Origin of the sequence: Paenibacillus sp. Soil724D2 (assembly GCF_001427935.1) — a bacterium.
Taxonomy (GTDB): Bacteria; Bacillota; Bacilli; order Paenibacillales; family NBRC-103111; genus Paenibacillus_E.
Map to the genome: position 1 here is coordinate 116,730 of NZ_LMRY01000023.1, position 57,671 is coordinate 174,400.

General features: G+C 46.0%; 59 protein-coding genes and 1 other annotated feature (2 of these 60 cut by a window edge). Of the genes, 25 read left to right on the top strand and 34 right to left on the bottom strand.

All coding sequences use genetic code 11. From position 1 onward, the window contains the following. The 9 genes from ASG85_RS19750 to ASG85_RS38015 all read right to left on the bottom strand — a co-directional run. A protein-coding gene (locus ASG85_RS19750) for a polysaccharide biosynthesis protein (RefSeq protein WP_060647552.1) crosses the window boundary here: on the bottom strand, positions 1–1,344 show its 5' portion. Its footprint begins 330 nt before the window's first position; only the first 1,344 of its 1,674 coding nucleotides appear in the window; it begins with the start codon at positions 1,342–1,344; its stop codon lies beyond the left edge, outside the window. A 33-nt stretch (positions 1,345–1,377) separates the two neighbouring features. Next, positions 1,378–1,857, bottom strand: coding sequence for a DUF456 domain-containing protein (locus tag ASG85_RS19755; protein ID WP_057307571.1), 480 nt, complete (start codon positions 1,855–1,857; stop codon positions 1,378–1,380). Positions 1,858–1,907: 50 nt separating this feature from the next. Next, entirely contained in the window at positions 1,908–2,642 is a 735-nt protein-coding gene (locus tag ASG85_RS19760; RefSeq protein ID WP_060647553.1) for a Cof-type HAD-IIB family hydrolase, read from the bottom strand. Between the two features lie 36 nt (positions 2,643–2,678). Next, entirely contained in the window at positions 2,679–4,553 is a 1,875-nt protein-coding gene (gene asnB / locus ASG85_RS19765) for an asparagine synthase (glutamine-hydrolyzing) (RefSeq protein ID WP_060647554.1), read from the bottom strand. An 843-nt stretch (positions 4,554–5,396) separates the two neighbouring features. Next, positions 5,397–7,460, bottom strand: a complete 2,064-nt coding sequence (locus ASG85_RS19770; RefSeq protein WP_057307574.1) for a peptidoglycan D,D-transpeptidase FtsI family protein — start codon at positions 7,458–7,460, stop codon at positions 5,397–5,399. Positions 7,461–7,478: 18 nt separating this feature from the next. Beyond that, the gene (locus ASG85_RS19775; protein ID WP_060647555.1) at positions 7,479–8,201 is read right to left on the bottom strand and encodes an HAD-IA family hydrolase; all 723 of its coding nucleotides are present in this window, start codon (positions 8,199–8,201) and stop codon (positions 7,479–7,481) included. A gap of 172 nt (positions 8,202–8,373) precedes the next feature. Beyond that, positions 8,374–9,522 (bottom strand): transglutaminase domain-containing protein, encoded by a 1,149-nt coding sequence (locus ASG85_RS19780; protein WP_057307576.1) that lies wholly within the window; start codon positions 9,520–9,522, stop codon positions 8,374–8,376. Positions 9,523–9,562: 40 nt separating this feature from the next. Then, positions 9,563–9,997 carry a hypothetical protein gene (locus tag ASG85_RS19785; protein ID WP_057307577.1) on the bottom strand — a complete coding sequence of 145 codons (435 nt, stop codon included), beginning with the start codon at positions 9,995–9,997 and terminating at the stop codon, positions 9,563–9,565. A gap of 54 nt (positions 9,998–10,051) precedes the next feature. Further along, on the bottom strand, positions 10,052–10,207 hold the full coding sequence (locus ASG85_RS38015; protein ID WP_156390273.1) for a hypothetical protein: 156 nt from the start codon (positions 10,205–10,207) through the stop codon (positions 10,052–10,054). A 111-nt stretch (positions 10,208–10,318) separates the two neighbouring features. Between ASG85_RS38015 and ASG85_RS19790 the strand changes: the two genes are divergently transcribed. Continuing rightward, positions 10,319–11,485 carry an MFS transporter gene (locus ASG85_RS19790; RefSeq protein ID WP_057307578.1) on the top strand — a complete coding sequence of 389 codons (1,167 nt, stop codon included), beginning with the start codon at positions 10,319–10,321 and terminating at the stop codon, positions 11,483–11,485. A gap of 168 nt (positions 11,486–11,653) precedes the next feature. Beyond that, a complete protein-coding gene (locus tag ASG85_RS19795; RefSeq protein WP_060647556.1) occupies positions 11,654–12,007 on the top strand; it encodes a toprim domain-containing protein in 354 nt (117 codons plus the stop codon). 21 nt (positions 12,008–12,028) lie between these two features. Here the strand turns inward: ASG85_RS19795 and ASG85_RS19800 are convergent, their stop codons facing one another. The 8 genes from ASG85_RS19800 to ASG85_RS19835 form a co-directional block, all read right to left on the bottom strand. After that, complete coding sequence (locus ASG85_RS19800) at positions 12,029–12,661, bottom strand: SCO family protein (RefSeq protein ID WP_057307580.1); 633 nt, start codon at positions 12,659–12,661, stop codon at positions 12,029–12,031. Positions 12,662–12,678: 17 nt separating this feature from the next. Beyond that, on the bottom strand, positions 12,679–13,656 hold the full coding sequence (cyoE, locus tag ASG85_RS19805) for a heme o synthase (RefSeq protein ID WP_235549492.1): 978 nt from the start codon (positions 13,654–13,656) through the stop codon (positions 12,679–12,681). Positions 13,657–13,862: 206 nt separating this feature from the next. Next, positions 13,863–14,717, bottom strand: coding sequence for an urease accessory protein UreD (locus tag ASG85_RS19810; RefSeq protein ID WP_060647557.1), 855 nt, complete (start codon positions 14,715–14,717; stop codon positions 13,863–13,865). Beyond that, complete coding sequence (ureG, locus tag ASG85_RS19815) at positions 14,710–15,375, bottom strand: urease accessory protein UreG (protein ID WP_060647558.1); 666 nt, start codon at positions 15,373–15,375, stop codon at positions 14,710–14,712. The genes ASG85_RS19810 and ureG overlap by 8 nt, the downstream gene beginning before the upstream one ends. 55 nt (positions 15,376–15,430) lie before the next feature. Then, positions 15,431–16,156 carry an urease accessory protein UreF gene (locus ASG85_RS19820; protein WP_235550181.1) on the bottom strand — a complete coding sequence of 242 codons (726 nt, stop codon included), beginning with the start codon at positions 16,154–16,156 and terminating at the stop codon, positions 15,431–15,433. Between the two features lie 41 nt (positions 16,157–16,197). Beyond that, positions 16,198–17,880 carry an urease subunit alpha gene (ureC, locus tag ASG85_RS19825; protein ID WP_060647646.1) on the bottom strand — a complete coding sequence of 561 codons (1,683 nt, stop codon included), beginning with the start codon at positions 17,878–17,880 and terminating at the stop codon, positions 16,198–16,200. Positions 17,881–17,893: 13 nt separating this feature from the next. After that, positions 17,894–18,277: an urease subunit beta gene (locus ASG85_RS19830; protein WP_060647559.1), complete on the bottom strand. Its 384-nt coding sequence runs from the start codon at positions 18,275–18,277 to the stop codon at positions 17,894–17,896. 30 nt (positions 18,278–18,307) lie between these two features. Continuing rightward, complete coding sequence (locus ASG85_RS19835; RefSeq protein ID WP_029194808.1) at positions 18,308–18,610, bottom strand: urease subunit gamma; 303 nt, start codon at positions 18,608–18,610, stop codon at positions 18,308–18,310. 283 nt (positions 18,611–18,893) lie between these two features. Between ASG85_RS19835 and urtA the strand changes: the two genes are divergently transcribed. From urtA to gerQ, 7 genes are all read left to right on the top strand, one after another. Next, entirely contained in the window at positions 18,894–20,168 is a 1,275-nt protein-coding gene (gene urtA, locus ASG85_RS19840; protein ID WP_057307584.1) for an urea ABC transporter substrate-binding protein, read from the top strand. Positions 20,169–20,341: 173 nt separating this feature from the next. Beyond that, positions 20,342–21,247, top strand: a complete 906-nt coding sequence (gene urtB / locus ASG85_RS19845; protein ID WP_057307585.1) for an urea ABC transporter permease subunit UrtB — start codon at positions 20,342–20,344, stop codon at positions 21,245–21,247. 21 nt (positions 21,248–21,268) lie between these two features. Further along, positions 21,269–22,345, top strand: coding sequence for an urea ABC transporter permease subunit UrtC (gene urtC, locus ASG85_RS19850; RefSeq protein WP_057307586.1), 1,077 nt, complete (start codon positions 21,269–21,271; stop codon positions 22,343–22,345). Positions 22,346–22,394: 49 nt separating this feature from the next. After that, complete coding sequence (gene urtD / locus ASG85_RS19855; RefSeq protein ID WP_057307587.1) at positions 22,395–23,186, top strand: urea ABC transporter ATP-binding protein UrtD; 792 nt, start codon at positions 22,395–22,397, stop codon at positions 23,184–23,186. After that, positions 23,179–23,874, top strand: coding sequence for an urea ABC transporter ATP-binding subunit UrtE (urtE, locus tag ASG85_RS19860; protein ID WP_057307588.1), 696 nt, complete (start codon positions 23,179–23,181; stop codon positions 23,872–23,874). The genes urtD and urtE overlap by 8 nt, the downstream gene beginning before the upstream one ends. A gap of 225 nt (positions 23,875–24,099) precedes the next feature. Then, positions 24,100–24,786 (top strand): response regulator transcription factor, encoded by a 687-nt coding sequence (locus tag ASG85_RS19865; protein WP_057307589.1) that lies wholly within the window; start codon positions 24,100–24,102, stop codon positions 24,784–24,786. Between the two features lie 86 nt (positions 24,787–24,872). Then, positions 24,873–25,457, top strand: a complete 585-nt coding sequence (gene gerQ / locus ASG85_RS39750) for a spore coat protein GerQ (protein WP_414858763.1) — start codon at positions 24,873–24,875, stop codon at positions 25,455–25,457. 55 nt (positions 25,458–25,512) lie between these two features. Here the strand turns inward: gerQ and ASG85_RS19875 are convergent, their stop codons facing one another. Beyond that, the gene (locus tag ASG85_RS19875; protein ID WP_060647560.1) at positions 25,513–25,809 is read right to left on the bottom strand and encodes a hypothetical protein; all 297 of its coding nucleotides are present in this window, start codon (positions 25,807–25,809) and stop codon (positions 25,513–25,515) included. A gap of 200 nt (positions 25,810–26,009) precedes the next feature. Here ASG85_RS19875 and ASG85_RS19880 point away from each other — a divergent pair, with 200 nt between their 5' ends. After that, entirely contained in the window at positions 26,010–26,993 is a 984-nt protein-coding gene (locus ASG85_RS19880; RefSeq protein WP_057307592.1) for a metal-dependent hydrolase, read from the top strand. A gap of 131 nt (positions 26,994–27,124) precedes the next feature. On the opposite strand, the gene ASG85_RS19885 is transcribed toward ASG85_RS19880, so the two are convergent. Next, positions 27,125–27,352, bottom strand: coding sequence for an alpha/beta-type small acid-soluble spore protein (locus ASG85_RS19885; protein ID WP_056829533.1), 228 nt, complete (start codon positions 27,350–27,352; stop codon positions 27,125–27,127). A 154-nt stretch (positions 27,353–27,506) separates the two neighbouring features. Between ASG85_RS19885 and ASG85_RS19890 the strand changes: the two genes are divergently transcribed. Then, positions 27,507–27,689 (top strand): DUF5325 family protein, encoded by a 183-nt coding sequence (locus ASG85_RS19890; RefSeq protein ID WP_057307593.1) that lies wholly within the window; start codon positions 27,507–27,509, stop codon positions 27,687–27,689. A gap of 76 nt (positions 27,690–27,765) precedes the next feature. Here ASG85_RS19890 and trpS read toward each other — a convergent pair whose 3' ends face one another. Beyond that, positions 27,766–28,749, bottom strand: a complete 984-nt coding sequence (gene trpS, locus ASG85_RS19895) for a tryptophan--tRNA ligase (protein ID WP_057307594.1) — start codon at positions 28,747–28,749, stop codon at positions 27,766–27,768. 65 nt (positions 28,750–28,814) lie between these two features. Then, positions 28,815–29,081, bottom strand: a binding site (T-box leader). Between the two features lie 158 nt (positions 29,082–29,239). Between trpS and ASG85_RS19900 the strand changes: the two genes are divergently transcribed. Beyond that, entirely contained in the window at positions 29,240–30,370 is a 1,131-nt protein-coding gene (locus ASG85_RS19900) for a permease (protein ID WP_060647561.1), read from the top strand. A 246-nt stretch (positions 30,371–30,616) separates the two neighbouring features. Here the strand turns inward: ASG85_RS19900 and ilvD are convergent, their stop codons facing one another. From ilvD to ASG85_RS19930, 6 genes are all read right to left on the bottom strand, one after another. Further along, positions 30,617–32,302 (bottom strand): dihydroxy-acid dehydratase, encoded by a 1,686-nt coding sequence (gene ilvD, locus ASG85_RS19905; protein ID WP_057307596.1) that lies wholly within the window; start codon positions 32,300–32,302, stop codon positions 30,617–30,619. Positions 32,303–32,422: 120 nt separating this feature from the next. Beyond that, the gene (locus tag ASG85_RS19910; protein ID WP_060647562.1) at positions 32,423–33,409 is read right to left on the bottom strand and encodes an ABC transporter permease; all 987 of its coding nucleotides are present in this window, start codon (positions 33,407–33,409) and stop codon (positions 32,423–32,425) included. Position 33,410: 1 nt separating this feature from the next. Next, entirely contained in the window at positions 33,411–34,919 is a 1,509-nt protein-coding gene (locus tag ASG85_RS19915; protein ID WP_060647563.1) for a sugar ABC transporter ATP-binding protein, read from the bottom strand. Between the two features lie 69 nt (positions 34,920–34,988). Beyond that, positions 34,989–36,083 (bottom strand): sugar ABC transporter substrate-binding protein, encoded by a 1,095-nt coding sequence (locus tag ASG85_RS19920; protein WP_057307599.1) that lies wholly within the window; start codon positions 36,081–36,083, stop codon positions 34,989–34,991. Between the two features lie 304 nt (positions 36,084–36,387). Then, positions 36,388–37,035, bottom strand: a complete 648-nt coding sequence (gene rnhA, locus ASG85_RS19925; RefSeq protein ID WP_057307600.1) for a ribonuclease H — start codon at positions 37,033–37,035, stop codon at positions 36,388–36,390. 1 nt (position 37,036) lies between these two features. Beyond that, the gene (locus ASG85_RS19930; RefSeq protein WP_057307601.1) at positions 37,037–37,534 is read right to left on the bottom strand and encodes a hypothetical protein; all 498 of its coding nucleotides are present in this window, start codon (positions 37,532–37,534) and stop codon (positions 37,037–37,039) included. A gap of 160 nt (positions 37,535–37,694) precedes the next feature. Here ASG85_RS19930 and ASG85_RS19935 point away from each other — a divergent pair, with 160 nt between their 5' ends. Next, positions 37,695–37,934, top strand: coding sequence for an alpha/beta-type small acid-soluble spore protein (locus tag ASG85_RS19935; protein WP_029194830.1), 240 nt, complete (start codon positions 37,695–37,697; stop codon positions 37,932–37,934). A gap of 520 nt (positions 37,935–38,454) precedes the next feature. Here the strand turns inward: ASG85_RS19935 and ASG85_RS19940 are convergent. Further along, complete coding sequence (locus tag ASG85_RS19940) at positions 38,455–38,739, bottom strand: PLP-dependent transferase (RefSeq protein WP_060647564.1); 285 nt, start codon at positions 38,737–38,739, stop codon at positions 38,455–38,457. Positions 38,740–39,036: 297 nt separating this feature from the next. Beyond that, positions 39,037–40,035 carry an ABC transporter substrate-binding protein gene (locus tag ASG85_RS19945; protein WP_060647565.1) on the bottom strand — a complete coding sequence of 333 codons (999 nt, stop codon included), beginning with the start codon at positions 40,033–40,035 and terminating at the stop codon, positions 39,037–39,039. Between the two features lie 179 nt (positions 40,036–40,214). On the opposite strand from ASG85_RS19945, the gene ASG85_RS19950 reads away from it, so the two are divergent. Genes ASG85_RS19950 through ASG85_RS19960 form a run of 3 tightly spaced genes read left to right on the top strand, consistent with a single transcriptional unit; the run spans position 40,215 to position 43,144 of the window. Continuing rightward, positions 40,215–41,246 carry a FecCD family ABC transporter permease gene (locus ASG85_RS19950; RefSeq protein WP_060647566.1) on the top strand — a complete coding sequence of 344 codons (1,032 nt, stop codon included), beginning with the start codon at positions 40,215–40,217 and terminating at the stop codon, positions 41,244–41,246. Next, positions 41,243–42,292: a FecCD family ABC transporter permease gene (locus tag ASG85_RS19955; RefSeq protein WP_060647567.1), complete on the top strand. Its 1,050-nt coding sequence runs from the start codon at positions 41,243–41,245 to the stop codon at positions 42,290–42,292. The genes ASG85_RS19950 and ASG85_RS19955 overlap by 4 nt, the downstream gene beginning before the upstream one ends. Positions 42,293–42,325: 33 nt before the next feature. Beyond that, entirely contained in the window at positions 42,326–43,144 is an 819-nt protein-coding gene (locus tag ASG85_RS19960) for an ABC transporter ATP-binding protein (RefSeq protein WP_060647568.1), read from the top strand. A gap of 56 nt (positions 43,145–43,200) precedes the next feature. Here the strand turns inward: ASG85_RS19960 and ASG85_RS19965 are convergent, their stop codons facing one another. Next, the gene (locus tag ASG85_RS19965; protein ID WP_047681433.1) at positions 43,201–43,569 is read right to left on the bottom strand and encodes a hypothetical protein; all 369 of its coding nucleotides are present in this window, start codon (positions 43,567–43,569) and stop codon (positions 43,201–43,203) included. 283 nt (positions 43,570–43,852) lie between these two features. Between ASG85_RS19965 and ASG85_RS19970 the strand changes: the two genes are divergently transcribed. Continuing rightward, positions 43,853–45,112 carry a methyl-accepting chemotaxis protein gene (locus ASG85_RS19970; RefSeq protein WP_060647569.1) on the top strand — a complete coding sequence of 420 codons (1,260 nt, stop codon included), beginning with the start codon at positions 43,853–43,855 and terminating at the stop codon, positions 45,110–45,112. A 57-nt stretch (positions 45,113–45,169) separates the two neighbouring features. On the opposite strand, the gene ASG85_RS19975 is transcribed toward ASG85_RS19970, so the two are convergent. Next, a complete protein-coding gene (locus ASG85_RS19975) occupies positions 45,170–46,978 on the bottom strand; it encodes a M3 family oligoendopeptidase (RefSeq protein WP_060647570.1) in 1,809 nt (602 codons plus the stop codon). Positions 46,979–47,134: 156 nt separating this feature from the next. Between ASG85_RS19975 and ASG85_RS37065 the strand changes: the two genes are divergently transcribed. Both ASG85_RS37065 and ASG85_RS39270 read left to right on the top strand, forming a co-directional pair. Then, entirely contained in the window at positions 47,135–47,299 is a 165-nt protein-coding gene (locus ASG85_RS37065; protein ID WP_082562639.1) for a YycC family protein, read from the top strand. Positions 47,300–47,302: 3 nt separating this feature from the next. After that, positions 47,303–47,536 carry a hypothetical protein gene (locus ASG85_RS39270; protein ID WP_082562640.1) on the top strand — a complete coding sequence of 78 codons (234 nt, stop codon included), beginning with the start codon at positions 47,303–47,305 and terminating at the stop codon, positions 47,534–47,536. A gap of 337 nt (positions 47,537–47,873) precedes the next feature. On the opposite strand, the gene ASG85_RS19980 is transcribed toward ASG85_RS39270, so the two are convergent. Together ASG85_RS19980 and ASG85_RS19985 are read right to left on the bottom strand one after the other, a co-directional pair. Then, the gene (locus ASG85_RS19980; RefSeq protein ID WP_060647571.1) at positions 47,874–48,575 is read right to left on the bottom strand and encodes a DUF2225 domain-containing protein; all 702 of its coding nucleotides are present in this window, start codon (positions 48,573–48,575) and stop codon (positions 47,874–47,876) included. A gap of 44 nt (positions 48,576–48,619) precedes the next feature. After that, positions 48,620–49,012: a globin gene (locus ASG85_RS19985; protein WP_057307608.1), complete on the bottom strand. Its 393-nt coding sequence runs from the start codon at positions 49,010–49,012 to the stop codon at positions 48,620–48,622. Between the two features lie 279 nt (positions 49,013–49,291). Between ASG85_RS19985 and ylbJ the strand changes: the two genes are divergently transcribed. The 4 genes from ylbJ to ASG85_RS20005 all read left to right on the top strand — a co-directional run bounded on the left by ylbJ (position 49,292) and on the right by ASG85_RS20005 (position 54,758). Then, on the top strand, positions 49,292–50,530 hold the full coding sequence (gene ylbJ, locus ASG85_RS19990) for a sporulation integral membrane protein YlbJ (protein WP_057307609.1): 1,239 nt from the start codon (positions 49,292–49,294) through the stop codon (positions 50,528–50,530). Position 50,531: 1 nt separating this feature from the next. Then, positions 50,532–53,132 carry an alpha-glucan family phosphorylase gene (gene glgP, locus ASG85_RS19995; RefSeq protein WP_235550182.1) on the top strand — a complete coding sequence of 867 codons (2,601 nt, stop codon included), beginning with the start codon at positions 50,532–50,534 and terminating at the stop codon, positions 53,130–53,132. A gap of 127 nt (positions 53,133–53,259) precedes the next feature. Then, complete coding sequence (locus ASG85_RS20000; RefSeq protein ID WP_060647572.1) at positions 53,260–53,934, top strand: flagellar brake protein; 675 nt, start codon at positions 53,260–53,262, stop codon at positions 53,932–53,934. An 11-nt stretch (positions 53,935–53,945) separates the two neighbouring features. Next, positions 53,946–54,758: an NAD kinase gene (locus ASG85_RS20005; protein WP_057307611.1), complete on the top strand. Its 813-nt coding sequence runs from the start codon at positions 53,946–53,948 to the stop codon at positions 54,756–54,758. 62 nt (positions 54,759–54,820) lie between these two features. Here the strand turns inward: ASG85_RS20005 and ASG85_RS20010 are convergent, their stop codons facing one another. Further along, the gene (locus ASG85_RS20010) at positions 54,821–55,138 is read right to left on the bottom strand and encodes a YutD family protein (RefSeq protein ID WP_057307612.1); all 318 of its coding nucleotides are present in this window, start codon (positions 55,136–55,138) and stop codon (positions 54,821–54,823) included. A 40-nt stretch (positions 55,139–55,178) separates the two neighbouring features. Then, a complete protein-coding gene (gene lipA / locus ASG85_RS20015) occupies positions 55,179–56,054 on the bottom strand; it encodes a lipoyl synthase (RefSeq protein WP_057307613.1) in 876 nt (291 codons plus the stop codon). A gap of 155 nt (positions 56,055–56,209) precedes the next feature. Between lipA and larE the strand changes: the two genes are divergently transcribed. Continuing rightward, the gene (gene larE / locus ASG85_RS20020) at positions 56,210–57,058 is read left to right on the top strand and encodes an ATP-dependent sacrificial sulfur transferase LarE (protein WP_036632720.1); all 849 of its coding nucleotides are present in this window, start codon (positions 56,210–56,212) and stop codon (positions 57,056–57,058) included. After that, positions 57,055–57,671 carry the 5' portion of a nickel pincer cofactor biosynthesis protein LarB gene (gene larB, locus ASG85_RS20025; RefSeq protein WP_057307614.1) on the top strand. The gene runs 160 nt beyond the window's last position, so the window shows 617 of its 777 coding nt (coding positions 1–617); its start codon is at positions 57,055–57,057; its stop codon lies off the right edge, out of view. Before larE ends, larB begins: the two co-directional genes overlap by 4 nt.

Below are 57,671 nucleotides of genomic sequence, written 5' to 3' on the forward strand. Positions count from 1 at the left end.
AATAAAACAAAGACCCGTTGAGCCGATGATTCCATAGATGCCAAACCACTGCGCAAGTAAGAAGCTACCAGCTAGCTTGACCGCAATACCAATGGCAACATGCAGCATCAGCGGTTTCATTCGGCCCATGCCCATAAGGACAGCGCCCGATGTCTGCATCACAATTTGAAACATAGCTCCTAATGTGAGCAGTGAAATCATGTGAGGTCCATGGCTCATGCCAAAAGCGGTATCCTCATGCCCGAACATGAAGAAGTCTAATGGACGGGCAGCAATGGCGATCACCAATACAGCTGGTAACCCAGAAAGTATCGAGAGTTGAAGCACCCTTGTTGTCTGGTGGCCAACCTGTTTCAAATCTTTGCGTGAATAGGCTGCTGAGATGATGGGAACGACCGATTGGCTAAGCGCGATGGCCAAAATAATCGGAATCCCCGCCAGAGACTGGGCACGTCCACCTATAATACCAACAAGCCCAAGCGCTTCGCTTCTGCCAATGGTCCCTTCTAAGAGCGGGATAATGATCGAGGTATCGATCGCATACACAAGTGTAACCGTCACAGAGAAAATAACGATCGGAATGGACAGCTTCAATAAGCTGCGATAGATTTCACTATATCGAACTGGCGTATGTGATTGTGTCGATTGCGTGCTTCCCGCAGCTATCTGCTCAGCCGCTATGTTTGACTGCGCATCTCTACGCTTCAGCTTCATAGCATAGTAAAGCATAACGGCAAGTGCCGCAATCCCGCCCATGACCCCTCCAAAAGATGCACCCGCAACTCCCCAACCTAAGCTGATGTTCAATAAAATAAATGCGAGTCCGATTGAGGTTACGAGTCTGAATATTTGTTCCACAACCTGGGAAATCCCGTTAGGCATCATGTTTTGCCTACCTTGGAAATAGCCCCGCATAATGGCAATAAGCGGGAAGAACAGCATAGCTGGCGCTATTGCGCGAGTAGCTAGGGTGGCATCCGGTCCACCATGTGAAATGTTATCGGCATAGATCGGTGCAAAGACATATAGAATCACCGTCATTACGACTCCCGCAACGACTGCAAACCATATGGCCGCGTGATAAATCCGCTGTGCTTCTGCAGGTCTTCCGATTGCATACTTCTCGGACACCATTTTGCTTAGTGCGCTTGGGATACCTGCTGTTGCTACAACAAGTAAGATCGAATATAGATTAAAAGCAATGGAATAACTGCCCATTCCTTCCTCATGAAGCAAGTGTACCAGCGGAATTCGCTGGAAAACGCCGAGAAACCGCGCTATTAGCGCGGCCACGGTGAGAATGAGCGTCCCTTTTACTAGAGAATCTTTGGTTTCCTTCGTCAAGTCCGTTCCTACTCTCTTACAGTATTCATTCCATTAAAAAACCCAGATAAAAAAGATAATAATCATCGCCAGCTGAAGCGCAATTTTCACCGCACTGCTTGCAAAGAAACCGAGTACAGAGCCGACACCGGCACTTATCGCCTTTTTCCACGATGTACCGATGATGATTTCACCAATCACTGCGCCTAAGAAGGGGCCAATGATTAAGCCGAAAGCTGGAATAACAAAAGGCCCAATGAGTAGACCAATTGTACTTCCGATGATAGCCGCCCTCGAGCCTCCAAACTTCTTTACCCCTAGTGCACCTACTGCGTAATCGGCCACCATGATGATAATGACAATCAAGGATTGGATAAGCCAGAACCAGAATCCGAACGGCTCAAAGCTGATCAACCAACCATAGATGAAAAAAGCTCCATAAATCGCTAACACACCGGGCAGCACCGGATAAACCGCACCAATCATGCCCACTACAAATAAAAGGATAACTAATGTCCAGCCTAAGGTGATCATAAAAACGCATCTCCTCCAATCCAAGATGGTTTATCACTTCACTACTACTTCTACAACATATAGGTGCGAATTACTTTAGCAATGGCATGTTCATTGTTGGTAACGGTCGTAATGTCAGCAATACGCTTCACTTCATCCTGTGCATTGCCCATAGCTACACCAAGACCTACTTCACGAATCATCGCGATGTCGTTCTCACTATCCCCCATCGCAATGACTTCAGACATGCTAATGCCTAGAAGCTGACATACCGTCTCCACACCGCTCGCTTTACTAATGCCTAATGGGTTAAGTTCAATATTAGAGGGATGGGAATTCGTTATTTCAAGTGTTCCCCATCCTTCTACGAAGTCCCGGATTTGCTGCAATTTCTCCATATTTTCAGTGAAATAACCGAATTTTAGCCATTCTTGGCTGTCAATGTCCATGGTTTCGCTCTCGCGATTGAACACACCTTGCACCGAATAAGCCCACCACCAACAATCATGCGTTTGAGCTAGACTATGCAAATTACGTACTGTGTCAACTGGAAGCAGGGTCCGCTTAAGCAATTTAGACGGAGACTCCCATACTTCACTCCCATTGACCACGACAAGCGGTGAGTTAAGCCCCAGCTCCTGAATATATGGCATAGCACTTACAGCTCCGCGTCCTGTAGACATAATAACGATCTTACCCGCTTTAGTGGCTTCCTGAATCGCTTCTCGGTTTTCAACTGATATTTTTTTGTCATCGTCCAGCAAGGTGCCGTCCATATCGAGGGCGATTAATTTATAAGATCCCACGGTTTCCCATCCCCTGTCTCTACGTCATTAGTAGATCTAGTAAGCAGCGAGCACTTTCTTAGGCAGTTCTTCCATGAATGTCACATGCCAGAGGGCAAATATATAGATGGTCCAAATGCGTCGAGCATAGTCGCCCTGATTATTACGATGCTTATGCAGCATGCGTTCCACAGCGTTGATGTCAATATAATCCTCAATCCCGCTGAACTTAATTTGCTCCAAAACCATATCGCCCATAGAGCCTTTCATCCAATCGCGCAGCGGCACTGGGAAGCCCAGCTTCGGACGGTTCAGGATGGGATCAGGAATGATACCTTCCATCGCCTTGCGGAAAATGTACTTCGTCGTTCCATTCGCGATTCGGTACTTTGCCGGAATGCGGCGTGCCACTTCGAATAGTTCCTTATCGAGGAAAGGAACACGCAGCTCGAGTGAGTGTGCCATCGTCATCTTGTCAGCCTTCATCAGAATATCGCCAGGCATCCATAGATTCATGTCGATATACTGCATCCGGCTCACTGGATCAAGATGCTTCGTCTTGCTGTAATAATCGCCAGCAATTTGCACGGGATTCTTATAGTTGCGCAGCATCTCGCTATCAAGGCGCAGTACCTCCGCTTTCATATCCTCGGAGAAAATCTTGGCGTTGCCGAGGAAACGCTCCTCAAGCGGTGTCGTGCCGCGCAGCAAATAGTTGCGGCCCTTCACACTGCTTGGCAGTATCCGAGCGAAGCGGTTCAGCATGCGCTTCACCGATGTCGGCAGCTGGTCGATCGGACGCAAGGATTGCGGCTCGCGATAAATGCGGTAGCCGCCGAACAGCTCGTCCGCGCCTTCGCCGGACAGTACAACCGTCACGTGTTCGCGCGCAAGCTTCGCCACGTGATAAAGGGCAATGGCCGAAGGATCGGCGACAGGCTCGTCCTGGTGCCAGATCGCTTTCGGCATCGTGCCGAAGAAATCATCCTGCGTGATGATTTTGTCGTAATGCTCTGTCCCGAGTGCTGCAGCCGTTTGGGCGGCAATCGGCGTTTCATTGTTGGCGCCTTCGAAGCCAACGGAGAACGTGCGGATCGGTTCGATATTCCGCATATGTGTAGCAATCGCCGTCGAGTCAATCCCGCTCGACAAGAAGCAGCCCCGATCCACATCACTGACCATGTGGAGCTTGACCGAATCCTTCAATGTTTCCCGAATTTGCTCTACATAATAGTCAAACGGACGATCCTCCGGCTCAAACATGGGATCCCAATACTTATGTATCGACATTTCTCCGTCAAACGTTATTTTGACCGTATGCCCTGGTGGAAGCTTATGAATGCCATGGAACATCGTGTTAGGCTCAGGTACGTATTGAAAGGTCAAATAGTTCAGCAAGCTGTCCGTGTGAATCAACCGATTCATGCCGTCTGCAGCCAGCAGGCTCTTAATTTCGGAGCCGAACAAGAACTGGCGGTCATTGACATGATAGTAAAACGGCTTAATGCCGAAGTGGTCTCTCGCTCCGAACAGCTGCTTCTTTTTCTTGTCCCAAATTACGAAGCCAAACATGCCGCGCATGTATTTGACGCATTCCTCTCCATACTCCTCATAAAGGTGAACGATAACCTCCGTATCACTTTGCGTGCGGAATTGATGCCCGCGCTCCTGCAGCATACTGCGCAGGGCTTTATAGTTATAAATTTCCCCGTTGAAAATGATCCACACAGAATCATCCTCATTAGCCAAAGGCTGATGCCCTTCTTTCAGGTCAATAACAGACAAGCGGCGAAAGCCAAGACCAATACGATTATCCGTCCAAAAACCGGAATCGTTCGGACCCCGATGAACAATAACATCTGTCATTTGCTGCAACATTGCAGTGGTTGGTTCTCTATCTTCAAAATACATCACACCCGTAATACCACACATGGTGAAACTCACTCCTCCGTACCATTCATCAATCTTTCTATTCGACAACCGATATATTAGTATACCATATCTGTCCGTCATTCTGGAAATGCGATGAAAGTACGTGAAGGCGCTGTATCCTATAGAAAAATGATGGAAATCAGAAGTCGCTTTAATGAAGCTGATAACCTGGTTTTTTTCATGCCTTCCTCCACCTTTCCTCTGCGCATAAAAGTTTGCCTTGTGCAACTTTTGGGTTAGGAACTATTCCTTCCCTTACACTAGGATATGTTCAAGGGTGCCAAACGGTTCCTGCACACGCGTACTGCTTAACTAGGTGTTATCCAACCGAATGTTGCTAAAAATACAACAATGAAGGGAGATAGACGAGACTTGGGCAGAAATTGTTGTACTTTTTACAACATCATTCAACCTCGAATATTCATTCATCCAGCAACTTCAATTCAGCATATAGGACATTTGATCCCGATTTAAGACACTTCCATGTAGAGCAATATTGGACGAATGAATCGACAGTCTCGAGCATTCAATATTCTTTGAGAGGTCTTTTCCAGACGTCTCACGCCACTTTACCTGCATTCTCACACTTTAGTATTGAATCTCATCGCTTCAGCAGACATTACGAAGGCTCCGGATGTATCCTCCGATTTTAAGCGTGTTTTCTCACTATCAAGTCACTTCCACGCGCTCCCCACTTTAGCGATGCATACATTCGTTTACCGCAGTAGCCCTATAAATAAGGGGTAAGCGTTGCTTCCCATAACCCAAAAACATATGAAAAAAAGGACCTGCTTCTGCAGACCCCTTTTATATAATCACTTTTTTTCCTGTAATCCTAATCACTTACCACGGCCTTTTCCCGCCGCCAAGCTTCGTCAGAATACCGTCGTTCGCCGCGTCATATGCCTGAAAAATTTTGGCTGCTATCGGGGATGCCCCGTAGCGTCCGAATCCGCCTTCTGGTACAACAACAGCTACGGCTAGCTTTGGATTCTCTACAGGAGCGAATGCGATAAACACAGCATTTTCTACCGTGCCTCCCGAAACTGCTTGCGTCGATGTACCTGTTTTGCGTGCTACATTATACGGTAATTCATCAATGCCCTCGGCGCCACTTTTCATACCATGGATAATGGTATTCCAATCTTCTTTAGAAAATTCAGAGGAGGAATCCTCAATAACCTCTGGCTCAATTTTTTTAACTAATTCACCTTGGTAATCTCGAATTTCATCTACAAAAAGAGGCTTCATACGTTTCCCGCGACTAGCCAATGTAGCTGTATATTGAGCAAGCTGCAGCGTAGTCGTTTTTTCATTTTGTCCCCATGAAGCGTAGACCATTGCTGATTGGTAACTGTCTTTTTGGGCATTTTTAACGAAATCATTAGAACCTGCGAACTCACCTGGAAGACCGCTCCCTGTTTTCACACCCATGCCAAATTTCGCAAGGTATTCTGCCCATTTCGTCGTGACCTTTGGTGTTTCTCCCCCATATTTCAAATAGAAGGGAATGCCCACTTTCTCGGACATATACGTGTTAGAAGAGTGTTCAATAGCCCCAGAAGCATTAATATATCCGTAAGCTGCTTTCCCCGAGTTTGTGATGGTACTAGACCCGCCCTTACCAAAACTAAACGATCCTGAATCGTAATAGTTCTCATAAGCGCCGAATAATTTCTCCTTAAGTCCAATTAATACCGACAAAGGCTTAATCGTTGAACCCATAAAAACAATGGAAGACGGATGCTTCGCATTCTCTTTTTCATCTGGATATTTGGATTTAGCTGTCATGATAGATCCATTGGAAATATACGTACCAATTTCTTTGTAAATATCCGGCGAAATCCCTCCGGTCCATGCATTAGCATCGTAATCCGGATAGTTCGCCATTGTAACAACGCGCCCTGTATCCACTTCCATCGCAACGGCAAAACCAGAGGAGGCCTTCATCCCTGTTTTCATATACAGATCATTGGCATGAGTCGGACTGCGTAAATATTTGATATGATCCTCCAGTATCCTCTCCGTTGCCTTCTGAATATCTTTATTAATCGACAAGTATAGATTATTCCCTTTGACAGGCGCTGTCACTTCGGCTCTTCCGATAATTTTCATAGCCGCATTGACGGGATATTTCCTACTCCCATTTTTACCGCGCAGCTCATCCTGATACATGCGTTCAATGCCGTCAAATCCTACATTTTCTGAGTTCAGGTATTCTTCGCTATTTGGGCTGTCTTTATAAATATCCTTGGCTGTTTGTGTAGAAAATGATTTCAAATATCCAACCAAATGTGTGGCTATCGTGGTCTTGTTATCATCATCCATTTCATAAGTACGGATACTCTCCTCCGTTACTTCTAGCCACTTAAATTCATCTCTATGTTCAAGTAAATAGGCCATTTCTCCCTTGGACAAATCGGCTTTAATCCGCCGCGGAACCCAGTAGTAACTTGGGTCTTTCACCTTATTTTTATTGATATCGTAACCTAAATCCATCGCTAGAACGATCTCTTCCGGAGTTGGACTGACCGAATTCGGTTTGGCATATTTATCAAAAACATCTACTTTTAGCCGCTGAGCAAGCGCAATTACTTCATCCTTGTTTTGTTGACCTGGTTCAATACGGAAAAACAAGGACTGAACAGGAATTGTATAAGCCAGAGGAGATTTTGTAGAGTCATAGATATTGCCTCGAATGGGGGCGATACTCGTTGTCTGATTCGTATTCGTATTTTCCGCCGCTTTAAGATCTTTGGCTTGAACGAATTGTAAGATAGCCAATCGTACGATTAATATCGAAAATAATAAAAAGGTTATAAAGAAAAATATATTGATCCGAAACGAAAAGTGCCGCTTTTTGGTAATTTCTTTTTTCTTCGGATCATCCATAATGGATGACTTCATCACTTCTCAGATCCTTTCTTATGCTATGGCTTGTTCATGGAACAACTCAAGCAGGGAATGAATACCCTCTCCTGTATGATAGGAATAACGGATAATTCGCACAGCATCGATACCGACTTGATTTGGCGCCCAAATATCATTCGTTTCATGGTCGCCGATATAAAGAATATCCTTAGCCTCTAGCCCCGCCCTGTCCAGGGCAAGTTGGAAAATCGCCGGATCTGGCTTCTCTAGACCAACTTCAGTTGAAACAATGACGGGATCGAAATCATGCAAAATCCCCTTATCCTCCAGTATGGCTTTCAAGGTGGGAGCAAAATTGCTGATAATCCCAATTCGAAACCCTCGGGCCTTCAAACCGTCTAAAAATGGCTTAACATCATCAAATAATTCATAATACTCGGGTGCCGTGTAAATGTCGTAGAGCTCGTGGCAGCAGGAATAAATCTCTTCCTCTGTCCACACCTCGTGAATGCCCAATTTATGAAGTACGTATTTATATAGATTAACCCAGAACTCACGGTCTGAATCTGGACTGCAAACCACGAAATTATCCTGCTTATTCACATAATAAAAAAGACGAAAAGCTTCCGTAAATAGTTCACTAATATGAGCTTCATCACGATCCACAGATCGCAATTGTAAATACTGTTTGAGTATCGTTTGAGCTGCTGGAATCGTAAGTAAAGTGTCCCCAGCATCTAAGTAAATCATCTTGTATTCCTGAAGTGGTTTCCGCATACAATCTCCCTTATTCTTATAAACAATCCTATCTTATTAGTGTACCACATTTAATCATCATATGAGAAAACCCGCCAGATCTATCCATGATTTCCCTTAAATGATCGGTCGCCTTATATAAAAAGAAGCCCTCCTTTGATCTCCAAAGGAAAGGCTTCATACTGATACTTTTCTAAGCGTCCTTGACATGAGTTTGGTCGAAGTTAGGCGGATTGAACCAGTTGCCTCCGCTTGCCACCCAGGTGGAATCTAGCGGTACCCAGCGATCCGACTCTTTCAGGTAAACCTCATTCCAAGCGTGAGGACCGTAGCTGCCCTGCCCATCGTAGCCTAGTCCAGTCACTACTTTCACATCAAGGCCGATGGATCTGGCCATCTGTGCATACAACCTGGAGTAGTCTATACAAACTCCTTCGCGGGTGTTGAAGGTATCCTCCGGCGTCTGTTCCTTCCAGATTCGTTTCTCTTCATAAAGGGTTACCTTATTCCAATCATATTTGACGTAGTTGCCTACCCATTTATACAACAGCTTGGCCTTCTCTTCATCCGTCTTCCCACTGGCGGTTACTTCTTTGGCTGTATCTGAAATATTGCCTGGAATTTTCGCGTCTAGAACTTCATACTTACGCTGCAGGATATTCGTAAATTCCTGTTCAACAGCACGTGTGAACACTGGCACTTTGTCGGCAATGAAGTCACCCGTGAAGGGTGAAATGACTTCTTTTGCACCTTTCTGATACATCTGGGATGATTCAATATAAGGTGTGACCAAAGAGTGCGGGAATAACGTTACATAAATGAAAAGCACAGCAATAAGTATGAGGGCCCTAGCGAATCCTGCGACAGAACCAATGGCTCCACCAGACACAGAACTAATAAAAGAGTTGCTGCGCTCTCTGTAAGGATCACGATTAGCCAACCAACCTCCTAGCAAAGGATCAACCAATAGGTTCAGCAATTGCTTCACGATCATATAGCCAAGTAAAAACAGTACACCGAAACGCAGCAGCGGGAAATCACGGATACTCGTCATGACTGTATAATAAGTTTGTTTAAGCATGCTTATCTCTACGGATGGAATTTGTAAATTCTGTCCTTTCAGCCAGGTTTGAATCATTGGCGATACCCACTGGACCCCTTTCCACGCGATAAACATGGACAGGATGACGATAACCGCCTCCACGAGCATAGACAGAAGATGTTTGGCAGAACCTGAACCTCCCCGGAAAAATCCTTGAACGACAGAGCCTGCAAATGTGAGAACGATCACGATGGATATTAAATTTATCGAAGTTGATTGTAACCACGTCATATCCGTCATGATTCCTCACCATCCTATTTTAATAATCATATTACTCTACTTACTGCTTAGCGTTTTTCTTTGCTTCCTCGATGAAAGCATTAACGGCTGCGTTCGCGTTCATCTTAAACGTTTTACCAAGAAAGGTGACTTGTACTTCATCCGTCCCAGCTTTGCCTTCCACCTTCAAGCTCTTCGTCGTAATGAGGAAGGAACCATCGGGATTCGCTTTAAATTGGGCATCTTTAGCTTCCGAGGTCAACGTACTGACCGCCTTATCTTTGATTTCATCCCCAACTTGCGAGACCACGCTTGCCCCAATATCCTTTATTTTATCCTTATAGCTCGCTCCATAAACGACAAGAGCCCCAACAATCGCAATGACCAGAATCCATTTCACCACAGTTTTCACAATACCGATCACGATAAAAAGCACAATAATAGCGGCCACAATTAAGTACCAACGATCCTGCGCAAAGGAAATCCACTGATCCAAACTAACCCCTCCTATTTATCCAAAAGTCCCTTCCTATCATACTACAGGGAATCCTTAATCTTCATCTCTTTTTTTCCTTAACAGGGCTAACTTACGTTCGATCTCCTCTGTTTTATCGATTCTACTTCTCGTCTTTCGAAAAGACTGTCTCAACCGAAAAACCAGGAAAATAGCCACGCCGGCAAGTAAAACAATCACATATGCATCCATAAAGCCTCCTAAAAACAGAATTGTGTCATTTGTATGGAAAGGTCATATCTATGGGACGAGCGGCGTACATCTTAAGAAGAGACAAGTCTAAAAGATTGAGGTGGTGAGAACATGCGAACGGCTATTTGGTTGTACTTATTTATGTTTGTTGCTTTTTTTGATTTACACGCGCAGTACCCGATTCTTTCTCCCTTCGCCTTATCTTTAGGAGCAGCTCCTTCCTTTATAGGGCTAATTATGGGCGTATACTCGATCACACACTTGCCTGGGAATCTGATCGCTGGTTATGGCGTAGACAAATACGGAAGTAAAATCTTTATCGTCTTTAGCCTGATTGTAGCAGGGATCATCTTACTTTTTCAATCCAATGTGAAAGATCCTTGGCACTTGCTATACATTCGTTCGATTAGCGGATTCGTGCTCGCCTTCTTATCTCCTGCCTGCTTATCGTTGCTTGCACGCATAGCTAGGGATCGCATACATCAAAGTAAACTGATGGCTGGCAACGGTCTCATACATACCCTTGCTTCCGTGGTATCTCCAGCGGCAGGCGCTGTATTAGTTGCCAAAATCGGTTTCACAACTGCCTTCTCCGTCTTAGGTTGGATTCTGATTATCACAGGCATACTTGCCATCTTCGGTGTGAAAGAAAAGCAGCTTTTAGCCCAAACAGGGAGCAAATCTCCCATCTTAGATCACCATGGTCATGGCATGCTGGGTGATGAATCAGATGTACCCGCCAGCGTAACGATTCCATGGTTATTCTTTCTCATTCCGATGGCACTCTCCTGCTCACAAGGCATTCTTTTCTTTGAGCTTCCACTTATGCAGTCGGCCAGAGACTCTATTCTAACGTCCGGCGTTTTTTTCACTTTAATCAGCTTAGGCGCCCTGTTAAGCATCAGCTTCTGGTTCTTAAATAAGATTCCTCCGTTTATTCGAACGGTCTGTGGAAGTTTATCACTTGCGGTCGTTTTCTTCGGTTTAGCCATTCAGTGGCCGATACCGCTCACCGTTTCTCTTTTCCTAATCGGAATGGCGAAAGGAGTCATTTATCCCGCTCTTGCTGCTCTTCTTGCCGGCATAACAAGCAGCAATCGATATGGACGCGTCTTTTCCCTTCTTTCCATCTCCTATTCCGTCGGCGCCTTTATCGGTCCAATGATGGCCGGACAGCTTCGCGACCACATTTCCTCTTACTTCATCGCGTTTTTCGTCTTAATGTTAGCACTTTCCCTCTTACCGCTGCGCACATTTAAAACGCCAATCACAACGTAATTGCCGATTAAATGGCGGCTTGAGCTTATCAAGCCGTCTTTTGCGCTGTCAATCCCTGTCATTTCCCGGGAAATGACAGCATCATATTTGCCTAATCGTCGAATGAAATCCTTGGATCACTTGCGAAAACGGGTTATACTACAAAAAAACCTAAAGCGAGGAAATCCCATGTCGATTGTAATCATAGTAGAAGGAAAAAATGATAAAAGCCGATTAAAACGCGTGGTTGATGAAAGTGTCTTGATCTTGTGTACATTCGGTACCCCCAGCTCATTAACTCTCGAAGACCTGAGGAAAAAAGCGGACGACAATCATGTGTTCATATTTACGGATAATGACGCTTCCGGCAAAAAGATCCGATTTCTATTGCGAGAAACGTTTCCAGATGCAGAACACATATATACGCGTAGAGGGTATGCTGGCGTGGAAGGAACACCTGAGGAATACATCATTCAGCAATTAGAAAAAGCAGGGCTGGATGAGTATATCAAATACCCCGCTCCAGACCCTGCTTATGAATAATTAATACGATGAAGGATTGACTTACTTTCCTTTAGATAAGGTCACGACATCTTTGACAATATGGTCAACATCCAACTCTGGATTGCTTGCATCATAATAATTCCGGAGTTTTCCTTTTGGGTCAACCAGCAAAATTGCATTGGAATGCGAGAAATTACCATCTTTCTCTTTAACCACCATAATGCCAAAATCTTCAGCAAGCTTGTGAATCTTCGATTCCTCACCACGGAGGAATGTCCACCCGCCCGGAACTGGCTTCGATTCAAATCGGTTACCGAATTCTTTAAGCACTTCCGGTGTATCTCGCTTTGGATCGACTGTTATGGAGACAATTTCCGCTTTAGTACCCAGTAAGTCTTTTTTCTTCAAGGATTCCTGAACCTGAGAAAGCAAGAATGTCGTCGGCATACAAACATCCGGGCAAAAGGAATAAAAGAAGTAGACAAGCCTAACCTTACCATCCATATCTTGCGAGGTAACAGTTTTGCCATCTAAGTCCTGCAGTTGAAACGAAGGAGCTTGTTTCATTGCTGTTAAACGTTGGTCCGGTTCACTGCTGTTAGCCCATAATTTATAGGCAAATGATGCAATCATGGCAATTAAAATAGCGCCCAGCGCTAGCTTAAACCAATTTTTTCCTAAAAACGTACTCATGACTTCAGCCCTCAATTCTAACTAATTTTCACGGTATCTATGACCATGAGGAACGATAAGAGAGTTAAATACAATAGTGAGAACAGGAACATACGCTTAGCCCATACCACTTCGGCCTCACCTGTTGCCTTAAAGCCTTTGATACTCATGAAAGCCCAAATCAATCCTAAGATGGTTGATGCGAATAAAAACATGTAACCTACATATCCGTAAGCCGTTAACATCACAGTTACAGGTACAAGTAAAACCACATAACGCACCATACTGATTTTGGTTACGTAAGTCCCCTTCACGACGGGTAAAAGCGGGAATCCTGCAGCGCGATATTCTTCCATTCGGCGAATCCCAAGAGCCCAGAAATGCGGAGGCTGCCAGAGGAATAAGAAAGCAAAAAGGAGAATAGCACCTAGATCAACCGTACCACTTACAGCACAGTATCCAATAACGGGAGGAGTAGCGCCAGAGAATGCCCCAACGAATGTACTCCAGACCGAAGTTCTCTTAAACCATGCGGTATAAAGCCAAACATACAAGAACAATCCAATCAGTCCGATCAACGTTGCAAGCGGGGATTCCGCTCCAAAATATAGGACTCCTAAACCGATGGTCCCTAAAATAATACCGTACCATAGAACGACATTCGCACTCATTCTCCCGCTTGGAAGAGCTCTATTTTGCGTCCGCTCCATCTTTGCATCCATTTCTCGGTCCAAATAATTGTTGAGTACCGTTCCTCCTGCCATGACAAGAGCAGTTCCTAGCATGGTCATAATAAGGTGTACCCAGCTTACATCCCAATGGGCAGCAACCCAGTAGCCAGCAAAGGCCGTCATTAAATTGGAATAAATAATGCCTGGCTTTACCAAGCGGTAGAAATCTTTCAAGGTCACCGGCTCAGCCGATGCTTGTATATTGCTAGCTTCTATGGATTCTGTCCCAATGGACCCTTGTGACGAACCGTTCGAAACGCTTTCGTAGCTAACTTGATTTTCCACGTAAACGTCCTCCTCTATGTCGAATTTCCGAGCAAACTGAATAATGAACATTCTCATCATACCAACCCTTACATCGTTTGACAATGAAGTGCAGTCAGTTGTCATCATATTGTCGATTCTCCTTCCAGTATGCGTGGAAAATGATCGGAACATTCGATTTCTATATAAAAAGGAGCCCCCAAGGGCCCCTTCCATGTTTAATCCTATTATTTATTAACCAAGAGTGGCGTTAATGCAAATAAGTTTCGGCGAATATCATGCCATGCCTTCGTCATAGCCAGTTGTAATTCCCAAGCATGTCTTCCCATGACGGTGACGATTAAACCGTATTTATACGTAAGACTGGCTCCAATGCGGACCTCTTTACCCTCAAGCTTTTCAAGACTCTCCAGTACTTTCTCGAGATGCAGCTGTTTAAGTCGATCCGAGAAAATGTATAGATTGCCGAGATGTGTTTCCCGCTCCCAGCAACCTGGCGCTGATAACTGCATAGTTTGCGGTTCAATTCTTTGATTCTGATAAAAAATCAATTCCTTGCCATGCCAAACTTTCATACGATTCACATAACGGGAGTACTGAAATATTTCGCCTCGCTGCGTTCGTCCCGGGCAACATACGTCCGAGAAAATCAAGGCTGACCCTGGTGATAAATGAACATCCATTTCTGCGACTAGGCTTGCATCCTTATAGAGCATTAAAGGCTCTGGGATGTATTCCAGCAGCGCGTCAGCTTCCAAATGCAGCGTCTGACGCTGTGTGCTTCCGTGACCAACCTCAGACGGATGAACCTTCGTGAACGATTGGTTCGTTAGAAAAACACGTGCGCCCTCCCCAAGGCGCACGTTGATTTCGTAATGATCTCCCGACATGAGTCCTGGGGAGCAGTCCATCATATAGACGCCCAATTGATCCGCAGGATGGGCGTCCTGGATGAGCGTTTCGTTCTCGTAACGAAACGTTTTGGCGATTTTAAGCGGGGAAGCGTGGTATTTGTGGACGAGCTGCGTCAAGCCGCTGCGTACTGCAAATTCCGCCTTAATCTCCCCGGTCACGCTAGGCATGGCTGAACTCCTGTTCCACCCATGTGACAATATCGTTAAGCCCTGTGCCGCCCATCAGGTTTGAGAAAATATACGGTCGGTTGCCGCGCATCTTCTTCGTATCCGAATCCATCACTTCCAGGCTAGCGCCTACATACGGGGCTAGATCGATTTTGTTGATTATGAGCATATCAGAACGCATAATGCCAGGTCCTCCTTTGCGCGGTATTTTCTCCCCTTGGGCGACATCTATAATATAGATGAAGCGATCCACCAGCTCTGGGCTGAACGCTGCTGCCAAGTTATCGCCGCCGCTCTCGATGAAAATAATATCGAGATTATCGAATCGCTTCTCTAGCTCTTCAATAGCTTCGAAATTCATCGAAGCATCCTCGCGAATCGCTGTATGCGGGCATCCGCCTGTTTCTACCCCAATAATGCGGTCCTCGGGCAGTGCCTCGGAGCTAATCAAAATTCGGGCATCTTCCTTTGTGTAGATATCATTCGTAATCACCGCAATACTGTAGCGGTTGTTGAGTTTCCGAGCCAGACGCTCCACTAGCGCTGTTTTGCCGGAACCAACAGGCCCGCCGATCCCAATACGCATGGGGCGACTCCGATCCACCGCTGGTTTTTCCCATTGGTGGTGATGGTGACCTTGACCTTGACCTTGACACATAGTCATTCCTCCTAAAATTATGATTAGGGCAAAATTGCCTTTACGAGTTACACCATTAAGACATGAATAAACGCGAATACAGCGTTTCGTGCTGCATCATGGCCAGATCTGCGGCTGGTGAATTTGTGTAAGCATCCAAGGGATTCAAATGCGCTACACGCTGCCACTCGCTTCCGGTCAAAGGAATTAGTTTCGCAAGAAGAATTTGTCCTTGAGTTTGCCCCATGGACATGAGTCTGAGCGCACTGTTGATGCAGGTCATGATACAGCTGTAAAGATAGCCTTCCGCCGCTTGATGTAAGGGCACACCGAGGTGATAGCTCACCCATCCATGGACAATCGGATGATTGGAGCTGCAGCGGCCGGCTTTCAGAGCCTCGTCCAGAGGCTGCCAGTTCAGCTCGGGGTACATCGAGCGCGATAGTTGGAGAAGCCTGCGGCCCATCTTTTGAACGCCGCTCCTCGCTTCACTCGATACACGCTGCACATGCAGCATGTGATCGATCTCCCAGAGCTGATCCCATTCCTCCCTTGGAATATGGGTATAGGCAGCTTTGATTACCATCGCATCTGACGTTGCCCAGCTATTAGCGAGCATTGTGCGAATATAAGCTTCGAGCTCTTCAATCGTTGTTAATCGCTCTTGCTGAACGAGCGTTTCCAAACCAAAGGAATGTGAGAATCCGCCAATGGGCAATGCTGAATCTAGAAGCTGTTGATAAGCAAGCCAGTGAAACCTCGGCGTCATCTCTTCAATGAATGTCATTGTCTTTGTTGCCATCGCTTTTATGTCGTCACCTCGATCGGGGACTTCCCACTCTTTTAAAATAAGAAATATAACTGCGCCATTGGCAGCTCGGTCGCCGGTTCACATGTAATGGCTTCCCCATCAACTTTCACTTCATAGGTCTCTGGATTTACTTCAATGGAGGGTGTTCCGTTATTATGAATCATGTCTTTCTTCGATATATGGCGACACCCTTTCACAGGCTCAACACGCTTTTGGAGTCCTAATTTCTCAGCGATGCCGCGATCATAAGCTGCTTGAGAGACGAAGGTAATCGAGCTCTGCGTCAAAGCTTTACCAAAAGCAGCAAACATCGGACGTCCAAATACAGGCTGCGGCGTTGGAATTGATGCGTTCGGATCTCCCATTTGCGCATAAGCAATGCTGCCGCCTTTGAGCACAAGATCCGGCTTAACCCCGAAGAACATCGGGCTCCATATGACAAGATCTGCGAATTTTCCAGGCTCAATGGAACCGACAAGGTGCGAAATCCCATGCGTAATCGCTGGATTAATCGTATACTTGGCGATATAACGTTTAATCCGGAAATTGTCGCCTTCTTCTGTATCGGGAGCCAGCGGCCCACGCTGTTTCTTCATCTTATCGGCCGTTTGCCATGTACGAATAATGACCTCGCCAACCCGCCCCATTGCTTGGGAATCTGAGCTTAACATGCTGAAGACACCTAGATCATGAAGAATATCCTCCGCAGCAATCGTTTCCGGGCGAATTCGAGAATCCGCGAAAGCAACATCCTCGGGAATACGGCTGTCCAAATGATGACACACCATGAGCATATCCAAATGCTCTTCAATCGTGTTGATCGTATACGGACGTGTCGGGTTTGTTGAAGACGGGAGTACGTTAAGCTCAGCAGCCGCACGGATAATATCCGGCGCGTGCCCCCCGCCTGCTCCTTCAGTATGATACGTATGAATCGTACGGCCCTTAATGGCTGAGAGCGTATCCTCGAGAAATCCCGCTTCATTTAATGTATCGGTATGAATAGCTACTTGAACATCATAGTGGTCCGCTGCTTCGAGACAAGTGTCGATTGCTGCCGGCGTCGTTCCCCAATCTTCATGAAGCTTCAAACCAATAGCTCCCGCTTCAATTTGTTCCGTCAACGGAGCTAGAAAAGAAGCATTACCTTTGCCCGTAAAGCCCAAGTTCATGGGAAAAGCTTCTGCTGCCTCCAGCATACGCTGGAGGTGCCATGCTCCTGGTGTGCAAGTTGTGGCATTCGTACCTGTAGCAGGCCCTGTTCCTCCACCAATCATCGTCGTCACGCCAGAAGAAAGCGCCGTTTCAATTTGCTGGGGACAAATAAAATGAATGTGAGCATCGATCCCGCCCGCGGTTACAATTTTACCTTCACCCGCAATGACTTCCGTACTTGCGCCCACGATCATATTGGGATGCACGCCATCCATGATGTCCGGGTTCCCCGCTTTACCGATACCCACGATATGACCGTCCTTGATGCCGATGTCACCTTTGACAATACCCCAGTGGTCAATGATGACAGCATTCGTTATCAGGGTATCTAGAACGCCTTGGCCACGGGTTGCACCGCTAGATTGCCCCATCCCGTCGCGAATGACCTTACCGCCGCCAAATTTACATTCATCACCGTAGACGGTGTAATCATGTTCGATTTGTGCCCAAAGCTCGGTATCAGCCAAACGAATGGCATCTCCCGTTGTAGGCCCGAACATCAGCGCATAACTTTTACGATTTATTCGATTCACCGGGCTTTCCCTCCCACGCTTGCCATCTTTCTCTCGCAGCACTTGACATATTCCCCTTAGCTGCTAAGCCTTTACTTAAGTTATTTAGTCCATAAGAAAGTTTGGCTCCGCCAAGTTCAACGAGCTGTATAGGTTTCTGTTCCCCCGGCTCAAAACGGACAGCCGTTCCAGCGGGAATGTCCAATCGCATGCCGTAGGCTTGTTCTCTCGTGAATTCCAATGCTCTGTTCACTTCAAAAAAATGAAAATGCGAACCCACCTGAACGGGACGATCTCCTGTATTCGTAACGATAAGATCAATCGTTTGTCTTCCTATATTCATTTCAATATATCCCTTGACTGTTCGATATTCTCCTGGAACCATCTTCTCGCCCCTTTCGATTATTCATTATAGTTAGGTTATTGGTTCGTGTACGGTAACTAATTTAGTACCATCAGGAAACGTAGCCTCTACCTGAACCTCATGAATCATTTGAGGTACACCTTCCATAACTTGCTCCGCTCTCAGAATCGTTGTGCCGAATGCCATTAATTGTGCAACGGTCAATCCATCCCTTGCTCCTTCCATAATCTCGGATGTTAGCAGCGCTATGCTTTCGGGATAATTCAGCTTCAAGCCTCTGGCAAGTCTTCGGCGTGCAAGATCAGCAGCCACAGTAATGAGCAGCTTTTCTTTTTCTCTCTCCGTTAAATGCACATCTTCACCTCATTAAAATCCGAATATTGGTAATCCTTTATCCTTATTATATTCGTGTATTCCAAGATTGTAAATCATTAATGTTAGATATAATGACATCAAACCAACAATTTCTGAAGTTATTTTCCGTATTTTATGTGATTTTCACAAAGGAATAACTAATTTTTGTGCGCCACTAACAAAAAAACCTTTATAAATGTCATATATGTTGACACTAACTTGTTTCGCACTTTATCATAAGCCTTGTAATCCAAATCTTGTAAACAAAGGGAGTGGGACGTGAATGAGAGAGATACGAAACAAAGGTAAGCTCACAGTCGCTTTGAGTATGGCTTTGATGATGGTCATGGCTGGCTGTGCAAAGACGGAGCCAACTGCATCCACGACAACTACACCTATGGCTACCAAAGCCGCAGAAGCTAAAGCGGAGACGAAGGATGAAACAGTACCTGTTGGGATTCTTCACTCACTCACAGGCACCATGTCCATTAGCGAAGTATCTGTAAGAGATGCTGAACTTATGGCGATTGACGAAATTAATGCAGCTGGGGGACTCTTAGGTAAAAAAATCAAGCCTGTGATTGAAGACGGTGCATCCGATTGGCCGACTTTTGCAGAGAAAACGAAGAAGCTACTGCAAAAAGACAGCGTCGTAACGATATTTGGCTGCTGGACATCTGCCAGCCGCAAAGCCGTGCTTCCGGTCGTCGAACAAAACAAAGGCTTGTTGTGGTATCCGGTACAGTATGAAGGCGTGGAATCATCACCTAATATCTTCTACATTGGCGCAACAACGAACCAACAAATTATTCCAGCAGTAACTTGGCTTCTGCAAAACAAAGGCAAGAAATTCTACCTTCTCGGCTCGGACTATGTATTCCCAAGAACAGCCAACAAAATTATTAAAGAGCAGTTGAAAGCTGAAGGCGGATCGCTAGTTGCCGAAGAATACACACCACTTGGACACACGGACTACAATACAATCATTAGTAAAATCAAAAAAGAGAAGCCAGACGTTATTTTCAATACGCTGAACGGCGACAGTAACGTAGCCTTCTTCAAGCAATTGAAAGATGCAGGCATTTCATCCAAGGATCTAACAACAATGTCCGTAAGTATCGCTGAGGAAGAGGTTCGCGGTATTGGAGCATCCGTTCTAGATGGACACTATACAGCTTGGAATTACTACCAAACAACAGATACACCTGAGAATAAAAAATTCGTCGAAGCTTACAAAGCTAAATACGGCAAAGACCGTGTTACGGATGATCCGATCGAAGCTGGTTACACAGCCGTGTACTTATGGGCTGCTGCTGTTAAGAAAGCAGGATCCTTTGACGTAGAGAAAGTGAAAGCTGCTGCCAAAGGTATCGAGTTTAACGCACCTGAAGGTAAAGTGGTTATTGATGGAGAGAATCAACATATTTCCAAAACGGCACGTATCGGTCAAATTACGGCTGATGGCCAAATCAAAGAAATATGGAACTCCGGCCAACCACTCAAACCAGATCCTTTCCTCAAAACATACCCTTGGGGCGGAGAAGTAACGAAAAAATAAAGGTAGTTATTGAGGCCAGGACTGCCTAACAGCAGTCCTGGATTTCACCAAAATATAAGAATTTATATGTTTCACACGATAAGTCGGCTATATTTCTGGATAAACGCCCCCGTCCAAGAAGGACGGCGTAGACGTTTATTTTGTTTACTCGGGGTTCACTGGGAGGGATTGACATGAGTCTGCTGTTTCTTCAATTATTTAACGGTCTAAGCCTTAGCTCCATTTTGCTGTTGATCGCCATAGGTCTTGCGATTACATTCGGCTTGATGAATGTTATGAATATGGCACATGGCGAATTCATCATGATTGGCGCCTACATGGCTTATCTAGTCCAGCAGTGGTTCCAGAAGTTTCTACCGGCTTCCGCTTTCGGATGGTATTTCATCGTATCGATAGGTGTTGCGTTTGCGGTAGCCTTCTTTGTCGGTTGGCTGCTCGAAGTTTTTCTCATTCGATTCATGTACGGCAGACCGCTAGACAGCCTGCTTGCTACTTGGGGAGTAAGCCTTGCGTTGCAGCAGCTTGCGCGCACCATCTTCGGTGCTCCTAATGTGGCTGTTAAAGCACCCGAATGGTTGGAAGGCGGACTTCATCTATCGGCCGACCTCATTCTCCCCTACAAGCGCCTCTTTATTATTGCTTTGGTTGCGTTATGTATCTTGGTGATTTATATGTACCTGTACCACTCTGCCGGAGGAAGACGCATGAGAGCTGTTATGCAAAATCGCGAAATGGCTGCTTGTCTCGGTATTTCCACACGGAGAGTAGATGCTCAGTCCTTCGCTTTTGGCTCCGCTATGGCAGGAATTGCCGGATGCGCCTTAACGCTGCTTGGACCTATTGGACCAACCATAGGCACTTACTATATTGTGGATGCGTTCATGGTTGTTGTACTTGGTGGAATCGGCAAACTGATTGGAACCGTTGCGGGAGCATTAGGTATTGGGGTTTTCAATACAGCATTGGAATACACAACTAGTGCTACGCTTGGTAAAGTACTTGTCTTTACGCTCATAATCGCCTTCTTGCAATGGAAACCGATGGGACTTGTGACGATCCGTTCAAGATCCTTAGATTGAAGAAAGGATGTGGCATCTTCCATGCTCTTAACGGGACAATCCAAGCTTAAATTGTTTGTCTATGCCGTTTTTTTGATCGCTATCGCATTGGCTCCTCTGTTCATGTCAGACTTCCGTCTTTCCCTTCTTGGCAAGTTTCTGGCTTATGCCATCATTGCCATGGGAATTGATCTCATTTGGGGATATACCGGGATTCTTAGCCTCGGCCATGGCGTCTACTTTGGACTTGGCGCTTATTGTATGGCCATGCATCTTAAGCTCGCCGCGACGCCAGATCAGCTGCCCGATTTCATGTCATGGAGCGGTGTTGAGAGATTACCCTGGTTCTGGGTTCCTTTCCATAACGCAGGCGCTGCATTTCTTCTCGCTCTCATCGTTCCAATGATCGTTGCATTCATTTTAGGATACTTTACATTCCGCAATCGCATTAAAGGTGCTTTCTTCTCCATATTATCTCAAGCGCTAGTCATTATTACCGTCACGTTATTTGTTGGTCAACAAGGCTATACAGGTGGAACTAACGGACTAACCAATTTCACCACCTTTCTTGGCTTAAATCTGCAATCACAATCTACGAAATTATTATTTTTCTATCTCACTTTAGCTATTGTTATTGTCGTTCTTATCCTATGCAGCCTGCTCGTTACCAGTCGCATGGGAAACATCCTCACAGCCATTCGTGATGGGGAAAATCGGGTTCGCTTTATTGGCTACAATCCAGTCACCTTTAAAGTATTCATTTACTGCGCTTCAGCAGGATTAGCCGGACTTGCCGGTGTTCTCTTCGTCCTTCAGGAAGGCATTATCTCACCCGCACAAATGGGCATTGTCCCTTCCATTGAAATGGTTCTTTGGGTGGCAATCGGGGGGCGCTCAACGATCGGAGGCGCCGTTCTTGGAGCATTAATCACCAACGCAGCTAAAACAACGTTTAGCGAAGCTTACCCCGCTTGGTGGCCTATTATGCTCGGTGCCATGTTCATTATTGTAGTACTGCTCCTACCTAAAGGTATCGTTGGTACAATTGCACACTACACCTCCAATTGGAAAAAACCCGTGCTTCCTAAGCCGATTTCTTCATCGCAAGAAGCAAGCTAACCATACACCACATCCTTAATGTTATGAAATTTGAAGGGGGAACATCCCAATGCTAGGACAATTAGCGAAACAACAACCTGTAACCGGAGAGAAAATCCTTAGCGTTAAAGGGCTTGAAGTGAGCTTTGATGGATTTAAAGCCTTACGCAATCTGGACTTTTCCCTGCAATATGGCGAGCTTCGGTTTCTCATTGGGCCGAACGGAGCAGGTAAAACAACGCTCTTGGATGTCATCTGCGGGAAAGTGAAGCCTTCACAAGGTCATGTTTATTTCAAAGAATCAATTGATCTTACCAGACACCAAGAACACCAAATTGCACAGCTCGGCATTGGTCGTAAATTCCAAGCACCTTCCGTCTTCTCAACATTAACCGTTTTTGAAAATCTGGCTCTTTCTATGAAACAGCAGCGCGGCCTCCTTAGCGCACTGTGGACCAAGACGACGAGTGAACAGCGAGAACGCTTGCATCTCCGACTCGAGATGATTGGCCTGCAAAGCAAAGTCAATGAGCGAGCAGGATCACTCTCTCACGGCGAGAAACAGTGGCTTGAAATCGGGATGCTGCTTATGCAGGAGCCCGATCTACTGCTGCTGGATGAACCTGCCGCTGGCATGACAGATAGCGAAACTGAGAAAACAGGTGAGCTGCTTCACGAAATAGCGGCTAATCAGACGATCATCGTAGTTGAACACGATATGGAGTTTGTTCGTAAGTTCGCTAGAACGGTCACGGTACTTCATGAAGGCACCGTGCTTCGGGAAGGCACGATGCAGGATATTCAGAATGATGATAAGGTTGCTGAAGTTTATCTAGGAAGGAGAGTGGAGCGAGGTGCTTAACCTTCAGAAGATAGAAGCCGGTTACGGTGAGAGTATGGTTGTACGCCATGTCAACCTTCAGGTGAAGCCTGGGCAAATCGTTTGTCTAATGGGCCGCAACGGTGTAGGGAAATCCACACTCATGAAGAGCATTATGGGACTCATTCAGCCGAAGTCCGGCGCGATCCACTATAATGAACGGGATATAACGTCATTCCCACCGGATCGACGGGCTAAATTAGGGATCGGCTACGTGCCGCAAGGCCGCGAGATTTTCCCACAGCTTACGGTCGAGGAAAACCTGCTGCTTGGGCTTGAAGCTGCAACAGATGGAAGAAAAAAGCTCCCTGATTCTCTTTTCGACACCTTCCCCGTGCTTCGTCAGATGCTTCAACGCAAAGGCGGCGACCTTAGCGGCGGGCAGCAGCAGCAATTAGCGATAGCCCGTGCCTTAGCCCCAGGCCCCAAGCTGCTGCTGCTGGATGAACCGATGGAGGGTATCCAACCTTCTATCGTCATGGAGATTGAAGCCATCATTGAATCAATTAAACGTAATCGAGAAATTGCTGTATTGCTGGTCGAACAAAGCTTAGAGTTCGCTACAAGCATCGCTGATTACTATTATGTATTGGACCGAGGGACAATAGCTGCCGAAGGTCATGCCGAGCATTTGAGCGAAGATCAAGTCCGAAAGCATTTAACGGTATGATTCTCCTTACATGGACTCACATTATAGAAGGAAGCTGGATTACTTGACCTATGAAATTAGGCGTCAAGTACCGTCCAGCTTCTTTTTTTTCATACGAAGGAACTAATTATGAAGTTAAACTGGACGTCACAAAATGTATAATGATAACATGGATATATAGGATCGAATGTTGCGTCCGGCATATCGAGCACCGAACCTTTGGAAGGAAAAGGAGGGGGAACGTTTATGTCTAAGATTTTAATTATTGAAGATGATTTAAGCATTGGTGAAATGATGTCGATTTATCTGTACGAAGAAGGCTATCAAGTCATGCGTGCGGAAAATGGCCGTCAAGGTGTAGTGTTATTCCGAGATTTCGAACCTGATGTCATCGTGCTTGATATTATGCTGCCTGATGTTGACGGAATTCAACTATGCACTGACTTCCGAAATTCGTCAACCATCCCCATTCTTATGGTATCCGCCAAAAATGAGGTCTCCGATCGCGTCAAAGGCCTGCAGACTGGCGCTGATGATTACCTATGCAAACCATTCTCAATGAGGGAATTATCGGCAAGAATACAAGCTTTACTGCGACGTTCACATGCTTTCCCTCCGCCAGTTCAATCTACAGATACGACCGAGCAAGTCGTTCAACTGGATCTAGAGAAACGCTGCCTTTTTGTACATAGCAAACTAATAGAGACCACTTTCTCTGAATTCGAAATTATGAAACTTTTTTGGCAGAATCAAGGACGAGTATACAGCCGGGAGGAGCTTTTGAACCGGGTCCGCGGTTTCGATTCCTATGTAACTGAACGTGCAATCGATGTACATATCGCAAACCTTCGCAAAAAAATAGAAGCTGATCCCAAAGAACCGAAATATATTAAGACGGTTTGGGGTGTCGGTTATAAATTTCTACTTATGTGAGCTCCCATTGGGGCTTTTTTTGTTTGGGTAATCCAGCAAAAACCAGTCACCAAATAGGCAGATGCACAATATGATGATTATGGATAATGACACGCACTAAGAATTTGTTTCAAATTTCAATTATGAAGAAAGCTTTCTCAAGGAAAGCTCAAGGAGGAAACACAAAAATGTTGAATAGCCCTTACAGAATCGGTAATCAAGGAAACCAAGGCATGACCTCACAAGCCCCTTACGGATATCCTTTTCCGGCTTATCCCGTTCCAACAACGGGTGCGAATAAACCTGCGCCAAGTGGAGCTGGATTTCCACCTGCTGGAACTGCTTTTCCACCGACGGGAGCGGCATTTCCACCTACTGGCGGTCTGCAAACCGGTGTAAATGTACCAGGTCTTCTCCCCATGGAAGAATCTTATATCGAAAATATTCTCCGTTTGAACCTTGGTAAAATGGCTACAATCTACATGACATACGAAAATAACTCGCAATGGAATGCCAAAATTTTCAAAGGCAAACTTGAGGCAGCTGGCCGCGATCATATTATCATCAGCGATCCAGCCACTGGTATGCGTTTCTTATTGCTCATGGTGAATCTAGACTACATTACATTCGACGAGGAACTTCAGTATTACTATCCATACTCTGGCGGCGGACCCGGCCAACAGAGAGCATAAATTAGATCACACATAAAGCCGTTTGCTCTTTCGTTAGAGCAGCGGCTTTTTTTTGTCATGTAGAGGTTACTTCTGTGAAATGCCACATATGCAGTTTGCGCAGGCCGCCTTCAACCCACTCTTCCCATAGGGCTTGGTGTGAAGCATTTTCAGTTCCATGCAAACGTTCTTGTTTTAACGAGAAATACTCCTCATAGGTAACTTCCTTCCAAATTTCCACAAAAAGCCCTTCCTGATCCGTTCCCTTCAGCAGTTCAAATCGCCCTTCCCTCCGCTGCCATTCCTGCATATAGATGAGAAAAGACGCCCGAAAAGCGGGTTTTATGGCATACTCTACAAAAACTTTGGACATTTTTAGATCTCCCTCTGATTTATTTTTTGCTCCAAAATGGTAAACTAATAAAAAGACGGAAAAATGACCAGACTTACAAGGATAAATGATTCCGTCGTCTTACAAGGTCGAGCGCGTTTTGAAGTAAGTTATTCTATGGAAAACTCAGCCCATGCTTACGAAGAAAATTTTCTACGGAAAATTCTTAGGAGGAAACCCATTTGGACACAGGCACTCATCTCGTAATTGGTTTAGGGTTAGCGGGACTGTCACAAATTGACCCTAGCGTTTCTGCGGACACAGCGGCAACTACTGCAGTCTTCATAGGAACTGTTATTGGCTCGCAGATTCCGGATGTGGACGGGCTGCTTCGTTTTAAGGGGAACGCCACTTACATTCGAAATCACCGTGGTCGTTCTCACTCTTTGCCAGCTTTACTTTTATGGACGCTGCTGATCACTGGAGCTCTCGCTCTTTTCTTCCATGGAATCCCTCTGCTGCACCTTGGTATGTGGGTAGGAATCGCCGTTTGTTTTCACGTCTTCACAGATTGTTTCAACACATATGGTACACAAGCGTTCCGGCCATTCTCTGAAAAGTGGGTGTCATGGAACATCATACACATCTTTGATCCCTTTATCTTCTCAAGCCACATCGCTGCTATTTTCATGTGGTCTTTCCATGTTGCGAGTCCAAAGCTCGTGTTCCCGACTTTGTACGGGGTTATCGCTCTATATTATATCTGGCGCTCTCTCGACCATTATATCGTAGAAAAAGGGCTCTATCGCAAAGACCCCACCCATATGCCCGGGGATAAATACACACTAATTGTAACATTCAACCTCTATGTGTGGAACGTAGTGAAACGAAGAACAGACGGTACCTTTCAGTTGGGTGAGCTGAAGAATTCGAAGCTAAGGTGGATCGACACTGTCAAATGTGAAGACCATCCAGCCATCGAGGTGTCCAAAAGTCACGAAGACATCCAAGCCTTACTCTACTTCTCATCCTTCACATGTGCTGAAGTGAAAGAACACCGCTTCGGGTACGAAGTAAGATGGGCTGATGTGCGTTATCGTCACCGCAAGCAGTATCCTTTCGTAGGTGTTGTCCGGATGGATCACAATTTCCAAACACTCGATTCTTATGTGGGCTGGGTAAGTGACACTAGGCTTGAAAAGAAGCTGAAAGTGGATCTTTATTAGAAAAGAGGCGCGTTGACCAAACGCGTCTTTTCTTTACTTTAAAAAAAGACAGAAAAAACCCAGAGGTTTTTAGGCCCCTGGGCTTTATTGTTACATTAAACAGGAAAAGCTATGAACGAAGTCAGGCTAAACTAGCTGCGGAAGCCAGATTGTCCTGCCAGCGTTTGCTCAGCAATTTGCACCAAGCGACGAGTAATGTTACCCCCGATTGCACCAGCATCGCGAGTAGCCATATAACCCATGTAACCATCTTGAGGAATTTGGATGCCCAGCTCTTGAGCTACCTCATATTTCAATTGATCTAAAGCTTGGTTGGCTTGTGGAACTACCAATGTGTTACTGCTACGATTTTGTGCCATAAGGATTCAAACTCCTTTCAGTCAGCTATGATCTTTGATGTATTTGCAAGCTTGCAAAGATAGTATGTGGAGGAAATGAATTTATATGCACAGCGATCAAAAAAGTTTAAAATAAGAAGACACTGTTCAATCTTCTAGAAAGTAGGTCACATTCATGAGCAAACCACTCGCTCTTCTTTTCGCTTTTGTTGGCACCCTGCTGCTTGCCTCCATCAGCTTATTCATTGCCCTCAGGCAGCCTTGGATGGTCTTTGCCTGTTCCATCATCTCCTTAGGCTTTATTGGATATGGATTTGTAGTTAAAGCGAAGATTCGCAAAAAAAATACGCGGTCTTAACGACGGAATCAACAATTGCGTCAAAAGAGAAAGAGCCCAAACAGCTATATTAGCTGTTCGAGCTCTTTTTTGCTTTTTATATAACGACAAAGCCCATCCGCTTTTTCACTTCGAGCAGGGTTTGATCAGCCACTTCAGCTGCTTCCTGCGCACCTTTTTTCAAAATGTCGAAAATTTCGCCTGAGCTGCGAATTTCACGATAGCGTTGTTGGATCGGCTCGAGAACAGCCACGAGGTGTTCAGCTAGATCCTTTTTGAAAGGACCATAGCCTTGCCCATCGTATTTGGCTTCAATCTCAACTAAACTCATCTCAGCAAAGTGTGAGTAAATGGACATCAAATTACTTACCTCAGGCTTGTTTTGCGGATCATATTTCACTTCACGGCCTGAATCAGTGACCGCACGGCTCAGCTTCTTACGGATCACATCCGGCTCATCCAGCATGGCGATGTAACTACCTGCATTCGGGCTGCTTTTGCTCATCTTTTTGGATGCATCATCCAAAGACATGATTCTCGCACCAATCTCAGGCATATAAGGCTGCGGCATGACGAACATTTCACCAAAACGGTTATTGAAGCGGTTCGCCAAATCGCGCGTCAACTCCAAATGCTGCTTCTGATCATCTCCAACCGGAATTAAGTCGGCATTGTACAGCAAAATATCAGCAGCCATCAGAGATGGATACGTAAATAGGCCTGCACCAACGGAATCCTTACCTTCAGACTTGTCCTTGAACTGTGTCATACGCTCAAGTTCTCCCATATGCGTCAGCGTCGTCATAATCCAGCCGAGCTCAGCGTGCGCATGAACATGGGATTGTAGGAAAATGGATGCTTTACTAGGATCTAGTCCCGCAGCAATATAAAGCGAAGCTATGGACTCTGTTTGCTCCTTCAGCGCTGCCGGATCCTGAGGAACCGTGATGGCGTGCATATCAACAACCATAAAATAACAGCGATGCAAATGCTGCAGCTTCACATAATTGCGAAGTGCGCCAATATAATTGCCAATCGTCAGCTGTCCGCTGGATTGCATACCGGATAATACTCGTTTCATTGGATAATCCCTCCAGAATTCTTAACTTCGTATGGTCTAAAAAAACAACAAAAAGGCCTCTCCCCGCAAGGGACGAGAGACCGTGGTACCACCCTAATTTGTCCGTGAACAATTGTTCAATAAGACCTTCAGGCTCTGATAACGGGGAGCTGCCGTTTGGCATACTTGGACAGATGAGAAATGTTCTCCGGCCTAGGTTCCGGCAACCTGCATACTGTGTTCAGCCTCATGCTCAAGGATCCATTCGGTTTGCTTGTTTCACCGGTTCACACCAACCACCGGCTCTCTGAGAAACGAAAGACAAACTTACTTGTTCCTATCATCGCGATTGATTTTATATTATTATACACCCTTACAATCCATTGTCAATCAAGGACATTGTCCTATCTGAACCTGCATGTACATAGGATAGATCATACTAGCCTTTCCATGGGTAAAATAACTTCGCGTCCTTCGGGGACGCATCAACGGACAAAGGGGTGTCAACGAATTGCCATCGACTCTATACCGCTGGAGCCTTCCTATCTCCACCGTGATTTGCACGTTTCTCCTCATCTTAATCATGACAACGCGAGAGCTTCCTCCTATGGGTTTGGTCATTTATGAATTCAAGCACGTCTTTAAAGCCTTCATGAGTATTTTTCTCGACGCTTTGCCTTTTATGTTACTAGGCGTACTTCTATCCACAGTCGTTGAAAACTTTATTCCTGAAGCGTTCATCAGACGCATGACGCCGCGGCACCCGCTAGGAGGCATCTTATTTGCCTGCGTACTCGGCATCATGTTCCCGCTCTGTGAATGCGGAATGATTCCTTTCGTTCGTCGGCTCATGCGGAAAGGAATGCCAGTGTACATAGCCGTCATCTTCATTCTAGTCGGTCCGATTCTGAATCCTATCGTCTTCGCCTCGACGTTCATGGCTTTCCGTGGCGAGACTTCGATGGCCTATTCGCGAATGGGGCTTACATTTGGCGTTGCACTCATCGTAGGATTGCTGCTGACACGTTTCCTGAAAGGCAGTCCTTTGCGTCATCCTATCGAAATTCAGGCAAACACACTGCACCACCACGGGGGTTCCAGCCCTGGACATCACGCCGACCACATTCACGCTCACGACCATGACCATGATAACCACCAAGGCCATAATCATAACCATCATGATCATGGACATCATCATGATCATCACCACGGCCACAATCACTCCCACGACGGTGGTCGCATGATGGTTATGCTCAGCCACGGTACGACCGAGCTGTTCGAAATGAGTAAATACTTGATGCTGGGCGCTTTCCTGACCGCTCTTATCCAAACCTTCGTTGCCCAAGACAGCTTATCCGCGATCGGTCAGGGACCTTTCATTTCACATGTGTTCATGATGGGCTTTGCCTACCTGCTCTCCCTGTGTTCCACAACAGATGCTTTCGTGGCAGCCTCCTTCGCCAATTCCTTCTCTCCAGGCTCCTTACTGGCTTTCCTTGTATTCGGCCCTATGATCGACGTCAAAAGCACGCTGATGATGCTCTCCATCTTTAAAGCCCGTTTCGTACTGACTCTCTCCATCGTCGTCGCGGTTACGGTATTGGCGGGATCGTTGCTTATTATGCATTTCTTTTTAGCTTAAAAGGAGATTTGCAACTTGCATATCGGGATTCTCAACCAATTAATCAATCAACAGCATAAGCCTCAAATAAATAAGCGCGGAAAACGCGCTTAAACTGGAGCACCCAAACAATAAGGGCGAAAATCGCGCTTACAGCAAGGCTCGCTGAGCCGACAGTGTCTGAAAAGCTTTACTGCCCCAAACCCAAAACATATAAAAAGGAGCTCGCATCAATCGCGAACTCCCTTTTATTTGATACATCAATAATTAAAACTTCAGAATGGCGCCTGCACTAGCATTTGTCACCATTTTCGTATAACGCGCCAAATATCCAGTTTGGATTTTCGGTTGGAACTCTGTCCAGCTCTCGCGGCGTTTCGCGAATTCTTCATCGCTGATTTGCAGTTCGATTTTACGGCCATCCATGTCCACATCAATGATGTCGCCATCATGTACGAAAGCTAAAGGTCCGCCCTCAGCCGCTTCCGGTGAGATATGACCGATCGAGATCCCGCGGGATGCGCCTGAGAAACGTCCGTCAGTAATCAATGCAACTTTCGCGCCAAGACCCATACCAACGATTTGGGAAGTAGGAGCCAGCATTTCCGGCATACCAGGTCCACCCTTCGGACCTTCGTAACGGATAACAACGACATGGCCTTCTTTAACAAGACCGTTCGCAATACCGTACAAAGCTTCGTCTTGCGAGTTGAAACAAATCGCTGGACCAACGTGACGTCCGCCAACGGATTTATCAACCGCGCCGACCTTAACGATACTGCCTTCAGGTGCAAGGTTACCAAACAGAACAGCTAGTCCGCCTCTTTCGCTGTGCGGGTTCGACAACGGACGGATAACGTCTGTATTTTGAATTTCGCGGCCAGCTACATTCTCGCGAAGCGTCTGCGCTGTTACGGAAAGACAGTCACCGTTGAAAGCGCCCGGTTTTTTGAGCAGCTCATTAATTACCGCGCTCACACCGCCTGCCAAGTGCACATCTTCAATATGGTAATCTGAAGCCGGAGCGATTTTAGCTAGGTGAGGTACGCGTTCTGCCACTTCATTAATTCGGTAAATCGGATAGTGTATACCAGCTTCGTGCGCAATAGCAAGTGTGTGAAGAACTGTGTTCGTGGAACCGCCCATCGCCATATCAAGAGCAAATGCATTATCGATCGCTTCGATCGTAACGATATCACGAGGCTTGATGTCTTTTTCAATCAGGACCATCAATTGTTTGGCGCAATCTTTCACGAATTGCTTACGCTCTTCCGCAACAGCCAGAATTGTACCGTTACCTGGCATAGCCAGGCCAAGGCCCTCAGCTAAACAGTTCATGGAGTTCGCTGTAAACATACCGGAACAAGATCCGCATGTCGGACAACCGTATTGCTCTAACTCTTCTAAGCCAGCTTCATCTAATTTACCGGCTTGGAAAGCACCTACACCTTCGAATACGGAGGATAGGGAAATCGATTTACCGTTTTTATCTTTACCGGCTTTCATCGGACCGCCGCTTACTAACATCGTTGGGATGTTAACGCGGAGGGCCCCCATGATCATACCCGGTGTAATTTTATCACAGTTAGGAATACAGACCATTCCGTCGAACCAGTGTGCATTAACAACCGTTTCCAAGGAATCCGCAATAATTTCACGGCTTGGCAAGGAGTAACGCATGCCGATATGGCCCATAGCAATCCCATCGTCAACCCCGATTGTATTGAACTCGAAAGGAACACCGCCTGCTTCACGGATCGCTTCCTTCACTAGTTTACCGAACTCTTGCAAATGAACATGTCCAGGAATAATGTCTATATAAGAGTTACAAACCGCAATAAACGGCTTGCCGAAATCTTCCTCTTTAACGCCGGCTGCACGCAGCAAACTGCGATGCGGAGCACGGTCGAATCCTTTTTTAATCATATCGCTGCGCTGTTTTGGATGAGCCATTCTCAATTCCTCCTAGATTTCATTTCTTTTGAGAAAACAATGAATCTATCATACCACACTTCTCGTAAAATTTCTGCCTTTAGTGTGATAACGCGTCAATGTAACACCAAACACTCCACTTTAGGCTTTGCGTCGATTCAAATGAACGAAAGTAATAGCCAATGCAAGCACCAGCACCCCGCCCTTGACAATATCAAATCCGAAATAAGGCACATTCAGCATCGTAAGTCCATTGAGCAATACGCCAATCAATACTGCACCAAAGAAAGTCCCTATGACATTAGGCTTCCCTGCACCAAGCACGGAATACCCGACGAACACCGAGGCAACAGCTTCCATCAAAAGCGGAGCACCGGCATCAATCTGTCCTGAACCGACACGAGAAGCATACAGAATACCACCGAACGCTGCGAAAATGCCTGACAGCACATAGGCCGCTAAGCGGATTTTATTAACGGAAATCCCAGAGAGACGTGCTGCCTCCCGATTGCCCCCCGTAATGTAGAGTTGGCGCCCCCAGCGGGTGTATGTCAGAAAGACATGCACAGCGATAACAGCCGCAATCATAAGAATAACAGGCACAGGTACACCAAGGAGCTTACCTTGACCGATCCAGAGAAATTCCGGCGTAAACTTTCCTTTGGCCACCGTGCCGTCTTGGAATCTCATATTATTATAGATGGAAAAGCCTTTCGTATACGTTTTTTGCACGCCACCGATGATATACATCACCGCTAAAGTAGCAAGTAAATCGGGAATGCGAATTTTTACGATGAGCCATGAATTTATGAGACCGATGACAGCACCTATAACAAGAGGAACAATGATGACCAGAATGAGTGGCTGTTGGTACCAAACCATCAAGGCAGCCGCAGCTACTGTTGATAATGAAACCGTAGAACCTACGGATAAATCAAACCCGTCCACAATTTGCGATAACGTGACCCCAATAGCGACAAACATCACAATCGATATCGACCTTAAAATATCCGCGATATTGTCATAAGTCATAAAATTCTCATTAATAAACGAAAAGACGATAACCACCAACGCAATGATGAACAAAGCGCCGTATTTAAACGTAAAATCCAAACTTCTTTCCTTCATGCTATTCAGCCTCCCCCGCACTCGCATACGTTAAAATGAGATCCTGCGTCGCTTCTGCGCGGGTGAGCTCCTTCACCACAGAACCGTAGCTCATTACTAAAATGCGATCGGCAATTCCTATAATTTCATTTAGCTCGCAGGATAAATAAATAATGCCTTTACCTTCCGACGCCAATTGACCGATTAAGCGGAAAATATCGCTTTTCGCGCCAACATCGACCCCTTTGGTCGGCTCATCAAACATATAGACATCGGCATTCGTCGGAAGCCATTTGCCCACGGCCACCTTCTGCTGGTTGCCGCCGCTTAGATGCTTCACCACGCGATTCGGATCGCTGGGCTGCACGCCCAGCTGTTCTACCATCTTCGCCGCGTGCACACTCTCCGCGCCGCGCTGCACAAAGCCGAGCGAGCTCAGCTTGCGCAATATCGGAAGCGACAGATTGTGCTTCACCGTCTCCTCCACGAGGACGCCCTGCTTGCGGCGCTCCTCGGGCACGAGCGCGATGCCGGCGCGCACGGCATCCTCCGGCTGGCGCAGCGCGAGCTTGCGCCCGGCGAGCCACACCTCGCCGCCGTCCGCGGCGTCGGCGCCGAAGATCAGCCGGCTCAGCTCCGTCTTGCCGGCGCCGACCAGCCCCACAACGCCGAGAATTTCACCTCGGCGGAGGGCAAAGCTGACGCCGCGCACCTTGGTGCCGCGGCGCAGCCCTTTCACCTCGAGGAGGGTATCGCCGATTGGAACATCGGCTTTGGGGAACTCCTCGGTGAAGGTCTTGCCCAGCATCGCCTCAATGACCCCTGCGATGTCCATGTCTGCGGCCGCCTGCGTGAGCACGTGGCGGCCGTCGCGCATGATCGTGATCCGGTCAGCGACACGGAACACTTCCTGCAAGCGGTGGGAGATGAAGATAATCCCCACCCCTTCGCGCTTGAGGCTGTCCATGATCTGGAACAGCCACTCTGACTCCTCCAGACTAAGCGGGGCTGTCGGCTCGTCGAAAATGATGATCTTGGCCTTATGAGCCATCGCTCTTGCGATAAGTACTAGCTGCTTCTGGGAGATGCTCAGCTCGTCCACCTTGCTGCGAACAGAGAACGCAGCCCCGATCTTTGCTAGAATCCCTTCAGCCTCCCGATGCAGCTTTCTCCAGCTGACCCAGGCACCGCCTTGAACCATTTTATCCATCATGACATTTTCGGTCACCGTAAGCCCAGCCACCAAGGCTGTATCAACTTCTTGATAGACGCAATAGATACCTTGGTTCATAGCTTCCTTAGGCGTCTGTATATGGAGAGACTGGCCGTTTATCGAAATTTGCCCCGTATCATGGGTATAAGCGCCGGATAAAATCTTCATCAAGGTGCTCTTGCCAGCACCGTTAGCCCCGAGCAAGGCATGAATTTCTTTGGTTTGCAGGTCAAAATCAACCTCCTGAAGCGCCTTCACACCGGGGAACGATTTGGAGATGCCTCTCATATGCAGCAAAGATCCGTTGTTTACCGACATCATCATTCACCTCTCATCTTAATCTGAAAGTCCCATCGCATATTGACGATGGGACCGCATTGGACAACACTATTTTTTTTCTGCAGCTTTTAACCAGTCGGTATAGCCTTGTTGGCTTCCGCCCCAGCCTTTGACATATTCGCTAAGCTGTGTTGTATTTACTTGCTTGTCCTTCGGCAGTTGGTCTCTGGATACATAAACAGGCTCCAGTACCACTTTCTCAGGCGTTTGATCACCATGCAGCTTCTGATACAGGTAACGCACTTGCACGCGACCGATATCCTTCGGATCTACCGCAGCTGATGCTACCCATGGGCTTTTTGGATCTTGCAGCAATTGCAAGTCTTCATCGCTCAAGTCAATCCCGTATACTTTAATTTCTGTACGACCTGCTTGTTGAATGGCACGGGACGCGCCTTTCGCAAACTCATCCCAAGCTGTCCATACCGCTGTAATATCGCCTTTGTTCGGGTATTTCTTCAGAATCGCTTCCATTTGCGTTTGTGTATCTAACGCAGGATCTTTGGCTGTACCGAAAGCAGCGACTTCTTTAATGTCTGGATATTTCTTTTGGAAAGCTTGGTAAGCGAGTTGTCTGCGTTCCATCGGTGCAAAGCCGGCTACCCATACTTTCACGATGTTCCCTTTACCGCCGGCATCCTTCGCAAGCTGCTCTAGCGTAGCTTCAGCCATCTTCTGATCGCCTTGCTCTAAGGACGTAACACCCGGAACAGAAAGGATCGAATCGAAACTTACAACTGGGATTTTCTTTTCAAGTGCTTTCTTCACGCCTGCTTCCAATGCTTCAGCTGTTCCATGATCGATGAGAATACCATCGAATTTCTGATTAATCGCTGCATCCAGATTGGATGACATTTTCGCCAGATCCGTATCAGCAACGAATACCGTTACCTTACCGCCAAGTTTCTCTACTTGTTCCTTCACGCCTTCTACATACTGAGACGAAAATGTACCTGTATTGAATTGCATCACGAGTGCAATTTTCTTTCCGCTTAAATCTGCTGCTTTAGCTGCGTCAGTTGCCTTCGCACTTGCTGCAGGTGTTGCCGTCGCGCCGCTGTTCTCTGTTTGTCCGCAGGCTGCAAGCAAGCTTCCTACTAAAGCCAAAATGATGAATAAACCGCCTAATTTCGTTCTTTTCATGAGTTACCCTCCCGATCTAATGCTTGACTCTATTTCCTATTAACTCTATCAAAACATTATACCGAGTAATTTAATAGGAATTACTGTATATTAGCATTGGGAGGATTTCCCGTCAATACATTTGAAGATATTTTTTCTTAAATTTCGACTTTTTTTACCACATAAGAAAGTATAAGCTTTCGGTTCCCGAAAACCACTTTCTTATTGGCGATAAAACCTAATATAGGGATCTTTGGTCGTAGACCAAAGTCTCTCCTCGTTAAACGCGGTCGCTCATCCTTGAATAGCCTCGATAGAGGTTTTCTCATTTCCTTCCAAAGTCAGCCTTGATTTCTCCCCATTTCCGCGTATCCCACTTCACAATTTTATTGGAATAGGTGTTTGTTTTGAGCCATTTCAACGCTCGATCAACTAATATCCATATTTCTTCTGTGGAAGCATCCCTAACTAGATTGGTGGAAACCTCCTTTTTACGTATCCAGCTCAAAGCTGTAACTGAATCGGTATAAATGGTTTTATCACTTCCTTGCTTCTGCAAATAAGCGAGCCCATGAACAATAGCAAGAAACTCACCTAAATTATTCGTCCCTTTGGAAATAGGGCCTTGATAGAAAATAATCTCACCCGTCTTCGTGTCAACGCCTTTGTATTCTACAATTCCTGGATTCCCGGAACAGCCAACATCGACAGAGATACTGTTATAATCAACTTCTGGAGCTGTCTCAGGGGTAGCAGACTTCCCTTTTGCAGTCGCTGCTGTCCCCCCATTTCCAGAGAAATTCAGCGACTTCTGCCACCCCTTCTCCAGCGCTTGACGTGCTTCCAGCTCCGATTCATACGATTTAAATCTAGCTTGCGGATAACCTTTAGTCTGAGCCTGACAATCCGCCCATGTTCGGTAGATCCCTGGTTGATGTCCCACCCAAACAACATAATATTTCACTGCCGCCATCTTATTCACTCCATAATTGTTGATGTATTTGATGTACAAGATCCTCGACCACTTTCACTGTATCACCGAAATAAGGCCGATAGTCCAAACCTTTAATAAACGCAAGATACGCTTCGCCTACCGCCAAAACCTTCTTACTGTACTCCAAGCTAGGGAGGATATGCGTTTCAAGCTCGCGATACGTTCCGTTAGAGCGCTCCTCAACGGATACGAGTTCCACTTGATCATCCGCCAGATGACGGACAACGAACGAAAAACCTCTACACTCCGGATCTCCGCAGCCGCATACAAAGAACGGCATTCGCTCCCATTGATCCGCTGGCGCAAAACGATTCGGCGCGGTATCATGTAGGGCACTGTACAAGAACGCCGGAAGCCCCACATCTACACACAGAGGCTCTTCAATAATGATACTATCGTCCACCGCCATGAGGACATCTGCCTGAATAATTTGTAAATCCTTATCTAGGGACCAGCCCTTTATGGATATATCAAACATAACTCCTGCCTCCGCTCTCCCATTTATTCGGTTTTCTCATTATAGCAAAGACTGTGCATTCCTGCTTTTAAGGTTTTTTATTGTGGTGAAAATTTCCAGTTTAGGTTATGAGTATAATTCCTAAAAAAGATTATACTACCATTACTGGAGGTGATATCAGATGGCATCAGGACAATCTCGTAGCAGCAACCAACTAGTTGTTCCACAAGCTACACAAGCTCTAGACCAATTGAAGTATGAAGTTGCTCAAGAATTGGGCATCCAAATTCCTCAAGACGGCTACTATGGCTACATGGCTTCTCGTGATACAGGAGCAATCGGTGGTAACATCACTCGTCGTCTCGTACAAATTGCTGAACAGCAACTTGCTGGCGGCGCTGCCGGTAAATTCAGCAGATAATAGTTTCCCCTATACTTACGTTTTAAAAGGGCTTTCTTTAAGTAGCAACCTACTTGGAAGAAGCCCTTCTTTTATGCTTATGGAAATAAATAAACTCCCGAGACTTTCGATTCATACATTATGCTCGCTAACCTCTGATAGGCATGACTCCAAGATTTGATCTTGAGTCTTTCCGCACTTGTGAGGATAGATTGGGCTATTGTGATATCAATGTTGTATTATCTACAACAATTCACACGCCTAGAGGCTATTTTGCTGCTTGAAGTTGCAGTTCGTACAACATTTCGAGCCCAATTGTTGTACATTATGCAACAATGAAGGGAGAAAGGCTGGATTCAGGCAGCGATTGTTGCACTATCTATAACAATAGCTAACTATCCTAATTAAGCTAAGGTTCATCACCTTACCCCCAAACCAAAAATAAAGGAAGCCCATGCACAAGTGCATAGGCCTCTTATAGATCCGTATGGCGAGTTGTCGCATATGGTTCCTCCGAGCTTATCCCTTCGGGGGATGATATTCATAGTAAGGTAGCCGCATCGTCTATATCCCGAATCAGATCTTGCGGATCCTCAAGGCCCACGTAAAGGCGGACAATGTGCCGCTCGGTATCTCCGCTCCGCACCACATTTACATTGACTAGACTTTCAAATCCGCCCCAACTAACGCCAATTTTGAAATATTGGAGCTTCGTTGCCCAAGCCTTCAGCTTCTCCAACGGTTCTAACGATTCGAACGAGAATAAGCTGCTGAACCCAATTAGCTGCTGAAGCGCCAATTCATTCACATACAGGCCATTTTGCAACAAATGAGCTCGAAATGTTGTACAAACTGCAACTTCAAGTTGCTAAATAACCTTTTGGCGTGTGAATTGTTGTAGAGAATACAACATTGGTAATCTCTATAGCAATCTCTATAGCCTTTCTTCGCTCACGAAAGCTAAATGGCTCTAAAATCGAATTTTGGAGTAATTTCCTACCAAAAAACCTGCAAACAAACGCTAGTAAACATAGTAACTTACCGTTTGATTATGTAAATCTATCACCTTACCCCTGTCCCCCAAAAAAATAAAGGACTGCTCATAATAAGCAGTCCCTTCATTTTAAGGCTTCACTTGATATAGGTTATACAAATCATCCAGCATGATGTTAGCCGCTTTGACACCGCCAGCTGTATTCCAAGTCGCATCATTCACTTTGATTAACTTATTTTCTTTAACCACTTTAAGATTTTTCCAGAGCGGGTCATTCATCCATTCCTGCTCTTGCTTGGTCCCTTTGCCATCTCCGGTCTCATAAGTAAAATAAAACACTTTATCCGCAGCATCAAGCTCCGTTAGACGCTCCTTGGTAATGTCTTCGAACGATTTCTCATCACTCTTAGCATCCGAGCGAACGATACCGATTTGTTTAAAAATAACACCCGTGAACATATTGCCGTAATAGTATCTGGTTTTGCCACCCATAAAACGAACGACAGCCACTTTCTCTTTCAGCTTATCGCCTGCCTTGCTTTTGAAATCCTCAATGCGTTTATCGAAAGCTGCGATGACTTTATCGCCTTCGGCTTTTTTATTTAGTGTATCAGCGTATAAAAGGAAATTACTTTTCCACTCACCGCGCAGCGTCTCCGAATAGACCGTTGGAGCAATGGCTTTTAATTGATCGTAGACTTTCTCATGACGCATCTTATTGCCAATGATCAAATCGGGTTTAAGCGATGCGATCAATTCCAAATTCGGCTGTGATTCACCGCCAACTGTCGTTACACCCTGCATATCAGCTTTAATATGATCAAACCATGGGTTTCCATAATAAGATTCAACCGCACCTACCGGTTTTATGCCTAACGCAAGAAGTGCTTCCGTTCCTTCATTGGTCAAAATGACAACACGCTTTGGATTCGCTGGTACAGCTGTTTCTCCCATGGCATGTTTAATGGTTCGAGTACTTTCCGCCTTCGCTGTTTCTTGAGCTGCTGCAGATGCCGAAGGCTGTGAACCTGGCTTATCACCACAAGCCGTCAAAACAACGGACAAAATAAACATAAGTGCAATAAGAGTCCAAGCTCTTCCTTGTTGACGATTTCTTTTTCCAAACATATAAATGAGTTCCCTCCACGCAGTCAATTGATGATAACGATTATCATTATCTATCACATATTACTAACTTATCACCTGCCTGTCAATCTATATTGATAATGATTATCATATTCGTTGACTTCGCTAGTCAGACTCATTAAAATAAATGAAGCAGCATTTAAGGAAGCAGGCACTCATTCATGAACCATTTAAGTTATTCAAGCAAAGAACGTCTTCAGCATTTCTATAAAAGTATTGGATTACTCGCAGCTTGCTGCTTGTTGGCTGCAATGATGCTCAGCAGCGTCATGTTCGGACTACATACGTATTCATGGGATCAAATTGTGACCTCCTTTGCGCCAGCAGCCAAACCAACAAACGAGGCTATCATCATCCAAACCGTACGCATCCCAAGAGCCTTGATAGCTGCCCTCGTAGGAGGAAGCTTGGCCGTTGCAGGCGCGCTTATGCAAGCTATTACACGGAATCCGCTGGCTTCCCCAAGTTTGTTCGGCATTAATTCAGGCGCTGCCTTTGCCATCGTGTTATCCGTTGGATTTTTTAATGTTTCCAGCCTTACTCAGTTTACATGGATTGCATTTGTCGGTGCTGCATTCAGCTCTGCGCTTGTCTATGGACTCGGTTCCTTAGGCCGCGACGGCTTAACCCCAATGAAAATTACGCTAGCAGGCTCAGCAATGACGGCATTTTTCGCTTCGTTAACCCAAGGTATCTTGCTTGGAAATGGCAAAGCCTTTGACCAGGTCTTATATTGGCTTGTCGGATCCGTCGAAGGACGGACAATGGCCATGCTCCAATCCGTTTACCCTTATATCCTAATCGCTTGGATTGGTGCTATATTCTTATCGCCGCACATCAACATATTATCTATGGGGGATGATGTAGCCAAAGGGCTTGGACAACGCACCGTATACGTGAAATTCATTGCCGCTGTTATGATTGTCATTCTTGCGGGAGGCTCTGTTGCTGTTGCGGGTCCAATTGTTTTCGTAGGGATTATCATTCCGCATATCGTTCGCTTTATTGTAGGAATCGACTATCGCTGGGTCATTCCGTATTGTGCGGTTCTAGGCGGCATTCTCTTAGTTGGTGCAGACATTATAGCTCGTTTCATTGTTATGCCTAAGGAAGTTCATGTCGGTGTAGCTACAGCCATTCTCGGAGTACCCTTCTTCATCTACATCGCTCGCAAAGGGGGACTTCTGAAATGAGTCATTCCCATCGTTTTGTCACCGTACGAAACAAAGGGTTCTCTTATCTAATCAGTAAGAAATCTCTGATTGTTTCTCTTTTCCTGCTCCTTGCCGTCATCATCGTGATGATTCTGAGTACAGGAATAGGAAGCATTTATATCAAACCTGCTGAAGTCGTTCGTGCTGTCTTTGGTTACGGGACTGATCCAAACATGATGATCGTCAGAACTTTACGTCTACCTAGAGTCATTGTTGCTGTCTTAATTGGTGCATCGCTTGGTGTAGCTGGAGCCATTCTGCAAGGCATTCTACGAAATCCGCTAACCTCGCCGGACACGATTGGCACAACGGGCGGAGCTACGCTTGGGGCTGTTTCTTTTTTCTTTTTTTTCTCAGATAAAATCAGTATTCACTGGCTGCCAGTTGCCGCTATTATTGGCGCTTTCGCCGCTACCTTACTGGTCTATTCACTGTCATGGAAAAATGGGATCACGCCTCTGCGGCTTGTCCTGATTGGGACGGGACTTACTGCTGCGATGAGCGCACTGTCCTATCTCATGCTGCTTTCCGGACCGATTATTCTGGCTAATCAATCTCTAACCTTTATGACTGGCAGTATTTACGGAGTTTCCTGGAAAAAAGCGGTTTACCCGCTCTTACCATGGGTCTCACTGTTAATTCCCTTCATCTTCTTGTATGCGCGTCACATTACCATACAGTCCTTGGGTGAAGATATCGCCCGCAGTGTTGGAAGCAGCGTTGGGCGTCAACGCTTCCTTCTGATCATCCTTAGCGTTGCACTATCAGGGGCTGCAGTCGCCTTCGGAGGTGCGATCAATTTCATTGGTCTCATGGCTCCGCACATTTCCCGTAAGCTCGTAGGTCCAAGCTTCGGCGCGCTTATCCCTGTGTCCGCGTTGACAGGTTCCCTGCTTTTGCTGTTGGCTGATTTAGCAGGACGCTTGTTGTTCAAACCGCTCGATATTCCGGCAGGTGTTTTCACAGCAGCTATCGGCGCCCCTATCTTCATCTATGTGCTATATCGCAGTAGAAATCGCGGTTAACAACAGCGGTTTTACTTAAAGGAGAATAGACCTATGCCCACCCTGGAAAAAGAAAAAGCACTGGAAGCACAATCGCTTCAGTTAACATACGGAGAGACGACCATCTTTCACAGCTTGAATTTACAAATACCTAAAGGCAAAATCACTGTATTTATTGGCAGTAATGGCTGTGGGAAATCAACACTTCTACGCTCACTTGCTAGACTGCTGAAGCCGAAATCAGGCGCAATCCTACTGGATAGCACGGAAATTGCCAAACTCTCAACCAAAGAGGTAGCTCGGCGAATGGCCATCCTCCCTCAAGGACCTTCCGCGCCCGAAGGGCTTACCGTACGACAGCTCGTTAAGCAAGGACGCTACCCCTATCAAAGTTGGCTGCAGCAGTGGTCTTCAGAAGATGAGAGCAAAATCATGCAGGCCCTCCAGCTTACGAATATGCTCACATACGCGGATCGCAGTGTGGATTCCTTATCTGGCGGGCAGCGCCAAAGAGCTTGGATCGCCATGACACTGGCGCAGGACACCCCTACACTGCTCCTTGATGAGCCCACTACCTATCTGGACTTAACCCATCAGATTGAGGTACTGGACTTGCTCTTCGAGCTGAATGAGAACGAACAACGCACGATCGTGATGGTACTGCATGACATCAATCTGGCTTGCCGTTATGCCCATCATATCGTCGCCATTAAGGATAGTTCTGTTTATGCAGAGGGTAAGCCAGAAGACATCGTGAACGAGCAGCTGCTTCTAGATGTGTTCGATATGAAATGCAGCGTTGCGCCTGATCCTATCTTCCGTACACCTATGTGTATCCCTTACGGAAAGGGTCGCATTCTTCCCCATAAATAAGAACAACCCCGGTCATCTACGTGACTGGGGTTGTTTACAATTAAAAGGTATAAGTGCTAAATCGTTCTTGCAAAATTAGCCATATTATAATTGCTCTCGAACATAATACTTGCTGAAACTAGGTTTTGTCTAATTGTGAAATCGAACAAAATTTCACCATGGGTCCAGCTTTTCTTCCGTTTCAAAGATTCAATAGCCATCTGCCGGAAGGATTGATACTGCAGCTCCGTCAAACCTTTGGTCGTGGTTGCAGGCAATACACCGTCCTTACTTTCAAACGGAAGGTGCTTAATACCGAATTTACCAATTTCGTTGTTGCGAATGTGCACAAACACGGTACCAGAATTCACATGCGATAATTCTTCTTTGATCTTTCTAAACACCAAATCGATTTGTCTAGCGAGTGGTATTTGATCCAAATTCATTACTTTCCTCCTTAAGTTTTAATTTTTTACTTATTATGTAATTTATGCGACTCTAGACCTATTATACTCACACCATTTACATAATTCAACAGTAAATTTACATTATTCACACAATTCTTACTATTTTTTATGTAATGTTAATGTAAATCCCATTTCACTTGTAAGAAACGAACGATATTTGTCGAAATGATGTAGAATATTTCCAGATTCAATGTTATAATTTGCAAACATACATCATGGATTCCAACACAAATAAACAAATTTCGCAGAGGAGTCGGTCGGATTGGATAAAGTATCATCCTTATCGTTCAGAAAGAAACTACAACTTGGTTGTTATGCACTTATTGGTTTGAACTCAATCTTCATGCTGATTGTTACATTCGCCTCAGATTGGAATCGCTTACTTGGTATCATATTCCTACTTATTATTCTTGGAGGAAGCTACCCGTTCATTCGATGGTTCGAGAATCAGCTAACGGAACCCATTGCTGATTTATCCCGAATAGCGCTCAACATTTCCAAAGGGGACTTCTCTCAAAAAGTAACCGTAACCTCAGATGATACCCTTGGACAGCTTGGCCAATCTTTTAACAAAATGATAGATAAACTCCGCGAAATTCTTCGCGACACAGGAACTATTTCGAAACAGGTTTTTCAAACAAGCCGCGATATTTATGTTAAAAATGAAAGCTTCCGTACTGTCCTAGAACAAGTGAGCATTTCGGCCCACGAGCTGGCCTCAGGTGCCGGGCAAATTTCAGAAGAAGTTTCTGGTGTTTCGATCACCTCCAAAGATATTGAAGTGAGAATCGAGGGCTATGCCGGATCTGCAAAAGAAATGAAAGACCGCTCGGATCAGATGATGACCCTTGTAGAGAAAGGACGCACGTCCGTTGAAAGCCAAGGCATCGGTATGAAGCGAAACGTAGAAGTTACACAGCAGGTGTCCGATACAATCGACATGCTGGCTCGTCAAGCTGAAGGCATCAGCAGCGTTACTCGTTCCATTTCCGAGATTGCTGAGCAAACAAACCTCTTATCCCTTAACGCTTCCATCGAAGCTGCTAGAGCTGGCGAACATGGCCGGGGCTTCGCAGTCGTCGCTCAGGAAGTGCGCAAGCTAGCTGAAGAATCAACCTCTCTTACACGTGAAGTATTCGGTTTCGTGAAAAGCATCGAGCAAGGCATACAAGAAGCTATTCGCAGCATTCAAGTGAACGAAGATGTCGTGAAGAAACAAACCGTGTTAATCGAGCAAACCGAAATTGTTTTCGCAGAGATCGTCGGAAGCGTAAGCTTTATTTCGGAAGAAATTACCCGCTTCGCGGAAGAAAGCGAACAAATGCTGACAAGCTCCGAACAAATCGCTGCGGCAATGGAAAACATATCGGCGATCACGGAGGAATCCGCGGCTGGCACGCAAGAAGTTTCTGCTTCTATGAATGAGCAGATCGCTACAGTACAAGGAATCGTGACACAAGCCGAAGAGATGACGCGTGTAGTCACACAGTTACAACAGACAATTCAAATTTTCAAATTATAAGCTTTATTCGTACAAAAAAGGCTTTCCCACTTCAATCATGGGAAAGCCTTTTATTCTTTACACTTGAACTTTAGCTTCTGTCAGTTCCATGAACTGCTTCACATCTTGAGCTGCCATATCCACAGCACTTTGCCAGAAATCCGGCTCTGTCAGATCAACGCCGAGATGCTTCTGAGCAAGCTCCTCCACGTTCATGCTGCCCGTGTCTCTAAGCAAAGAGATATACTTATCTTCAAAGGCTGCGCCCTCCTGCACCGCTCTTGCATAAATCCCTGCACTAAACAGGTAACCAAACGTGTAGGGGAAATTATAGAAAGGTACATCAGTCGCATAGAAATGCAGCTTAGCTGCCCAGAAATGCGGGTGATAGCTGCTTAAAGCATCTTTGTAAGCCAGTTTCTGCGCATCCACCATGAGCTCATTCAAACGCTCAACGCTAACTAAACCTTGACTACGTGCTTCGTAAAAGTTCGTTTCGAAGATGAATCTCGCATGGATGTTCATGAAGAAAGCGATTGCCCGTTGGATTTTATCCTCGAGTAAAATGATGCGTTCTTCATCTGTAGAGGCACTCTTCACAACTGCGTCCGCTACAATCATTTCAGCGAAGGTAGAAGCTGTCTCAGCGACGTTCATCGCGTATTCCTGTGCTAACGCAGGCATATCTGTCATGACATGCTGATGGTAGCCGTGACCTAGCTCATGAGCTAATGTAGATACATTGTTTAGCGTTCCGCCGTAAGTCATGAAGATACGCGTCTCACCCGCAATCGGGAAAGATGTACAGAAGCCACCAGGCCGCTTCCCTGCTCGATCCTCAGCTTCGATCCAGCGCTTCTCAAAAGCTTCTTCCGAAAAGGCAGCCAGCTTCGGACTGAACCGTTTGAATTGATCAACAATCAGAGTAGCGCCTTCATCATAAGAAATTTTCTTAGAGGAATCGCCAAGTGGTGCATCCACATCAACCCATGCCAACTTTTCAACACCTAACAGTTTCGCTTTTCGGTTCAAATAGGCAACGAAAATATCCTTGTTGCGGTCAATCACGTCCCACATGACATTCAGCGTTTTCTCTTCCATACGATTGATAGCAAGCGGCTCTTTATGTATATTTTTCCAACCTCTGTATTTATAAATCTGAAGACGGAAGCCCGCCAAATGGTTTAATGCTTCGGCACAATATTCCTCTTTATCCGTCCATGCTTGTTCCCATTTTTCAAATAGATCCAGTCGTTCTTCACGATTCTCCGTATGCAGTTTATTAAACGCTTGACCGGCGGATAGCTCCACCTGTTTACCGTCAACCTCTACAGGCATGCGGAATTGACCAACGGTCGTATTATACAGATCTCCCCACCCATGATAGCCATCTACAGCCAAATCATTAATTAAGGCTTCCTGTTCAGGCGGCAACTTCTCTTGGGCCAAGGCACGTCGCTCATGGAGCGGAAAAGCTATGGCTTTGAACGGCTCTTTCTGCAGGAGAGCTGACCATACATCGTCTGGAATCCCCGTCAGAACTTGATCAAAATGGGTGAGCGATGACAGATGCTCTGCAAACAAGCTTTTGACCTGTCCGCTAAGTACAGGCGCTTTCTTATCCTTCTGATTATCCGCTAATAAGCAGCCTACGAAAGAATCCGCCTCATGGATATGCTTCAAATTATGCTGAAACAATTCGATCAGTTTCACTAGCGAATCTGTATCTTCTGCCTGTTGTGGTGAAGGGGTATTTCGTACTTGTTCTTGAAAAGCAGCAATCGATGCTTGAAGCTCCTTCAGATGAGCTGCGAATGCTGGAGATTCGCTTCCCCCAGGAAAAAAGGTTTCTAAATTCCATGTTTGATTAAGAGGTAAATTAAGCAAAGCTATCACCTTTCCTTTCCATCTTTTATTAAATCATAAACGCCAGCTGATCGCCAATCATACTCATCTTGCTCATTGCTTATAGATAAAAAGTATGATTCAATTATAGATAGTTCCCACACTATATATTCGGAACAGGATGGGTGATTTTCAATTATGAAACCGTTACAAATTTCTCCAGAAACGGCCGTTAAGCTAGCTGAACAACTTAAGGTGCCTTTAGAACATCTCATGCATATGCCACAACATATTTTACTGCAAAAATTAGCGGAGCTCGCTAAAGCTTCCTCTACGGAAAATAGCGATCCTGAATCGAAGTAAGCTTTGATCCCTTTCGCTAACACTTGGCCTTATGACATTATTATGAAGGACATTTATGTGGCCCAATGTCCCTTTTGCCATAGCCCCAATGTGCTGCTGCCGTTGAAAATCCACGAACTGACTTCTATTCACGAAGGTAAAAAAAAGCTGCTTGTATTTCCTTGCTGCCATAATAAGCTGACGCTCGTCGATACAGATCGCGATTATTTATTGGCGGACACCGCAATACGCAAATGATTCCTAGCTTCCAAGCGCAAGGAGTAGAAAGCGTCCCTATGAATGAGTACCTCGTTCCTTTGACAAGCGCATGTACGTTAGTTACGTTAAATTACATGGCAATGAAAATTCGCAGCAAGATGCTTATCGATTCTTATGAGCACTTGCTTGCACCATTTCTCACTTGAAGCGGATCATGCGCTTTTATGAATCCAAGCATCGCGGCAAAAACCGTTCTACCCTTTACAAACATGTGCAACTAAAAATAACCAATGAAAAAATGAACGCTTAATCATTCAAGGGCAGAAGTCAACTCCCAGAATGGATAAGCGTTCATTTGATTTATCGGCAATATTCACTATGTAGCTTGTTTCATTTCGTCTGGGAGCTCCATACGAATTGCAAGCATATCTTCACGGGTTGCTATCCATTGTTCACGACTTGCTCTAATCATACCAGCATCCATAATCTTGCGGTCATTAATAATGCGGGAGAACCATTTGACCGCCTCATTGAAGCGGCTTAATCTGCGATTCAGCTCTCCTATTAAGTACATGAGTCGTGCATTATTGAGATCCAAGCCTTCTGTTTCATACACATTGACATATGCATCCAAGGCAAACGTTAGGAAACGCTCCTCCTGCTCCCAATCTCCCTTGGAACGATACAACCATGCCAAATGGTGTAGAAGCCCTGCAACAACACGCGATTTCTCTTCTCTAATCTGCGCACTAAGAAGAGCTAACTTGTAACTCAGAAGCGTATCTTCCCAAGTTCTTTCTCCGCAATAATTGCGCATGGACCAGTTTTGAGCCACTCTCTCGTAAAAGACTTCCCTCTGCGCCGGTTTCCATTTATCCGAAAAGTTTTCCGTATGTGCATATCCACAAAACGGACAGACCCTCACGACATAAAAGTCGGGGTTGATGTCTTTATAATGAACACAGAAATCTGTATCCGTTTTGCTAGCTTTCTTGAAGCTTGGGCGAACCTTCATCGTTTTGTAGGAATTCTCGCAATATGTACATTTCACTGAAATATCATATAAAGGTTCGACCATCCTTGAAACCCCGCCTTCACAATATTGCATGTAGGAAAGAAGAACTATTCTTCTTCTGATGTGTTAATAAAATGATAGGCAGAGCCTTTCAGCCGTTCCAGTAAAAAATCCCGTAAATCAGGCGGTAGTCCTACTTCAATCATTGCTTCCGACATACAGCTTAACCATGCATCTGCACGTTCTACTGTAATAGGAAATGCCATATGTCTTGCTCTCATCATCGGATGTCCATGCGCATCTGAATACAAGGTTGGACCACCAAAAAACTGACTTAAAAACATGAACTGTTTATCTATAACGGGTCCTATATCCGAAGGGAACAGAGGCGACAGTAGTGGATTTTGCTGAACTTTTGGATAAAAGGCTTCCACGAGTCTGCGTACCGTCTCCGCTCCCCCCATCAATTCGTACAACGTGCTGCGATTACTTTCTGACATTAGGGTAAACCTCGCTATTCGTATTACTTAATAATTTTCTAAATCCTCATCCCCTGCATGCATGAGCGTTTCCCGAATGACAAATACGAACATACATACAACCAAACCAGCAATGACACCTGTCATTTGAATCACTCCCGCTGCCTAGGATATAAGACTTTACTAGTTCTATTTTACCATAAAACTAGGCTATGAACAGTACCAAAGTCTAAGTATTTTGGGACGGCATGTATGTCCCATCCTGTTCATATAGTTGAGTAGGAGGAGGTATCCAATCTCATGCAGAAACGAAATTTTACGGCTGCGTTACTTATGGCTTTTGTTGTTGTTGCCATTATTCTATGCTTATTTGCGTTCCCTCATGACGGCCTTCAAGCAGCCTTACGCGGCGTTTCCATTTGGTGGGATGTGCTCTTCCCAGCACTTTTCCCTTTCTTCGTTATATCCGAAATTATGCTTGGCTTCGGTATCGTTCATTTCTTCGGCACACTGCTCGATCCCATGATGCGTCCCGTCTTCCGTATCCCCGGCATTGGCGGCTTCGTAATGGCTATGGGCTTCGCTGCCGGTTATCCGGTCGGAGCTAAGTTGACCTCCCAGCTGTGGGAGCAGAAGCTTGTCAACCGTGAGGAAGGTGAGCGACTCGTTGCGTTCACAACAAGCTCCGATCCGATTTTCTTAATCGGAGCCGTTTCAATAGGCTTCTTCCACGATCCTTCTTTGGCTATGATCTTGGCTATTGCTCATTATGGAGGCTCCGTGCTTATAGGTTTAATGATGCGATTTCACGGCAGAAAGAGCTTGCCTACAGAGCAGGAACCCAAGAGCAAGGGCTGGGTCTGGAAACGTGCTTTTGAAGCGATGCACAGCGCTCGAACCAACGATGGCAGATCCATAGGCACACTGCTGAGTCAATCCATCCTACAGTCGCTCAGCTTGATTTTCGTAGTAGGTGGATTAGTTGTTTTCTTCTCTGTTGTTTTAGAAGTCTTAACAGCAGCTAAGATCATGAACGCTATTTACCTGCTTATATCCTCCATCCTAGAAATCGCAGGACTCCCTCATGAGTTATCACAAGCTGTTATGAACGGTTTGTTTGAGGTGACACTGGGGGCGAAGGCTGCCGGGAATGCTCCCGCGTCGTTAGCTCTCTCCAGCAAAGTAGCTATCGGCGCTTTTATTTTGTCATGGGGCGGCATGTCCGTTCATGCTCAAATTATTAGCCTATTAAGTCATACGAATCTGCGTTACTTGCCATTTGTCACCGCGCGCTTCATCCATGCCTTGCTCTCCGCTGCTATTGTTCTCGTTTTTTGGGAGCCTATGCAAATTTTCCGAGAATCCAAAACTGTTTTCTTACCTCAATATGATTCGGCTTCTCCTGTTCTCAGCTATCTCAGGTTAATGCTGCCAATTAGCGGAACGGTCTTCCTTGGTGCTTTTTCTGTCATTGCCGGACTCTTTGCTGCATATTCCTTACTTAAACTCGTGTATGAAAAGGTTGGTGGAACAAGATAATATGGGTAATCACGATCATGATCATAAAGGGAGAGAACATCCAGATATGCAAATAGCCTTCCCCCAAGATGCGAAACATTTGCCTCCTGCGATTGAGCGTTTGAATGAGTTATCATTCAACTTATGGTTCAGTTGGAACCATGACGCCTTGCAGCTTTTTGCACAAATGGATCCTGTAAAATGGGATCAATGCGGCCACAATCCTGTTCTTTTACTTCACCTGTTGGACGATTCACAGATTGAGGCCCTCAGCGGAAACCAAGATTTTGCAGCAAATTATCAACAAGTAATTGCCAAGTTCGATGCTTATATGAATGGCACCACTTGGTTTCAAGAGAAGCATCCGGATCAAGGTTATGTACAAATTGCTTACTTCTCAGCAGAGTTCGGCTTTCATGAATCTTTGCCGATTTATTCAGGAGGACTGGGAATCTTAGCTGGCGACCATACGAAATCTGCTAGCGATCTGGGTATCCCTTTGATCGGTGTTGGACTGCTTTATAAAAAAGGTTATTTCACACAGAAAATCGATACCTCCGGTGGTCAGCAAAGTGAATTATACCCCTATGACTTCAGCAAGCTTCCAATCGAACCTGTGCAGCAAAACGGCCAACAGCTCACCGTTTCCATTGATATGCCTGGTCGCGCCATCACCCTACAGGTTTGGCGTGTGCGTGTCGGCCGTAATTCAATCTATTTGCTGGATGCCGATCACGAAGCTAACAATGCAGCGGACAAAGAGCTGACCGCTCAGTTGTATGGGGGCAATCAAGATACCCGGATTGCACAGGAAATGGTTCTTGGCATTGGAGGTGTTAAGGCGCTTCGACTGCTTAACATCTACCCTAACGTGTACCATATCAACGAAGGGCATGCTGCTTTCCTCACGCTGGAGCGACTGAAGGAGCTTCTGCATCTAGGTCTTCCGTTTCATGTGGCGGTTGAAACCGTTCGATCAGCCACTGTATTTACGACCCATACGCCTGTACCTGCAGGGCATGACACATTCTCCATCGAGATGGTGGAACACTATCTCGGGCCTCTCCTAAGTGAGCTGTCACGGCACAAACAGGACATTGTAGCATTAGGACTCGATCACCATACGGGTCAATTCAATATGACCCATTTGGCCATGAATACAGCCGGACTGCGCAATGGGGTCAGTAAGCTGCACGGTCAAGTATCTCGAGAAATGTTCAAAGAATTTCACGGTCACATCGATGCAAGCGAAGTTCCCATTAGCTCCATTACAAATGGTGTACACATGGATACATGGACAGCGCCGCAATGGAAAGAACTGCTTGATCGTTTCCTGCCCGGTTCATGGCGAGAAGAACAAGCCAATAAGCATCAGTGGGCGCAGATCGAGGTCATTCCAGACGAATCCATCTGGAAAGTGCACCAACAACTGAAAGAAAATTTAGTTCGTTACGCAAGGCGAAATTTGCTCGAGCAGCGAAAACGCAACGGAGAATCTGAAGAGCGGATCGAGGAAGTCAGACAATATTTAAATCCCAAGGCATTAACCATCGGGTTCGCCAGAAGGTTTGCGACCTATAAGCGAGCTAATCTCATTTTTAATGATTTGTACCGACTTAAGAAGCTCATCAATGATCCCGATCGACCCGTACAATTTATTTTTGCTGGCAAGGCTCACCCTGCCGATTACCCAGGTCAAGAGCTTATCCGTGAAATTTATCGCGTCTCGCAAATGAAAGAGTTCGTCGGAAAAATCGTTATTCTCGAAAACTATGACATGAATATGGCCCGTTACCTCGTACAAGGCGTAGACGTCTGGTTAAATAACCCCCGTAGACCTCTTGAGGCAAGTGGAACGAGCGGTCAGAAGGCGGCCATGAACGGGGTACTTAATTTTAGTGTACTCGACGGCTGGTGGGAGGAAGGGTACAACGGTACGAACGGCTGGGCTATCGGTTCCACAGGAGCAGCGGACTGGGCTGCACAAGAGAAAGAAAATACGCAAGCCATCTATCACATTTTAGAGAAAGAAATTATTCCGCTGTACTACAATCAAGGAGCACTCCCGCATCAATGGATCAGCCGCATGAAGCGTTCTATCCAATCGCTGAGCCCGGTCTATAACACGCATCGCATGGTGCAAGACTACACAGAGCTCACCTATTTGCCGACAGCGCAGCGAGCCCGTCTCTTTGTTTCTAATCACTATGATGTTGCAACGAAGGTTGCCGATTACAAACAGTTCATCCGTTCGAACTGGTATCACGTGAAAATCATTGGCATCGATGACCGCTCTGCCAAATTATCAACGGAAGTACCGTTAAACGAAATAAAACCATCAACGAAGGAAATTACGACACAAGTTCACTTCGGCCCCATTTGGCCGCAAGATACGGCAGTAGAAGTCATTTATTACGAGGAAAATGGCGAAACATGGGAGCAAAAAATTATTCCAATGGTGCCGATAGGTGATCTAATTGAACAGATGCAGAGCTATAAAGCGACCATTCCATCGCATCTCATTCATGGGCCTCACTTCTCTATTCGCGTGCGACCCATCTCATCTAACTTCGCACATTCCTTTGAACTTTCCCTAGTCACCACCACATTATCGTGGCAGTAAATACGTGAATTCCTAGATAAAGCCCCGTTTGGGGCTTTTCTTATTTTCTTTTATAAATTATTATGAATAGAGAACTTACGGTATGTGCATGCGTTCATGAATGCAAATCTAACCACTTGGTGATGCTATGGATTGGAATAAGGCACTGGAATTGGCATATATCGCACTGAATACGGATTGTCATTTGATCATTGTCGGAGAATGCAAAGATGGGCAGCCTTTTTGCTATGAAGAAAATTTCTCCGTTGATAAAATAGGTGAAGCTTCATTCACTGTTTGTTTAGAGCTATCTGGAATTTTTCCATTCGACAAATTAGAGCATATTTCTTTCATTGAGTTTTCTTTTAAAGACAGTGGAATTTTATATTACGCCTATGTCGATTTAATTCAACTTGAATTAAAGAAGACGATATGTTACCTTTCGCTATCCATTCCCGAAGAAATTCATCATCATCAGAACAGAAGGTACAGCCGAGCTAAGCTCTCCCTTCGAACACCGATCACACTGCGTATTGTTGGCATTCGCGGCATATCCGCAAGTAAGGGAGTCGCCTTTTCCGGACAACTGCTTGATATTAGTGCCAGCGGGCTTTCTTTCGTTACGACGAATCGGCTCTTCTTTCCCTTATTTCTGGAATTCAGCTTCATTCTCCCTGGGTATCCCCATCCTATTACGGCTTATGGTGAAATCATTAGAGTGACGAATTTCAGTAATGATTCTTATCGGGTCGCTGCCGAATTCCGACATACACCTGAATCGATACTTCAGGACATTGATAAATATTGCTCGATTACTTCTTAGGAGGAAACCAATTGAAATACAACGTCATTGAACGAGGCGATGACATCTCCAAGGGGCTGACAGAGCGGTTCCACAAACTCGCCGCACAGCAAGGCATGCCTAGGGATGAAGAAAATCCGGACATTGTCCTTTCTATTGGCGGAGACGGCACGATGCTGCAAGCTTTTCATAAATATGTGCAGCAGCTTGATCACATCGCTTTCGTTGGTATCCATACTGGACACTTAGGTTTCTTCGCAGATTGGAAACCAGATGAGTTGGACCATCTAGCTTCATTGATGTTCAGCGTCACTACCCCCGAGGAGCTGCGTGTTGTACAGTACCCCGTCGTTGAGATTGAAATTACGACAGAAAAGGGCTCCGAGACGCATCTGGCACTCAACGAATTTACAATACGAGGAATCGAAGTATCGCTAGTCGCGCGACTTCACGTTAACGATGAAATGTTCGAAATGTTCCGCGGTGACGGGATTTGCATCTCCTCGCCTGCCGGCAGCACAGCTTACAACAAAAGCTTAGGCGGGGCAATGGTTCACCCTTCGCTCGAAGCCATTCAAATTGCAGAGATTGCTTCGATTAACAATAGGGTCTACCGCACACTCGGCTCTTCCATGATTTTACCGAAGCATCATCACTGTGACATTTATCCCAAGGCGCAGCAGAATATGCTTTTATCACTTGATCACTTGTACTTGCAGCGAAACGACGTTGTTTCTATCCGCTGCCGTGTAGCAGCCAACGTGAAAGTTAAGTTTGCCAGGTTCCGTCCATTTCCTTTCTGGAATAGGGTTCGGGAAGCTTTTGTTGGGTTAGAAGTGAAATAAAAAGTAAGAAGACGCCCCTCACTCCGTTGGAGAATGAGAGGCGTCTTTTGGTTTCAACTACATTAAGTAGTAGTTGTAATCACTTCAGAGGGCACTTGCTGCTTTGCGCCATTCACTTTTTCGATAATGAAATAAGCGCAGCCGAAGTTGCAGTACTCATTCAAGTAATCTTGAAGAGCCGCGATCGATGATTCTTTTGTCGCTTTAGGATGGATTTCTTTAAAAAAGCCTCTTAGCCTTAGCTGGCTGTAACCCCAATCGCCGACAATATAGTCGTATCGCTCCAACACTTCGCTAAAACGTTCTTTAAAAACTTCAAAATTCCAGCCATTCTTATGGTCTGTAACGAGCTCGTATGTTTTGTTTGCAATATGAATCATGATGGTAGGAAGCTCTCCTTTCTATGATCCGTTCGTTAATTTAAACGTTTGATGCGGCTTGAACCTGTTCATGCGCATGGTAAGAGCTGCGTACCAACGGCCCCGACTCAACGTGCTTAAAGCCACGTTTCATGCCCTCTTCTTTGAGCATAGCAAACTGCTCAGGCGTATAATACTTGGCTACAGCCAAATGCGTTGTAGACGGCTGCAGGTACTGCCCAATCGTCATAATGTCGCAGCCAACTGCGCGTAAATCCTCCATCGTTTGCAGCAGCTCGTCCCACTCCTCGCCAACGCCAATCATGACGCTGGATTTGGTTGGGATGTTCGGAGCAATACGCTTCGAACGCTCCAGCAGTTCCAGAGAACGGCGATATTTCGCCTTCGAGCGAACGCGGTCTGACATGCGTTCAACAGTCTCCATATTATGGTTCAAGATATCAGGCTTAGCCTCTAGAACCGTGGCCAGTGACTCTTCCCGACCTAAGAAATCGGGGATCAGCACTTCGACTGTGCACATTGGCAATTTGCGGCGAATCGCTTTGATGGTCTCAGCGAATATCATCGCGCCGCCATCGGCCAAATCATCGCGCGCTACGGAAGTGACGACACAGTGACGCAGTCCCATTTGCAAAGCGGCATCCGCTACACGTTCTGGCTCTTCCAGATCCAGCTCGGTAGGCAGCCCTGTTTTGACTGCACAGAAACGGCATGCTCGGGTACAAATATCGCCCAAAATCATAAAAGTGGCTGTACGATTCGCCCAGCACTCATGAATGTTTGGACACTTGGCTTCTTCGCAAACCGTATGCAGCGTCTTGGAACGCATCATTGACTTTATTTCTTTGAAATTCTCGTCTGTCTTGAGATTGATTTTTAACCAGTCTGGTTTTCTCTCTAATGGCTTTGTAGGCACTATATTTCCCGCCTTTTATTTGGTTTCTCGTTCTTGTTATTATAACATGAATGACTGACAAAACAATCCACTTTGCCACTCAGTTGTGATACACTTATCAAGATGGCCAAAACAGCTTAACCTATCACGTAAAGGCTGTATGGGAGGGAAGAAACATGAGCATACAAGAAGTAACGCGAGAGAAAGACCGCAAGCTTGGAGAAATTTTAAGAGGTATGGGCCGAGTATTAATCGCCTTCTCCGGAGGGGTTGACAGTACATTCGTCCTCAAACGTGCGCAGCAGGAGCTCGGAGATCAAGTCTTAGCCGTCACTGCAGCATCCGAAACGTTCCCTTCTCGGGAATTTGATGCCGCCGTTGAACTAGCAGAACAAATCGGTGTCCCACTGTACAAAACAGAGGTCAAGGAACTAGAGAATGCGAATTTCGTCGCTAACAATCCAGATCGCTGTTACCATTGCAAAACGGGACTTTATTCACATTTGCAGCAACTAGCCAAAGAGTTAGGATACCCCTATATTCTTGATGGTTCGAACATGGACGATCTCGGTGATTACAGACCGGGTCTACAAGCCAAGAACGAGCAAGGCGTCCGTAGTACTTTGCAGGAGTCCGGCATGACCAAAGACGAGATCAGACAGCTTTCCAAAGAGCTAGGACTGCGTACTTGGAATAAACCGTCTTTTGCTTGCTTGTCTTCTCGTATCCCTTATGGGACGCAAATTGAGAAGTGGAAAATCGATCAACTCGACGAAGGCGAATACTTCTTGTCCCAGCTTGGATTGTATCAGGTGCGCGTACGTCACCACGAGAAAATTGCCCGGATCGAGGTTATGCCGGATGAGATTCATAAAGTCGTCGAACACCGTGATGCGATCTATGAAAAGTTCAGCAAGCTCGGCTTCACTTACGTGACGCTCGATTTACAAGGTTACCGCACGGGCAGCATGAACGAAGTGCTGTCCAAGGAGACGAAAGACAAGGTGAAAGAAGCATCCCTATGATGGACTTAGAGAAAATCTTAAAGCTCGTCCAGGCGGGCGATCTGGACGTAGAAGAAGCCAAAAAGCAAATCATCAAGGAAGGCAGCGCCGCTGGCCCAGCTAACCTTGATCTTGGATTTGCTCAGCTCGACATCGATCGCGAGAAGCGAACGGGCTTCCCCGAGGTCATTTTCGGGGAAGGCAAGACCGCGGAGCAGATCGAGGCAATTTTCCGGCGGCTGATGGAGCACACCGACCGCGTGCTCGCTACGCGCGTAGACGCGGCCAAAGCCGCCCATGTTACCGCTGCCGTGGAAGGTGTCACCTACCACGAAACTGCGAGGTCGCTGACCTGGTTCAAGCGGCCCATGCTCAAAGTCCACGACGGCTATATCGCCGTCGTGTGTGCAGGTACCTCCGACCTCCCCGTGGCGGAGGAGGCGGCTCTTACAGCAGAATGCCTGGGCAGCCACGTAGAACGTATATTCGACGTGGGTGTAGCCGGCATTCACCGGCTATTCCGCCGGCTAGAGCTCATTCGCGGTGCAAACGCGATTGTGGTCGTTGCCGGCATGGAAGGCGCGCTCGCCAGCGTCGTCGGCGGGCTTGTAGCCAAACCGATCGTGGCTGTGCC

Bases quoted from the DNA above. Each gene is read 5' to 3' on its own strand.
- ASG85_RS19755 (WP_057307571.1), bottom strand. From the start codon at position 1,857: ATGATCACCTTAGGCTGGACATTAGTTATCCTTTTATTTGTAGTGGGC.
- asnB (WP_060647554.1), bottom strand. From the start codon at position 4,553: ATGTGTGGTATTACGGGTGTGATGTATTTTGAAGATAGAGAACCAACC.
- ASG85_RS19770 (WP_057307574.1), bottom strand. From the start codon at position 7,460: ATGAAGTCATCCATTATGGATGATCCGAAGAAAAAAGAAATTACCAAA.
- ASG85_RS19775 (WP_060647555.1), bottom strand. From the start codon at position 8,201: ATGCGGAAACCACTTCAGGAATACAAGATGATTTACTTAGATGCTGGG.
- ASG85_RS19780 (WP_057307576.1), bottom strand. From the start codon at position 9,522: ATGACGGATATGACGTGGTTACAATCAACTTCGATAAATTTAATATCC.
- ASG85_RS38015 (WP_156390273.1), bottom strand. From the start codon at position 10,207: ATGGATGCATATGTGATTGTTTTACTTGCCGGCGTGGCTATTTTCCTG.
- ASG85_RS19790 (WP_057307578.1), top strand. From the start codon at position 10,319: ATGCGAACGGCTATTTGGTTGTACTTATTTATGTTTGTTGCTTTTTTT.
- ASG85_RS19795 (WP_060647556.1), top strand. From the start codon at position 11,654: ATGTCGATTGTAATCATAGTAGAAGGAAAAAATGATAAAAGCCGATTA.
- ASG85_RS19800 (WP_057307580.1), bottom strand. From the start codon at position 12,661: ATGAGTACGTTTTTAGGAAAAAATTGGTTTAAGCTAGCGCTGGGCGCT.
- ASG85_RS19810 (WP_060647557.1), bottom strand. From the start codon at position 14,717: ATGCCTAGCGTGACCGGGGAGATTAAGGCGGAATTTGCAGTACGCAGC.
- ureG (WP_060647558.1), bottom strand. From the start codon at position 15,375: ATGTGTCAAGGTCAAGGTCAAGGTCACCATCACCACCAATGGGAAAAA.
- ASG85_RS19820 (WP_235550181.1), bottom strand. From the start codon at position 16,156: ATGGCAACAAAGACAATGACATTCATTGAAGAGATGACGCCGAGGTTT.
- ureC (WP_060647646.1), bottom strand. From the start codon at position 17,880: ATGTTCGGGCCTACAACGGGAGATGCCATTCGTTTGGCTGATACCGAG.
- ASG85_RS19830 (WP_060647559.1), bottom strand. From the start codon at position 18,277: ATGGTTCCAGGAGAATATCGAACAGTCAAGGGATATATTGAAATGAAT.
- urtA (WP_057307584.1), top strand. From the start codon at position 18,894: ATGAGAGAGATACGAAACAAAGGTAAGCTCACAGTCGCTTTGAGTATG.
- urtB (WP_057307585.1), top strand. From the start codon at position 20,342: ATGAGTCTGCTGTTTCTTCAATTATTTAACGGTCTAAGCCTTAGCTCC.
- urtC (WP_057307586.1), top strand. From the start codon at position 21,269: ATGCTCTTAACGGGACAATCCAAGCTTAAATTGTTTGTCTATGCCGTT.
- urtD (WP_057307587.1), top strand. From the start codon at position 22,395: ATGCTAGGACAATTAGCGAAACAACAACCTGTAACCGGAGAGAAAATC.
- ASG85_RS19865 (WP_057307589.1), top strand. From the start codon at position 24,100: ATGTCTAAGATTTTAATTATTGAAGATGATTTAAGCATTGGTGAAATG.
- gerQ (WP_414858763.1), top strand. From the start codon at position 24,873: ATGACACGCACTAAGAATTTGTTTCAAATTTCAATTATGAAGAAAGCT.
- ASG85_RS19875 (WP_060647560.1), bottom strand. From the start codon at position 25,809: ATGTCCAAAGTTTTTGTAGAGTATGCCATAAAACCCGCTTTTCGGGCG.
- ASG85_RS19885 (WP_056829533.1), bottom strand. From the start codon at position 27,352: ATGGCACAAAATCGTAGCAGTAACACATTGGTAGTTCCACAAGCCAAC.
- ASG85_RS19890 (WP_057307593.1), top strand. From the start codon at position 27,507: ATGAGCAAACCACTCGCTCTTCTTTTCGCTTTTGTTGGCACCCTGCTG.
- trpS (WP_057307594.1), bottom strand. From the start codon at position 28,749: ATGAAACGAGTATTATCCGGTATGCAATCCAGCGGACAGCTGACGATT.
- ilvD (WP_057307596.1), bottom strand. From the start codon at position 32,302: ATGGCTCATCCAAAACAGCGCAGCGATATGATTAAAAAAGGATTCGAC.
- ASG85_RS19910 (WP_060647562.1), bottom strand. From the start codon at position 33,409: ATGAAGGAAAGAAGTTTGGATTTTACGTTTAAATACGGCGCTTTGTTC.
- ASG85_RS19915 (WP_060647563.1), bottom strand. From the start codon at position 34,919: ATGTCGGTAAACAACGGATCTTTGCTGCATATGAGAGGCATCTCCAAA.
- ASG85_RS19920 (WP_057307599.1), bottom strand. From the start codon at position 36,083: ATGAAAAGAACGAAATTAGGCGGTTTATTCATCATTTTGGCTTTAGTA.
- rnhA (WP_057307600.1), bottom strand. From the start codon at position 37,035: ATGGCGGCAGTGAAATATTATGTTGTTTGGGTGGGACATCAACCAGGG.
- ASG85_RS19930 (WP_057307601.1), bottom strand. From the start codon at position 37,534: ATGTTTGATATATCCATAAAGGGCTGGTCCCTAGATAAGGATTTACAA.
- ASG85_RS19935 (WP_029194830.1), top strand. From the start codon at position 37,695: ATGGCATCAGGACAATCTCGTAGCAGCAACCAACTAGTTGTTCCACAA.
- ASG85_RS19945 (WP_060647565.1), bottom strand. From the start codon at position 40,035: ATGTTTGGAAAAAGAAATCGTCAACAAGGAAGAGCTTGGACTCTTATT.
- ASG85_RS19950 (WP_060647566.1), top strand. From the start codon at position 40,215: ATGAACCATTTAAGTTATTCAAGCAAAGAACGTCTTCAGCATTTCTAT.
- ASG85_RS19955 (WP_060647567.1), top strand. From the start codon at position 41,243: ATGAGTCATTCCCATCGTTTTGTCACCGTACGAAACAAAGGGTTCTCT.
- ASG85_RS19960 (WP_060647568.1), top strand. From the start codon at position 42,326: ATGCCCACCCTGGAAAAAGAAAAAGCACTGGAAGCACAATCGCTTCAG.
- ASG85_RS19965 (WP_047681433.1), bottom strand. From the start codon at position 43,569: ATGAATTTGGATCAAATACCACTCGCTAGACAAATCGATTTGGTGTTT.
- ASG85_RS37065 (WP_082562639.1), top strand. From the start codon at position 47,135: ATGAAACCGTTACAAATTTCTCCAGAAACGGCCGTTAAGCTAGCTGAA.
- ASG85_RS19980 (WP_060647571.1), bottom strand. From the start codon at position 48,575: ATGGTCGAACCTTTATATGATATTTCAGTGAAATGTACATATTGCGAG.
- ASG85_RS19985 (WP_057307608.1), bottom strand. From the start codon at position 49,012: ATGTCAGAAAGTAATCGCAGCACGTTGTACGAATTGATGGGGGGAGCG.
- ylbJ (WP_057307609.1), top strand. From the start codon at position 49,292: ATGCAGAAACGAAATTTTACGGCTGCGTTACTTATGGCTTTTGTTGTT.
- glgP (WP_235550182.1), top strand. From the start codon at position 50,532: ATGGGTAATCACGATCATGATCATAAAGGGAGAGAACATCCAGATATG.
- ASG85_RS20000 (WP_060647572.1), top strand. From the start codon at position 53,260: ATGGATTGGAATAAGGCACTGGAATTGGCATATATCGCACTGAATACG.
- ASG85_RS20010 (WP_057307612.1), bottom strand. From the start codon at position 55,138: ATGATTCATATTGCAAACAAAACATACGAGCTCGTTACAGACCATAAG.
- larE (WP_036632720.1), top strand. From the start codon at position 56,210: ATGAGCATACAAGAAGTAACGCGAGAGAAAGACCGCAAGCTTGGAGAA.